Annotated in this window: 35 protein-coding genes, 2 tRNA genes and 3 pseudogenes (1 of these 40 running past the window's edge); 18 read left to right on the top strand and 22 right to left on the bottom strand. The window is 58.8% G+C overall.

The annotated features are described in order from the left end of the window. The 6 genes from DW189_RS12890 to leuB form a co-directional block, all read left to right on the top strand. Window positions 1-4,312: the 3' portion of an alpha-2-macroglobulin family protein gene (locus DW189_RS12890; protein WP_117508479.1), read on the top strand. 941 nt of this gene lie to the left of the window's left edge; only the last 4,312 of its 5,253 coding nucleotides appear in the window; the start codon falls outside the window, past its left edge; its stop codon occupies window positions 4,310-4,312. A gap of 236 nt (window positions 4,313-4,548) precedes the next feature. Further along, entirely contained in the window at window positions 4,549-6,069 is a 1,521-nt protein-coding gene (locus DW189_RS12885; protein ID WP_117508465.1) for a 2-isopropylmalate synthase, read from the top strand. A gap of 1 nt (window position 6,070) precedes the next feature. Next, complete coding sequence (gene leuC / locus DW189_RS12880) at window positions 6,071-7,447, top strand: 3-isopropylmalate dehydratase large subunit (protein ID WP_117508464.1); 1,377 nt, start codon at window positions 6,071-6,073, stop codon at window positions 7,445-7,447. A 158-nt stretch (window positions 7,448-7,605) separates the two neighbouring features. Further along, the gene (gene leuD / locus DW189_RS12875; RefSeq protein ID WP_018696330.1) at window positions 7,606-8,199 is read left to right on the top strand and encodes a 3-isopropylmalate dehydratase small subunit; all 594 of its coding nucleotides are present in this window, start codon (window positions 7,606-7,608) and stop codon (window positions 8,197-8,199) included. A gap of 7 nt (window positions 8,200-8,206) precedes the next feature. Further along, complete coding sequence (locus tag DW189_RS12870; protein WP_117508463.1) at window positions 8,207-9,748, top strand: alpha-isopropylmalate synthase regulatory domain-containing protein; 1,542 nt, start codon at window positions 8,207-8,209, stop codon at window positions 9,746-9,748. Next, on the top strand, window positions 9,738-10,799 hold the full coding sequence (leuB, locus tag DW189_RS12865) for a 3-isopropylmalate dehydrogenase (RefSeq protein WP_117508462.1): 1,062 nt from the start codon (window positions 9,738-9,740) through the stop codon (window positions 10,797-10,799). Before DW189_RS12870 ends, leuB begins: the two co-directional genes overlap by 11 nt. 132 nt (window positions 10,800-10,931) lie before the next feature. Here the strand turns inward: leuB and thrC are convergent, their stop codons facing one another. Then, window positions 10,932-12,221, bottom strand: a complete 1,290-nt coding sequence (gene thrC, locus DW189_RS12860) for a threonine synthase (RefSeq protein WP_117508461.1) — start codon at window positions 12,219-12,221, stop codon at window positions 10,932-10,934. Window positions 12,222-12,238: 17 nt separating this feature from the next. Continuing rightward, window positions 12,239-13,165, bottom strand: a complete 927-nt coding sequence (locus DW189_RS12855; RefSeq protein ID WP_117508460.1) for a homoserine kinase — start codon at window positions 13,163-13,165, stop codon at window positions 12,239-12,241. 809 nt (window positions 13,166-13,974) lie between these two features. Between DW189_RS12855 and ilvD the strand changes: the two genes are divergently transcribed. The 5 genes from ilvD (at window position 13,975) to asnB (ending at window position 21,056) form a co-directional block, all read left to right on the top strand. Beyond that, the gene (gene ilvD, locus DW189_RS12850) at window positions 13,975-15,795 is read left to right on the top strand and encodes a dihydroxy-acid dehydratase (protein ID WP_117508478.1); all 1,821 of its coding nucleotides are present in this window, start codon (window positions 13,975-13,977) and stop codon (window positions 15,793-15,795) included. Between the two features lie 14 nt (window positions 15,796-15,809). After that, window positions 15,810-17,540, top strand: a complete 1,731-nt coding sequence (gene ilvB, locus DW189_RS12845; RefSeq protein WP_117508459.1) for a biosynthetic-type acetolactate synthase large subunit — start codon at window positions 15,810-15,812, stop codon at window positions 17,538-17,540. A 12-nt stretch (window positions 17,541-17,552) separates the two neighbouring features. Then, the gene (ilvN, locus tag DW189_RS12840; protein WP_117508458.1) at window positions 17,553-18,086 is read left to right on the top strand and encodes an acetolactate synthase small subunit; all 534 of its coding nucleotides are present in this window, start codon (window positions 17,553-17,555) and stop codon (window positions 18,084-18,086) included. A 20-nt stretch (window positions 18,087-18,106) separates the two neighbouring features. Further along, window positions 18,107-19,153, top strand: a complete 1,047-nt coding sequence (ilvC, locus tag DW189_RS12835) for a ketol-acid reductoisomerase (RefSeq protein ID WP_117508457.1) — start codon at window positions 18,107-18,109, stop codon at window positions 19,151-19,153. A 208-nt stretch (window positions 19,154-19,361) separates the two neighbouring features. Continuing rightward, entirely contained in the window at window positions 19,362-21,056 is a 1,695-nt protein-coding gene (asnB, locus tag DW189_RS12830; RefSeq protein ID WP_117508456.1) for an asparagine synthase B, read from the top strand. Window positions 21,057-21,395: 339 nt separating this feature from the next. Here asnB and DW189_RS12825 read toward each other — a convergent pair. Together DW189_RS12825 and DW189_RS12820 are read right to left on the bottom strand one after the other, a co-directional pair. After that, window positions 21,396-21,956, bottom strand: a pseudogene (locus DW189_RS12825) (flavin reductase family protein); the annotation flags it as partial. A gap of 8 nt (window positions 21,957-21,964) precedes the next feature. Beyond that, window positions 21,965-22,780, bottom strand: a complete 816-nt coding sequence (locus DW189_RS12820) for an alpha/beta hydrolase (protein ID WP_117508454.1) — start codon at window positions 22,778-22,780, stop codon at window positions 21,965-21,967. Between the two features lie 52 nt (window positions 22,781-22,832). Here DW189_RS12820 and DW189_RS12815 point away from each other — a divergent pair, with 52 nt between their 5' ends. Together DW189_RS12815 and hpf are read left to right on the top strand one after the other, a co-directional pair. Continuing rightward, a complete protein-coding gene (locus DW189_RS12815; RefSeq protein ID WP_117508453.1) occupies window positions 22,833-23,735 on the top strand; it encodes a tyrosine-type recombinase/integrase in 903 nt (300 codons plus the stop codon). A gap of 24 nt (window positions 23,736-23,759) precedes the next feature. Then, window positions 23,760-24,056: a ribosome hibernation-promoting factor, HPF/YfiA family gene (gene hpf, locus DW189_RS12810; protein WP_018696343.1), complete on the top strand. Its 297-nt coding sequence runs from the start codon at window positions 23,760-23,762 to the stop codon at window positions 24,054-24,056. 302 nt (window positions 24,057-24,358) lie between these two features. Here the strand turns inward: hpf and DW189_RS12805 are convergent. Continuing rightward, window positions 24,359-24,430, bottom strand: a tRNA-Glu gene (locus DW189_RS12805). 141 nt (window positions 24,431-24,571) lie between these two features. Here DW189_RS12805 and DW189_RS12800 point away from each other — a divergent pair. Beyond that, entirely contained in the window at window positions 24,572-25,306 is a 735-nt protein-coding gene (locus DW189_RS12800) for a DUF3298 and DUF4163 domain-containing protein (RefSeq protein ID WP_117508452.1), read from the top strand. Window positions 25,307-26,303: 997 nt separating this feature from the next. After that, a complete protein-coding gene (locus tag DW189_RS12795) occupies window positions 26,304-27,155 on the top strand; it encodes a glycosyltransferase family 2 protein (protein ID WP_117508451.1) in 852 nt (283 codons plus the stop codon). An 81-nt stretch (window positions 27,156-27,236) separates the two neighbouring features. Here DW189_RS12795 and DW189_RS12790 read toward each other — a convergent pair whose 3' ends face one another. The 4 genes from DW189_RS12790 to DW189_RS12775 form a co-directional block, all read right to left on the bottom strand. Then, window positions 27,237-28,301, bottom strand: a complete 1,065-nt coding sequence (locus DW189_RS12790; RefSeq protein WP_117508450.1) for a CDP-glycerol glycerophosphotransferase family protein — start codon at window positions 28,299-28,301, stop codon at window positions 27,237-27,239. Window positions 28,302-28,331: 30 nt separating this feature from the next. Further along, on the bottom strand, window positions 28,332-29,345 hold the full coding sequence (locus DW189_RS12785; RefSeq protein ID WP_117508449.1) for a glycosyltransferase family 2 protein: 1,014 nt from the start codon (window positions 29,343-29,345) through the stop codon (window positions 28,332-28,334). Window positions 29,346-29,424: 79 nt separating this feature from the next. Further along, window positions 29,425-30,444 carry a glycosyltransferase family 2 protein gene (locus DW189_RS12780; RefSeq protein ID WP_117508448.1) on the bottom strand — a complete coding sequence of 340 codons (1,020 nt, stop codon included), beginning with the start codon at window positions 30,442-30,444 and terminating at the stop codon, window positions 29,425-29,427. Beyond that, a complete protein-coding gene (locus DW189_RS12775) occupies window positions 30,445-31,998 on the bottom strand; it encodes an NAD(P)/FAD-dependent oxidoreductase (RefSeq protein WP_117508447.1) in 1,554 nt (517 codons plus the stop codon). Window positions 31,999-32,096: 98 nt separating this feature from the next. On the opposite strand from DW189_RS12775, the gene DW189_RS12770 reads away from it, so the two are divergent. Together DW189_RS12770 and DW189_RS12765 are read left to right on the top strand one after the other, a co-directional pair. After that, window positions 32,097-32,179 (top strand) — tRNA-Leu (locus DW189_RS12770). Window positions 32,180-32,467: 288 nt separating this feature from the next. Continuing rightward, a complete protein-coding gene (locus DW189_RS12765) occupies window positions 32,468-33,688 on the top strand; it encodes a site-specific integrase (RefSeq protein WP_014775562.1) in 1,221 nt (406 codons plus the stop codon). 51 nt (window positions 33,689-33,739) lie between these two features. Here DW189_RS12765 and DW189_RS12760 read toward each other — a convergent pair whose 3' ends face one another. From DW189_RS12760 to DW189_RS12710, 11 genes are all read right to left on the bottom strand, one after another. Next, entirely contained in the window at window positions 33,740-34,066 is a 327-nt protein-coding gene (locus DW189_RS12760; RefSeq protein WP_259295442.1) for an RteC domain-containing protein, read from the bottom strand. A 527-nt stretch (window positions 34,067-34,593) separates the two neighbouring features. After that, complete coding sequence (locus tag DW189_RS12755) at window positions 34,594-35,058, bottom strand: lipocalin family protein (protein WP_014775559.1); 465 nt, start codon at window positions 35,056-35,058, stop codon at window positions 34,594-34,596. A gap of 14 nt (window positions 35,059-35,072) precedes the next feature. After that, the gene (locus DW189_RS12750; protein WP_014775558.1) at window positions 35,073-37,061 is read right to left on the bottom strand and encodes a S8 family peptidase; all 1,989 of its coding nucleotides are present in this window, start codon (window positions 37,059-37,061) and stop codon (window positions 35,073-35,075) included. Between the two features lie 97 nt (window positions 37,062-37,158). Beyond that, window positions 37,159-39,699: a hypothetical protein gene (locus DW189_RS12745; RefSeq protein ID WP_117508445.1), complete on the bottom strand. Its 2,541-nt coding sequence runs from the start codon at window positions 39,697-39,699 to the stop codon at window positions 37,159-37,161. A 43-nt stretch (window positions 39,700-39,742) separates the two neighbouring features. Beyond that, window positions 39,743-41,389 (bottom strand): RagB/SusD family nutrient uptake outer membrane protein, encoded by a 1,647-nt coding sequence (locus tag DW189_RS12740; protein ID WP_042493479.1) that lies wholly within the window; start codon window positions 41,387-41,389, stop codon window positions 39,743-39,745. A gap of 35 nt (window positions 41,390-41,424) precedes the next feature. Continuing rightward, the gene (locus DW189_RS12735) at window positions 41,425-44,607 is read right to left on the bottom strand and encodes a SusC/RagA family TonB-linked outer membrane protein (protein WP_117508444.1); all 3,183 of its coding nucleotides are present in this window, start codon (window positions 44,605-44,607) and stop codon (window positions 41,425-41,427) included. 185 nt (window positions 44,608-44,792) lie between these two features. Then, a complete protein-coding gene (locus DW189_RS12730) occupies window positions 44,793-46,724 on the bottom strand; it encodes a hypothetical protein (RefSeq protein ID WP_117508443.1) in 1,932 nt (643 codons plus the stop codon). Between the two features lie 61 nt (window positions 46,725-46,785). Further along, the gene (locus DW189_RS12725) at window positions 46,786-49,020 is read right to left on the bottom strand and encodes a hypothetical protein (RefSeq protein WP_117508442.1); all 2,235 of its coding nucleotides are present in this window, start codon (window positions 49,018-49,020) and stop codon (window positions 46,786-46,788) included. A gap of 592 nt (window positions 49,021-49,612) precedes the next feature. Beyond that, window positions 49,613-50,344 (bottom strand): copper homeostasis protein CutC, encoded by a 732-nt coding sequence (locus DW189_RS12720; protein ID WP_014775551.1) that lies wholly within the window; start codon window positions 50,342-50,344, stop codon window positions 49,613-49,615. Window positions 50,345-50,353: 9 nt separating this feature from the next. After that, window positions 50,354-52,975, bottom strand: coding sequence for a transglutaminase-like domain-containing protein (locus DW189_RS12715; protein WP_014775550.1), 2,622 nt, complete (start codon window positions 52,973-52,975; stop codon window positions 50,354-50,356). After that, window positions 52,972-54,282: an alpha-L-fucosidase gene (locus tag DW189_RS12710; RefSeq protein WP_014775549.1), complete on the bottom strand. Its 1,311-nt coding sequence runs from the start codon at window positions 54,280-54,282 to the stop codon at window positions 52,972-52,974. Before DW189_RS12710 ends, DW189_RS12715 begins: the two co-directional genes overlap by 4 nt. A gap of 407 nt (window positions 54,283-54,689) precedes the next feature. Here DW189_RS12710 and fsa point away from each other — a divergent pair. Next, window positions 54,690-55,332: pseudogene (gene fsa, locus DW189_RS12705) on the top strand (fructose-6-phosphate aldolase). A 453-nt stretch (window positions 55,333-55,785) separates the two neighbouring features. On the opposite strand, the pseudogene mobB reads toward fsa, so the two are convergent. After that, window positions 55,786-57,002: pseudogene (gene mobB / locus DW189_RS14790) on the bottom strand (conjugal transfer protein MobB). Continuing rightward, a complete protein-coding gene (locus DW189_RS12695) occupies window positions 56,987-57,406 on the bottom strand; it encodes a mobilization protein (protein WP_014775548.1) in 420 nt (139 codons plus the stop codon). The pseudogene mobB and the gene DW189_RS12695 overlap by 16 nt, the downstream one beginning before the upstream one ends. Window positions 57,407-57,671 lie beyond the last annotated feature (265 nt).

Here is a 57,671-nt window from a genome sequence, read left to right as displayed (position 1 = left end):
CAAAGGCTCGATCCTTCCCTCGTCGAACGACATGTCGCTGCTGTTCGAGGCGGTGAATTACCAGAAAGCCCGGGTGCGGGTACGAAAGATATTCGCCAACAACCTGCTGCAATTCTTCCAGCAGAACTACTACGACGACCAGTACTATTCATCCATGGGTTACGTGTCGCGCGTCGTCCGCGACACGACCATCGACCTGGGGGCCAAGTCTTCGACCAGGCTCGACCAGGGCAACACCTATTCGCTCGACCTCAGCCGCCTGATCACCGACAGCCGCAAGTCGATGTACCTGCTCGAAATCCGGGGTGTCGACCCGCTTACGCCCGTCGACGACGAATACGACTACGACTATTATTTCGGGGATTACAGGACTTACAAGGAGCGGTCGAAAGTGGTCGTGCAGTCCGACATCGGCATCATCTGCAAGAGCAGCGGCAGCGACCAGTACGTCGTCTACACGACCGACCTGGTCTCCGCCCGCCCCAAAGGGGGCTGCAAAGTCAGGGCCTACGACCGGCAGAACCAGATGCTGGCCGAAGCGAGCACCGATTCCGAAGGGCGGGCCGTGCTGAAGACGAAGGACGAGCCTTACATCGTCACGGCCGAAGCCGGAGGGGATGTCACCTTCGTAAAGGTAGAACCGGGCACAGCCCTGTCGCTGAGTAATTTCGACGTGGGCGGCACGGCAAATCCCAAGGGGATAAAAGGCTATATCTTCGGCGAACGCGGCGTATGGCGCCCGGGCGACGACATACACCTCACGTTCATCGTCACCTCGGATAATCCGCTGCCCGAAAGCCACCCGGCATCGCTGGAATTCTTCAACCCGAACGGGCAGCTGGTGCAGTCGCTCGTAAACAACAGCTCCTCGGACGGCATCTACACGTTCAGCCTGGGGACGACGCCGGCGTCGCCGACAGGGCTATGGCGGGCCAAGATCACCTTCGGCGGCGCACAGTTCGAAAAATCCGTCCGGGTGGACGCGATCAAGCCCAACCGGATGAAAATCGAGCTAAAACTCGGGGACGGGCAACTGGTCGACGCCGCGCATTTCACGGGCAGCCTGACCGCCCGGTGGCTGCACGGCACCCCTGCGGCCGACGCCAAGGCGGTGCTCCAGGCACAGTTGTCGCAAATCGCCACACGCTTCAAGGGCTACGAGGGCTACTCGTTCGACGACGCCTCGAAATACTTTGGCACCGAAGAGCGGGAAATCGTCACCGGCACCACCGACGCCCAGGGGTCACTGGCACTTTCGACCGACGAGCTCTCCTCGCTGGAGGGGTTGAGCCCCGGTATGCTGAGCGGCAGATTCACGGTAAAGGTCTTCGAAAAGAGCGGCGACTTCAGCGTCGACCAGCAGGTTGCGACCATATCGCCCTATGACACCTACTTCGGGATCGGAGTCGCCACCCAGAAAAGCGACTGGGGCGACGAATACCTCGACAGCAGGAAGGAGCATATCATAAAGATCGTGATGCTCGACTCGAAGGGCAAGCCCGAACCCGGCAGTGAAAACGTGCTCGTATCGGTCTATAAAATGGATTCCTACTGGTGGTGGGACGCCTCAACGCCCAATTCCCAGGCGCACTACGCCAAAAATGCGCTCAATTCGAATTACAAGACCCTCCAGGCAACCCTTTCGAACGGCACGGGACAGGCCACGATGCGCTGGAGCACGGGCGATTACGGCTATTACATGATCCGCGTCACGAGCCCGAACCGGGCACACTCGGCGACCCGGATCGTATGTGTGTCCTCATCCGACTGGCGGGGCGACGTCACTTCGGTGACGGATGCCGCCACGCGACTCGCCCTCTCCCGCGACAAGGCCAAATACGTCCCGGGGGACAAGGCCAGGGTCACCATCCCCTCATCGCCGGGCGCACGGGCGCTGGTCGGCATCGAAAGCGGCAGCGTCGTGCGGGAAAGCTTCTGGGTGGAGTGCACCGGCAAGCAAACCGACATCGAAATCCCCGTCAAGGAGGGGATGGCCCCCAACATCTATGTCTCGGTAACACTCGTCCAGCCCCACAACTCGACGCTCAACGACGCGCCGATCCGCCTGTTCGGCGTTACGCGGCTCGACGTCGAGGATGCCGCGCGAAGGCTCACCCCCGTGATCGAGATGCCCGAAACAGTAAAACCCGAATCGGAGGTGACGATAAAAGTCCGGGAGAAAAACGGCCGGAAAATGAGCTACGTGCTGGCGCTCGTCGACGAGGGACTGCTGGGGCTGACACGCTTCAAGACCCCCGATCCCTACGGTTATTTCAACGCGACCGAGGCACTGGGCGTCCGCACGTGGGACATGTTCGACTATGTCATCGGCGCCTATGGCGGCAGGATCGAACAGATGTTCGCCATCGGCGGCGACGCCGAGCAGCCGAACACGGGGGCGCTCAAGGCACAGCGGTTCAAGCCCGTCGTACGATTCATCGACGCACAGAAACTGGGCGCCGGGAAGACGAACACGCATAAAATCACGCTCCCGCCCTACTTCGGCGAGGTTCGGGTGATGGTCATCGCCTCGAACGGCCGGGCGTTCGGCGCCGCGGAGAAGGATGTCGCGGTGAAAAAACCGCTGCTGGTACAGGCTACCATGCCCCGCGTAGTTTCCACCGACGAAGAGGTCGAGGTTCCGGTCACGGTCTTCGCCCTCGAAGACGGGGTCGGGAAAGTCGACGTGAAAATCGCCGCGAACGAATCGTTCTCGCCCGTCGGGCCGTCCAGCAAGAGCATCACGCTCGGCCGGAGCGGCGAGGAGGTCGTATCGTTCCGCCTGAAGGTCAACACCAGAACCGGCATCGGGAAGGTACGGGTCACGGCTGCGTCGTCGGGCGACAGCTCCGCGTCGGAAATCGAGCTGGACGTCCGGGAACCGAACCCCTATGTGACCCTGTCGAAGGACTATGTCATCGACCCGGGCAAGACAATGGCGGTAAAACCGCTCAAGGAGAACGGCAAGGCGAAGCTGGAACTTTCGTCGATCCCGCCCATAGACCTTTCTCGGCGCCTCGAATACCTGGTGAGATATCCCCACGGCTGCATCGAGCAGATCACCTCGGGCGCCTTCCCGCAACTCTACCTGCCTTCGGTCGTGGAGTGCGACGCGAACATGTTGCAGGATATCGACCGCAACGTCAAGAGCGTGCTTTCGCGCCTGGGCAGCTACCAGCTCTCCGACGGCGCATTCGCCTACTGGAGCGGCAATACGTCGAGGTCGGAATGGGGGACGGTTTACGCGACGCACTTCCTGATCGAGGCTGCGAAACACGGCTACGGCGTGGACAGGGCGATGCTCGACCGGGCGCTCAAATACCTGCGCGGCAACCCCTCAGACTACTACCTGACCCAGGCCTACACCCAGTATGTGCTGGCGCTGAACGGGACTCCGACCCGGGGTGCCATGAACCAGCTCCGGGAAAAGGCCGCCTCGCTGAGCGGCGACGCCAAGTGGCTGCTGGCGGCAGCATACGCACTGGACGGCAACCGGAAGGTCGCCGAGGAGCTGATCTCGCTCTGCGTGGACAACGCGGAAAAGGCCAACCCCTACGACGGCACCTACAACAGCGACGAACGCCGGATGTCGATCTCGCTCATAACGCTCACGATACTCGGACGCCGCGAAGAGGCTTTCCGCACGGCGCTGAAGATGTCGGACATCCTCAAGAAGGACAGGTGGCTAAGCACCCAGTCGACGGCATGGATGCTCAGCACCCTTTCCAATTTCGCCGTAGCGGGACAGAACGGCATCGACGCCACTGCGGGCAGGGAGCTCGTCAAGACCGACAAATCCATCGCGAGCATGCCCCTGGCCGCACCGACCGAGGTGAGGAACAATGGTTCGGGCAGCCTCTATGCGGTCGTCAGCCAGAGTTATACCCCCGGCAAGGGCGAGGAAACCGAAGCTGCGAACGGCATCCGGATCGACGTGCGTTACACGAATATGGACGGTGAGGCCATCGACCCGGCCTCGATCCGGGTATCGACCGATTTTTACGCCATCGTGACCGTCTCTAACACCAGCGGCCACGAACGGTACGCCGATCTTGCGCTGACCCACATCTTCCCGGCAGGATGGGAGATCACCTCCGAACGGGACTTGTCGTCGCTCACCTACCAGGATATCCGCGACGACCGGGTGCTGAGCTACTTCGACCTGAGCCGGGGCGAAAGCAAGGAGATACCCGTCAAGCTGACGGCAACCTACAAGGGGCGCTACTATCTGCCTTCGGTCTACTGCGAAGCGATGTACGACAACGCCGTCCGCGCCCTGAAAAAGGGACAGTGGGTCGAGGTGGTCGAATAATGCCGCCCCGTCAGCCGGGAAAACACAGCGCAACCGGCAACAGGTTCCGGCAACACCTGAAAATATATGGCAAAACGGCTTCGGGCATCCGGAGCCGTTTTTATTTCCGGATTCGTACTCCCGGAGGGAAAACGCCGCTAAATTCGGGTAGGAGAGACAGTTTCCTCCGGTAAAATAGGAATTTGGAAAATATTTTTAATATATTTGTTGCCAAGGTTAGTTAGATTAGTCATATTATGTGCGAGAAACTGTTTATTTTCGACACCACGCTCCGTGATGGCGAGCAGGTGCCGGGCTGCCAATTGAACACCACTGAGAAGATCGAAGTCGCCAAGTTGCTGGAAAGCCTCGGCGTGGACGTCATCGAAGCGGGGTTCCCGATTTCCAGCCCCGGAGACTTCAACTCCGTACTCGAGATTTCGAAGGCCGTTTCGGCCCCGACGATTTGTGCGCTGACCCGCGCCGTGAAAAAAGACATCGACGTCGCCGCCGATGCCCTGCGACTGGCCAGGCACAAGCGCATCCACACGGGTATAGGCGTTTCACCCCAGCACATTTACGACAAACTGCGCTCGACGCCCGAGAAAATCCTCGAACAGGCCGTCGAGGCGGTGAAATACGCCAAAAGCTATGTCGAGGACGTGGAGTTCTACGCCGAAGACGCCGGACGTGCCGATCCGGCATACCTCGCCCGCGTGGTCGAGGCCGCCATTGCGGCCGGGGCTACGGTGGTCAACATCCCCGACACCACGGGCTACTGCCTGCCCCACGAATACGGCGCGAAGATCAAATACCTGGTCGACCACGTATCCAACATCGACAAGGCGATCATCTCGACCCACTGCCACAACGACCTGGGCATGGCTACGGCCAATACCCTGAGCGGCATCCTCAACGGTGCGCGGCAGGCCGAGGTGACGATCAACGGCATCGGCGAACGCGCGGGCAACACCTCGCTCGAAGAGGTGGTGATGACGCTGCGCTGCCACAAGGAGATCGCCGTCGACACCGGCATCGACGCACGCCTGATCACCAAAGCCTCGCACCTGGTGTCGAGCCTGATGAACATGCCCGTGCAGCCCAACAAGGCGATCGTCGGCCGCAACGCCTTCGCCCACTCCTCGGGCATCCACCAGGACGGCGTACTGAAAGACCGCCAGACCTACGAGATCATCGACCCGCAGGACATCGGCCTCAACGAGTCGGTCATCGCCCTGACGGCCCGCAGCGGCCGCGCGGCGCTCGTACACAGGCTCGAACTGCTCGGCTACGACCTCACGCAGGAAGAGCTGGACGACACATACGGCAAGTTCCTCGAGCTTGCCGACAAGAAAAAGGAGATCCACGACTACGACCTGTTATACCTGGTGGGCGACATCGACCGCATGAAACAGCAGTCCGTATCGCTCAAATTCCTGCAGGTGACCACAGGCACGCTCGTCCCGACGGCGACCGTGGTGCTGAAGTTCGGCGACCACGAGCGCATGGCGATCGCCACGGGCAACGGCCCGGTGGATGCCGCCGTGTCGGCGATCAAGACCCTGATCAACGAGAAGGTCGTGCTCATGGAGTTCCTCATGCAGGCCATCACCCGCGGTTCGAACGACGTGGGGCGCGTACACGTACAGGTACAGTGCGGCAGCCGCACCGTCCACGGCTTCGCCGCACACACCGACACCACACGGGCGTCGATCGAGGCGTTCCTCGACGCGCTGCGCGTACTGAACGTAACCGAACGCAAGGAAAAGGAGGAGTAAGATGGGCAGGACACTTCTGGACAAGATATGGGATGCGCACACCGTGCGCACCGAAGACGGCGGACGCTCGGTGCTCTACATCGACCGCCAGTACATCCACGAGGTGACGTCGCCCGTGGCTTTCGCAGGCCTGGAACGGCGCGGCATCGGCGTGGCACGCCCGGCACAAATCACCGCCACGGCCGACCACAACATCCCGACCGTCGACCAGCACCTGCCGATCGCCGAGGCCGAATCACGGCGCCAGGTCGAGGCGCTGGAGGCCAACTGCGCCAAATTCGGCATCGAACATTTCGGCGTGGGAAACCCGCGCCAGGGCATCGTGCACATCATCGGCCCCGAACTGGGATTCACACAGCCGGGCATGACCATCGTCTGCGGCGACAGCCACACCTCGACGCACGGGGCACTGGGCGCCGTGGCATTCGGCGTCGGCACCTCAGAGGTCGAGATGGTCTTCGCCAGCCAGTGCATCATCCAGTCCAAGCCGCGGAGCATGCGCATCACGGTCGACGGGACACTGCGCCCGGGCGTCGAAGCCAAGGATGTCGTGCTCTACATCATCTCGCAACTCACCGCCTCGGGCGGCACGGGCTATTTCATCGAGTTCGCCGGCGAAGCGATCCGTTCGCTCTCGATGGAAGGGCGCATGACCGTCTGCAACATGAGCATCGAGTGCGGGGCGCGGGGCGGCATGATCGCACCCGACCGGACGACGTTCGACTACCTGCGCGGGCGCGAACGTGCGCCGCAGGGAGCGGCGTTCGACCAGGCCGTCGCCCGCTGGGAGGCGCTTTACAGCGATGCCGACGCCGTATTCGACAAGGAGTACCGGTTCGATGCTGCCGACATCGCCCCGATGATTACCTACGGCACCAACCCCGGCATGGGCATGGCCGTCGATGCGCAGATCCCGGCCGAGGCCGACCCCAAGGCATTGGAGTACATGGGATTCAAAGCCGGGGAAAAGCTGCTCGGCAAACCCGTCGACTATGTCTTCGTGGGCAGCTGCACCAACGGCCGCATCGAAGACCTGCGGCGCTTCGCCAAGCTGGTCGAAGGCCGGCGCAAGGCCCAGGGCGTGACGGCATGGATCGTCCCCGGTTCGAAAGGCGTCGAAGCCGCCGCACGGGCCGAAGGGCTCGACAAAGTGCTCGCCGCCGCCGGGTTCGAGCTCCGGCAGCCGGGCTGCTCGGCGTGCCTGGCGATGAACGCCGACAAGATCCCGGCAGGCAAATACAGCGTTTCGACCTCGAACCGCAACTTCGAAGGGCGCCAGGGGCCCGGTGCGCGCACCATGCTTGCAGGCATTGCGGTAGCCGCCGCGGCCGCGGTATGCGGCAGGATCGAGGATCCGCGCAAGGTGTTTGAAATGTAAAAATTTTTAACTTCGGTTTGGATCGGCCGGTCGTTGCCGCCGCCTTCGGCGTCGTTTATAATTCCGGCCCACCCCCAACCCCCCGCCTCAGGCAGGGGCTTACATGCCGCTTTGCGGCAAAATGGCCGCTGCCGAATGCCGGAAAAAACAAAACCAATATGTCCATACCCAAATTCGAAACCTTCACCTCGGGGGCCGTGCCCGTGAGCACGGAGAACATAGATACCGACCAGATCATCCCGGCACGTTTCCTGAAAGCCACCCAGCGCAAAGGATTCGGCGACAACCTCTTCCGCGACTGGCGCTACGACGCCCGGGGGCAGCGGATCGCCTCGTTCCCGCTCAACGACAGCCGTTATGGGGGCAAAATCCTCGTCGCAGGCCGCAACTTCGGCTGCGGCAGTTCGCGCGAGCACGCCGCATGGGCCATCGCCGACTACGGGTTCCGCGTCGTGGTGTCGAGCTTCTTCGCCGACATCTTCCGCAACAATGCCCTCAACAACGGGCTGCTGCCGATCACGGTAAGCGGGGAGTTCCTCGCGGCGGTCTTCGCGGCGATCGACGGCGACCCTGCGACGCAATTCACCGTAGACCTGGACAACCAGACGCTGACGATCTGCGCCACGGGCCGCAGCGAGCGCTTCGAGATCGACGCATACAAAAAGCGGTGCCTGCTGAACGGCTACGACGACGTGGACTACCTGCGCAGCATCGCGCCCCAGATCGAAGCGTTCGAACAGGCGCATAAATAGCAGCGCAATGTATCCCCGCGTAGAGATAATGGATACTACGCTGCGCGACGGCGAGCAGACGTCGGGGGTTTCGTTCAACGCCCGCGAAAAACTCTCCATCGCCCGGCTGTTGCTGGAAGAACTGTGCGTGAGCCGCATCGAGATCGCCTCGGCGCGGGTTTCGCAGGGCGAGCAGGAGGCCGTGCGCCGCATCGCCGAATGGGCTGCCGCGAAGGGTTATACCGACCGCATCGAGGCGTTGGGATTCATCGACGGCGGCGTGTCGCTCGACTGGCTCGGCCAGGCCGGGTGCCGCGTGGTGAACCTGCTGGCGAAGGGGTCGCTCAAACACTGCCGCGAACAGTTGCGCCGCACCCCGCAGGAGCACCTCTGCGACATCCGCGCCACGATCGGCGGGGCCGTCGCACGGGGCATGAAGGTGAACGTCTACCTCGAAGACTGGTCGAACGGTATGCAGGATTCGCCCGGGTACGTCTACACGATACTCGACGGGCTTGCCGACGCCCCCGTGCAGCGCTTCATGTGCCCCGACACGCTGGGCATCCTCGACCCCTATGTCACCGAACGGTTTTGCCGCGACATGGTGACACGCTATCCGCAGCTTAGGTTCGACTTCCATGCCCATAACGATTACGACCTGGCCGTGGCCAACACCGCAGCTGCGGTGAAAGCCGGGTTCCACGGGGTTCACGTAACCATAAACGGGCTGGGCGAACGCGCAGGAAACGCACCCCTGTCGAGCACGGTGGCCGTGCTGCACGACCGGCTGCACTGCCTCACGGGCATCGACGAAACGAAGATCAACCACGTCAGCCGCATGGTCGAGACCTACACGGGCATCCGTATCCCGGGCAACCGCCCGATCGTCGGCGAGAACGTCTTTACGCAGTGTGCCGGCATCCATGCCGACGGCGACAACAAGAACAACCTCTATTTCAACGAGCTGCTGCCCGAACGCTTCGGGCGCGTACGCGAATACGCCCTGGGCAAGACCTCGGGCAAGGCCAACATCTTGAAGAACCTCGAAGCGCTGGGCATCGAGCTCGACGAAGCCTCGATGCGCAAGGTGACCGAACGGGTGGTCGAGCTGAGCGACAAGAAGGAGCTGGTGACGGCCGAAGACCTGCCCTACATCATCGCCGACGTACTGCGCTACGACCAGGTCGAAAACCCCGTGCGGATACTCAATTACAGCCTGTCGCTGGCACAGGGGCTGCACCCGGCCGCTACGCTCAAGATCGAGATCAACGGCTGCGAATACGAGCAGACCTCGGTCGGCGACGGCCAGTACGACGCCTTCATGCGGGCGCTCAGGCAGATCTACAAGCACCAGCTCGGCCGCGAGTTCCCGATGCTGCGCAACTACACCGTCTCGATCCCGCCCGGCGGACGAACCGATGCCTTCGTGCAGACGATCATCACGTGGGAGACGGGCGGCAAGGAGTTCAAGACCCGCGGGCTGGATGCCGACCAGACCGAAGCCGCCATCAAGGCGACGATCAAAATGCTGAACATAATAGAACCAACATACAACGACCATGGATGTTAACATAGCTCTTTTAGCCGGCGACGGCATCGGCCCCGAAATCATTGCCGAGGCCACGAAAGTACTCGACCGCGTGGCGGCGAAATTCGGACACCGATTCGACTACCGCGAGGCGTTAGTGGGCGCCTGCGCCATCGACGCCACGGGCGACCCCTATCCCGACCAGACGCACGCCATCTGCCAGGCTGCCGACGCCGTATTGTTCGGTGCCATCGGCGACCCCAAGTACGACAACGACCCCAAGGCCCCGGTACGTCCCGAGCAGGGACTGCTGCGCATGCGCAAATCGCTGGGACTGTTCGCCAACCTGCGCCCCATCGCATTGTTCGACACGCTGGCCGACCGCTCGCCGCTCAAGGCAGAGGTGGTGCGCGGCACCGATTTCATTTGCGTGCGCGAACTGACGAGCGGCATCTATTTCGGCCGACCGCAGGGGCGTAACGAAGCCGGGACGGAGGCTTTCGACACCTGCACCTACACGCGCACGGAGATCGAGCGTGTGCTGGACGTCGCATTCCGGCTCGCCATGAGCCGCCGGCGGCGCCTGACGGTCGTGGACAAGGCCAACGTGCTCGAAACCTCGCGCCTGTGGCGGGAGGTCGCGCAGGATATGGCACCCCGGTACCCCGAAGTGGAGCTGGAATTCATGTTCGTGGACAACGCCGCGATGCAGATCGTACGCCAGCCGACCCATTTCGACGTGATCGTCACCGAGAACATGTTCGGCGACATCCTCACCGATGAGGCCAGCGTCATCAGCGGCTCGCTCGGCATGCTCCCCTCGGCGAGCGTCGGGTCGGAAGTGGCGCTCTTCGAGCCGATCCACGGCTCCTATCCGCAGGCTGCGGGGAAGAACATCGCCAACCCGATGGCCACGATCCTCTCGGCCGCCATGCTGCTCGAACACCTGGGGCTCGACACGGAGGGCAGCGCCGTGCGGGCCGCCGTAGACCGGGCGCTCACCGAAGGCGTCGTCACCGAAGACCTCGCCGCACAGGGCGAACGCCGCTACTCGACCTCCGAGGTCGGGGACTTCATCGCCGCGCATATTTAGGCACGCCCCGCTCCGGGGGCTCCTATCCGCAAAAAAGGGGTTGCAACCTTTGCGGTTGCAACCCCTTTTTCCGTTCAGGCCACGAGGCGCACCCCGCCCGGACAGCAACGCCCCCACGGCCCGGCAGCCGGTTTATATCCCGGCCACGAATTGCTCGAGTGCCCCCAGGTCGGCCGCCATCGGCTCCGAAACCCGGGGCAGGCGGGCGAGCCGGGCCAGCAGCGGCGGCAGCGGAACCGCAGCCCCCGTGACGGGGAAGATGACCTCCCCGAATTTGGCGGGATGCGCCGTAGAGAGGTAAAATCCCGGTTTCCCGCACGCTACGGAAGCGGCATATCCGATGGCGCTGTGCGGGTCGGAAAGGTATCCGTAATTGCGGTGCAGCCCGTCAATCGTGCGGCGAATCATGGCATCGTCGCAGCGGAATCCCTCCAGTTCATCACGCAGGGCATCCGGCTCACCGCCGCAGAGCCACAGCATACGTTCGAAATTGCTCGGCGCCCCGACGTCCATCGCATTGGCCGGTGTCCGCACCGACGGCCTCGGACGGTACTCGCCGCTGCGCAGGAATTCGGGCACCACGTCGTTACGGTTCGAAGCCGCGACGAATCCGCCGAGGGGGAGCCCCATGCGGCGGGCGAGCATCCCGGCCGAGAGGTTTCCGTAGTTACCGCTCGGCACCACGACCACAGGCCGCCCGCCGCCCGTCTGCTGCCGCCACAGGCAATAGCCGTAGAAATAATAGAATGCCTGCGGTATCCAGCGCAGCAGGTTGATCGAATTGGCCGACGACACGCGGTGCCCCGCACGGAATTTTGCGTCGGCAAACAGCTCCTTGACCAGCCGCTGACAATCGTCGAACGTCCCGGCCACACGCAGCGGGTGGATATTGCCGCCGAGCGTGGTCATCTGGCACTCCTGCAGCCGGCTGATCTTCCCTTCGGGATAGAGCAGCACCACCTCGACGCCCGGCACGCCGTAAAACCCGTGTGCCACGGCGCTACCCGTGTCGCCCGACGTAGCCGTCAGGATCACCAGTTTTTCGCCGGCACCGCCCAGCAAGCCGACCATGCGCCCCATGAAGCCCGCCCCGTAGTCCTTGAATGCGAACGTCGGGCCGTGGAACAGCTCCAGCGTATAGCGGCTGCCGACCCGGCGGAGCGGCAGCGGAAAGTCGTAGATCCGCTCCATCTCCCGCCGCAGGAGGCCGAGGTCGATGTCGTCACCGAAAAAAAGTTCCGCCAGGTATCCGGCCAGCGCGGCATAGGACTCCCCAGCCAGCCGCTCCGCAACGGCCATATCGGCCTGCGGGATACGTTCCGGGACGAACAACCCGCCGTCGGGTGCCAGCCCCGCCTGCACGGCCTCGCGAAGCGAAAAGGCGTGTGCGCATGTTTTGTCTTTCGTGCTGTAATATTTCATCTGTTTGTCGTTTTATACTATTCCACAATCCTTGCCCCGCAGTTCGACACGCGGCCCGCATATATTTTGCAGCCGATACCGGGGCGGGCGAAATGCGCCTGCATCCGCTGCGCGACCCGCTGCGCGACGGCCTCATCGGCAGCCAGGGCGAAGATCGAAGGCCCCGACCCGGCAATGTTCATCGCCAGGGCGCCTTCGGCGAGCACCCCTTCCTTCAGTTGGTCGTAACCCGGAATGAACCCCTTGCGGTAAGGCTCCGCCACCACGTCGTGCATCGACCGGCCGATCAGCGCCACGTCGCCCAGGGCGAACCCGGCCACCAGCCCGCCGACATTGCCCCACTGCGTCACGGCATCGTGCAGGGGTACCTCGCGGGGAAGCACTTCGCGCGCCTGCTTGGTACTGACCACGATGTCGGGATGCACCACGGCGTAGAAAAAGCCCTCGGGGACGGGCAGGCGCACAATGTCCAGCGGTTCGTACCCCCGGATCAGCACCACGCCGCCCAGCACGGCAGGGCCCACGTTGTCGGCATGGGGCGTACCGCCGATAAGCGCCTCGCCCATCATCGCAAATTCCACGAGCCGCTCCCCTGAAAAGGGACGTCCCAACAGTTCGTTCACACCCCAGACCGCTGCGGCCGACGAAGCCGCACTCGATCCGATACCGCTGCCGGGAGCGATCTTTTCGAGGATCGTAACTTCGACCCGCACGGGTTTTCCGTATGCCCCGAGCAGTGCCATCACCGCCGGGGTAATCACGTTGTCCTCGTTTTTGGCGGGAAGTTCCTTCCCGCTGCGGTTGCGGATAACGAGCTCCCCGGCACCTTCTTCGATGCCGACCTCCAACAGGTCGCCCACGCCGTCGAGCGTCAGCCCCATCACATCGAAGCCGCAACCCAGGTTCGCCACCGTTCCCGGGGCGAAAACTTTGATATATCGCATGATAAAAATCTCCTTTTGAATGAAACTACCTTTGATCGAACCGGGCTTTCCGTTCCGGCAGCCTTGGCCGGAAAATGCATAACGGGTATGCTCGTGACGGAAAAATAACAACTACACCCCCACAGGGGTTGTCGTAGTGGTAGTAGCGGAGATAAGGACGGTGAAAGAAACGGCGCACGCCACCGGGCTGCAGGCTACCCCGCATCCCCCGGTCATCGTATGGTTCCGTTTCATATCCATCGGGGACAAATATAAAACAAAAAAATTTAATATCCAAATTCGGGTAACAAATCGTAAGACGCCCTAAAAAGCACCGGCGGCCGCTTTATATATAATAGGAGTAGTCCTGAAAGGCTGAAAATACCGAACTTGACGACAAACCGTAAGATATTAGGGGTTCCCGGAAGGCCTGCTTTCCTCCGAATCGGGCGAAAAGCGGTTAAAAGGCCCAAAAAATACGGTTTCAAACTGTAATATAAAAGGCTTCTATCCGGGTCTTCATAAAGCGCAAGAGGGGATATAGGTTCCGGACTATCACATTATTAAATTTTTTGCAAAATTATTTTGACGAAACGATTTTATATCCCTATCTTTGAAACGGAACAAACACGCAAATTCCGGCCATGAACGCCCAGAACCATTCGAATAATAACGTCATTAATCTGCTGCTCGTCGTCTTTGGCAAGATAACGGGAGAAAGGTGATGTGTATATCCGAAAGATGATAAAAAGGCCTTTCTCCCGATGGAGAAAGGTTTTTTATTATCCGGGCAGATGGCAAAGGCGCAATACGCAGAAAACAAGAAAAAGATGAAACACCCACTCAGAAGTGCCGTCACGACGACGGGCCGGCGTATGGCCGGAGCCAGGAGCCTGTGGCGTGCCAACGGCATGCGCGAAGAGCAGTTCGGCCGCCCGGTCATCGGCATCGCCAACTCGTTCACCCAGCTGGTTCCGGGACACGTGCACCTGCACGAAATCGGACAATACGTCAAGCAGCGGATCGAAGCGCTCGGCTGTTTCGCCGCGGAATTCAACACCATCGCCATCGACGACGGCATCGCCATGGGACACGACGGCATGCTCTATTCGCTGCCCTCGCGCGAGATCATTGCCGACAGCGTCGAATATATGGCCAATGCCCACAGGGTCGACGCACTGGTCTGCATCTCGAACTGCGACAAGATCACCCCGGGCATGCTGATGGCCGCCATGCGGCTCGACATCCCGACCGTCTTCGTATCGGGCGGGCCGATGGAGGCGGGGCATCTCGGCGAGCGGGCGCTCGACCTGATCGACGCCATGGTAATGGCTGCCGACGAAAATTGCAGCGACGAACAGGTGGCGCGCGTCGAACGCGCCGCATGCCCCGGCTGCGGTTCGTGCTCGGGGATGTTCACCGCCAACTCGATGAACTGCCTGACCGAAGCGCTCGGGCTCTCGCTCCCGGGCAACGGCACCGTCGTGGCCACGCATGTCAACCGCCGCCGCCTGTTCGAAGAGGCCGCAGCGCTGATCGTCCGCAATGCCGAACGCTATTACTTCGAGGGCGACGACTCGGTGCTCCCGCGCTCGGTGGCCACGAAGGCAGCCTTCGAGAATGCCATGTCGCTCGACATCGCCATGGGCGGCTCGACCAACACGGTGCTGCACCTGCTGGCCGTAGCCCACGAGGCCGGGGTGGATTTCACGATGCAGGATATCGACCGCCTTTCGCGCCGGGTGCCCGTGCTGTGCAAGGTCGCCCCCAACTCGCATTACCATATCCAGGATGTCAACCGTGCGGGCGGCATCCTCTCGATCCTGGGCGAACTCGCCCGCGGCGGATTGCTCGACACCTCGGCCGGGAGGGTCGACGGGCGCACGCTCGGCCAGGCCATCGCGGTCTTCGACCTGCGGAGCGAAACGGCGAGCAGCGAAGCCAAACAGCGCTACTTGAGCGCCCCTGGCGGCCTTTACAGCCGGGAACTGGGCACACAACGGACTTATTACGACACACCGGACACCGACCGCACGGCAGGCTGCATCCGCGACATGGAACACGCCTACTTCCGCGACGGCGGGCTGGCCGTACTGACAGGTAACATCGCCCGCCGGGGCTGCATCGTCAAGACAGCCGGCGTCGACACGTCGCTGTTCGTCTTCCGCGGGCGCGCCCGCGTCTACGAATCGCAGGAACAGGCCATCGGCGGCATCCTCGGCGGCGAGGTGCAGGCCGGCGACGTGGTCGTCATCCGTTATGAAGGCCCCAAGGGCGGCCCCGGCATGCAGGAGATGCTCTACCCCACGTCGTACCTCAAATCCAGACACCTCGACAAAGCCTGCGCGCTGATTACCGACGGCCGCTTCTCGGGCGGAACGTCGGGGTTGTCGATCGGTCACGTTTCGCCCGAAGCGGCTTCGGGCGGGGAGATCGCCGTCATCCGCACGGGCGACGAGATCGAGATCGACATCCCGCGGCGCTCGATCCGCCTCATGGCCGGCGACGAGGAAATCGCCGCGCGCATGGCCGCACAGCAGCATTTCCGCCCCGCGGCACGCGACCGCCGCATACCCGCGTCGCTAAGGGCCTATGCCAAGCTGGTCAGCTCGGCCGACAAAGGGGCCGTACGCATCGTCGAAGAAGAATAAAACCGGACAACACCATGAATACGAACACGACAACCAGAACCGAAGGACAACAGCCCGGCCCTTGTATCACAGGGTCGCAGGCCCTGCTCGAATCGTTCCTGCGCGAGGGCGTGGACACGCTTTTCGGGTATCCCGGAGGAGCCATCATCCCCGTTTACGATGCGCTTTTCGACTACCGCGACCGGCTGCGCCACATCCTTGTCCGCCATGAACAGGGCGCCGTACATGCCGCACAGGGCTACGCCCGCGTCAGCGGCCGCGTAGGGGTTTGCCTCGTCACCTCGGGCCCGGGGGCGACAAACACCGTGACCGGACTGGCCGACGCGCTGATGGACTCCACGCCGCTGGTACTGGTGACCGGGCAGGTGGGTTCGTCGTTGCTGGGTACCGACGCCTTCCAGGAAACCAACTTCGTGGGCATCACGCAGGCCGTAACCAAATGGAACTGCCAGGTCAAGCGTACCGAAGACATTCCCGGGGCGATTGCCAAGGCGTTCTATATCGCCCGTTCGGGGCGTCCGGGCCCTGTGGTGGTGGACATCACCAAGGACGCCCAGTGCGGGACGGCCCCGTTCCGCTACGAAAGGCTGACGTCCATCCGCAGCTACGTCCCCGCACCCGCGCCCGCCGCGGAGTGCATCGCCGAGGCGGTACGGCTGATCGACGCCGCACAACGGCCGCTGCTGATGGCGGGACAGGGCGTGATGCTCGGAAACGCCGAAGAAGAATTGCAGGCCTTCCTCGCAAAGAGCGGCATACCGGTCGCCTCGACCTTGCTGGGGCTGTCGGCCGTGCCGACCTCCTCGCCGCAGTATGTCGGTATGCTGGGCATGCACGGCAACTACGGCCCCAACATCCGCAACCAGGAGTGCGACCTGCTCATCGCCGTGGGGATGCGTTTCGACGACCGCGTGACGGGCAACCCGAAATGTTTCGGGGCGAACGCCAAGGTCATCCACCTGGAGATCGACCCCGCCGAAATCGACAAGATCGTACACGCCGACGTGGCCGTCATCGGCGATGTGAAACAAACGCTCCCGCTGCTCACCCAAAGGATCCGCTCCGCCGGGCACAAGGCCTGGATCGAAGGGTTCCGCGCCTGCGACAAAGTCGAATACGAAGCGGTCGTCCGCAAGGCGATCCGCCCGGAAGGCGGCCGCATCCGCATGGGCGAGGTCGTAGACACCGTAGCGCATGCCTACGACAACGACGCGGTGCTGGTGACCGACGTCGGGCAGCAGCAGATGTTCGCGGCGCGCTATTTCGGGTTCCGCCGCAGCCGCAGCCTGGTAACTTCGGGCGGCCTGGGCACGATGGGCTTCGGGCTTCCGGCCGCCATCGGCGCCAAGCTGGGCGCCCCCGACCGCGAGGTCTGCCTCTTCGCCGGCGACGGCGGGCTGCAGATGACCATCCAGGAGCTGGGGACGATCTTCCAGTCGCAGGTCGCCATTAAGATCGTATTGCTCAACAACTCCTATCTGGGCATGGTACGGCAGTGGCAGGAACTCTTCTACGACCGCCGCTACTCGTTCACCGAACTGGCGAACCCCGACTTCGGGCTGATTGCCCGCGGCAACGGCATCGCCTACCGCTGCGTGGAGCGGCGCGAGGAGCTGGCCGGTGCGGTGGCCGGGATGAAAGCCTGCAAAGGCGCCTACCTGTTGGAGGTGCGCGTCGAAAGCGAAGAAAACGTATTCCCGATGGTGCCGGCCGGCGCCCCCGTGTCGGCGATCCGGCTCGAATAAACCGAACGAGGTATGGAACAAGAGTATATCATCACCGTATTTTCGGAGAACAAGGTCGGGCTGCTGAGCCAGATCACGACGGTCTTCACGTGCCGCAACGTCAACATCGAAAGCCTGACGACTTCCGAGTCGGCGCTCACGGGCATCCATAAATTCACGATCGTCGTCCGCACCGGCCCCGACCGGGTCGAGAAGCTCGCGCGGCAGGTCGAGAAGAAGATCGACGTGCTCAAGGTCTTCGTCTACACCTCGGACGAAGTCGTGCAGCAGGAGATCGCCCTTTATAAAGTCACGCGCAGCCGCAACGTCGAGAAACTCGTACGCGAGCACAATGTCCGCATTCTGGAGATCGACGACGACTACATCGTCGTCGAGAAAACCGGCCATAAGGCCGAGACGCAGGCGTTGTTTCGCCTGCTGCAACCCTTCGGCGTGCAGCAGTTCGTGCGCAGCGGCACGGTGGCCATCATCAAATCGCGGCGCGAGCTGCTCAACGAATACCTCGAAGAACTCGAGAGGAACAGACAAAGAACGGATTCATTTTAACTTTTAAAACTCATACAACTATGGCACAGATCAATTTCGGCGGAGTAGAAGAAAAGGTCGTTACCCGCGAAGAGTTTCCCCTGGAAAAAGCACGCGAAGTCCTCAGGGACGAAACCATCGCCGTAATCGGCTACGGCGTACAGGGGCCGGGGCAGTCGCTCAACCTCAAGGACAACGGATTCAACGTCATCGTCGGACAGCGCGAAGGCTCGAAAAGCTGGGACAAGGCCGTCGCCGACGGCTGGGTACCGGGCGAGACGCTCTTCGGGATCGAAGAGGCCGCCCGGCGCGCAACGATCATCCAGTACCTGCTCTCCGACGCCGGGCAGATCGCCGTATGGCCGACGATCGAGAAATACCTCGCGCCGGGCAAGGCGCTCTACTTTTCGCACGGCTTCGGCATCACCTACAAGGAGCGCACTGGCATCGTGCCGCCGGCCGACGTAGACGTGATCCTGATCGCCCCGAAAGGCTCGGGAACTTCGCTGCGCCGCATGTTCCTCGAAGGGCGCGGCCTGAATTCGAGCTACGCCGTATTCCAGGACGCCACGGGGCGCGCATTCGAACGCGTGGTGGCGCTGGGCATCGGCGTAGGTTCGGGCTACCTGTTCGAAACCGACTTCAAGCGGGAGGTTTACTCCGACCTGACGGGCGAGCGCGGCACGCTGATGGGTGCCATCCAGGGTATTTTCGCGGCCCAGTACGACACGCTGCGCGCCCACGGGCACACCCCTTCGGAGGCTTTCAACGAAACGGTCGAGGAGCTGACCCAGTCGCTCATGCCGTTGGTGGCCGAGAACGGCATGGACTGGATGTACGCCAACTGCTCGACCACGGCACAACGCGGTGCGTTGGACTGGTGGAAACGCTTCCGCGATGCCACCAAACCCGTCTTCGAAGAGCTTTACGGCGAAGTGGCCGCCGGCAACGAGGCGCAGCGCTCGATCGACCTGAACAGCAAACCCGACTACCGCGAGAAACTCAACGAAGAGCTGCGCGAGATGCGTGAAAGCGAGATGTGGCAGACAGGCGCCGTGGTGCGCAAGCTCCGCCCGGAAAACAACTGATTCCCCGGGAGGCCTTGCAATTTTTCAGATTGTTTCGCGCTCCGGCGGGTTGTATCCGCCGCCTCCGGCACCGCTTGTAAATCCGGCCTTCCCCGAGCCCCCGCCCCGGCGGGGACTTGAGAGGCGGCGACGCGGCGGGATTCCCGCAGCGGGACACAGGCGGCCGGCAATTAACAGTTTTGTAACGTAATACAACAACAATCAATCTATGTGTGGTTTCGTAGGACTATTTGACATCCGCCGGAAATCGGATGCGCTGCGTGGGCAGGTACTGAAAATGTCGAAGCAGATACGGCACCGGGGCCCCGACTGGTCAGGTGTCTACTGCGGCGAGCGGGCGATCCTTTCGCACGAGCGGCTTTCTATCGTCGACCCCCAGTCGGGCGGTCAACCCCTGTTCAGCTGCGACGGGAAACAGGTGCTGGCCGTGAACGGCGAGATATACAACCATCAGGAGATCCGCGCCGAGCTGGCCGGAGAATACGATTTTCGGACAGGCTCGGACTGCGAGGTGATCCTGCCTCTCTACCGCAAGCTGGGCGTCGGGCTGCTGGAAAAGATCAGCGGCATCTTCGCCTTCGCGCTGTACGACATCGAAAAGGACGAATACCTGATCGCCCGCGACCCGGTCGGCGTCATCCCACTCTACATCGGCTGGGACAGCGACGAGCAATTCTACGTCGCATCGGAACAGAAAGCCCTCGAAGGGGTATGCAGCACCATCCGGCCATTCCTGCCCGGGCACTACTGGTCGAGCCGCGAGGGGAAAATGGTGCGCTGGTACAAGCGCGACTGGTTCGAGTACGACGCCGTGAAGGACAACGGCGCCGACATACCGACGCTGCGCGAGGCGCTGGAATCGGCCGTCAAGCGGCAGCTCATGTCGGACGTACCCTACGGCGTACTGCTGTCGGGCGGCCTCGACTCGTCGATCATCTCGGCCGTCGCCAAGAAATACGCTGACCGACGCGTCGAATCGAACGACCGCGACCGGGCCTGGTGGCCGCAGCTCCACTCGTTCGCCATCGGGCTGAAAGGGGCGCCCGACCTGGCGGCGGCACGCAAGGTCGCCGACCATATCGGCACCGTACACCACGAAATCAACTACACCGTACAGGAAGGGCTGGATGCCGTGCGCGACGTGATCTATTATATCGAGACCTACGACGTGACGACCGTACGCGCCTCGACGCCGATGTACCTGCTGGCGCGCGTCATCAAGTCGATGGGCATCAAGATGGTGCTCTCGGGCGAGGGTGCCGACGAGGTTTTCGGCGGCTACCTCTATTTCCACAAGGCGCCCGACGCCCGTGCCTTCCACGAGGAAACCGTGCGCAAGATCAGTAAGCTGCACCTCTACGACTGCCTGCGCGCCAACAAGTCGCTCTCGGCATGGGGTGTCGAGGGGCGCGTGCCGTTCCTCGACAAGGAGTTCCTCGACGTAGCGATGCGCATCAACCCGGCGGCGAAAATGGCCAAGGACGGGCATATCGAAAAATGGATCCTGCGCAAGGCGTTCGAGGACATGCTCCCCTCCGAGATCGTATGGCGTCAGAAAGAACAGTTCTCCGACGGCGTAGGCTACAACTGGATCGACACGCTCAAGCAGCTGACCGCAGAGGCGGTCTCCGACCGCGAGATGGAACACGCTGCGGAGCGTTTCCCGATCAACCCGCCCCGCAACAAGGAGGAGTACTATTACCGTACGATCTTCGAGGAACACTTCCCGTCGCATACGGCAGCGCAGTGCGTACCGTCGGTACCGTCGGTAGCGTGCAGCACCGCCGAAGCGCTGGCCTGGGACAAGGCGTTCCGCGACATGAACGAACCGTCGGGGCGCGCCGTGCTGGGCATACACAACACCGACCTGACACACGACACCCACCGACCCGAAACCGACTGAACCCGGTAAGGCCCCTGCTTCGGCAGGGGCCTTCCTTTATCGGATCGGAATTCATAAACGGCATCGCCCCGGCCACAGACACCTGTGACCGGAGCGATTTCTTGTGCCCTGAGTCGCCGGACAGCCCCGCGCCCGGCATCAGCGCCGCGGCTTCTTCGCGTCGGGTTTGCGGCGGGAACGGCGGGCGGCAGGTGCTACGGGTTTTCGCGCAGGGACACGTTTTGCGGCGGGCTTCCCGTCCCCGGGGTCTGCCCCGGGTGCTTCGGAAACTTCCGCAGCCGGGATATTCCCTGCGGCAGGTGCAGGGACTGCGGGGGCAGCGCCCGCCGTCCGGCGCGGCTTCCTGCGCACCGACCAGCCGAAGTGGCCGATGGCCTCGCCCAGGGCGAAATATTCGCCGTGGGAGTAAACGATCGGGCAGGCGCGTTCGAGGCAGAAACGCCCCGTAGCAGGGTCGATATAGGCGGCATCGACCTGCACGGCGACCACCTCGGCCAGAAACATATCGTGCGAACCGAGGGGCATCACCTGCCGCACGCGGCACTCGATGCTTACAGGCGCCTCTTCGACGATCGGCGCCGCGACCTGCAAGGCCTTCCCGGGCGTGAGCCCCATTTCGCGGAATTTGTCGTAGTCGCGCCCCGACCGCACCCCGCACCAGTCGGCGGCGCGGGCCAGGTCGCGAGTCGTGAGGTTGATGACGAACTCCCTCGTGCGGCGGATTATTTCGTAGGAGTGGCGTTCGGGGCGTACCGAAATGTAGCACATCGGCGGGTTGGTGCATACCGTGCCCGTCCACGCCACGGTCAGCAGGTTATACTCTTCGGGCGTCGCACCGCAGCTCACCAGCACAGCCGGCAGCGGATAGATCAGCGTCCCGGGTTTCCAGCTCTCCTTCATCGGCGGCGTCAGTTAGCCTTCGCAAAGAAATTGCGGAAGAATACGATCTGAAAGTCGATGGCATTGCCCCAATAGGCACCGGTATGCCCACCAGGGCGTACATAGAAATCGTGCATGATGCCCCGGCGCAGCAACTCGTCGTGGAAATCGTTGTTTACCTCGAAGAAGAAATCGTCGTAGCCGCAGTCGAAGACGATCGCCAGGTCGCCGTTCCCGAGCTGCGGGATGAGGTTGATGGGCGTAGCCTCTTCCCAGGCTTCGGGATGCTCCGTAATCTCGCCCAGCAACTGCGGGATCTCCCAGTTCTGCGGGAAAGGACGTATGTCGAGCCCGCCGCTCGTGCTGCCTGCGGCACCGAACAGCCCCTTGTGCTTTATGGCGAGCGACATGGCCCCGAAACCGCCCATGCTCAGGCCCGTGATCGCGCGTCCCGAGCGGTCACGGACTACGGGATAACGCGCTTCGACGGCGGGCAGCAACTCGCGTGTCATGAAGGTTTCGTAGAGGCTCTTCTCGCGCACCTTGCTGTCGAGGTACCAACTGTTCCCCACGCCGGGACAGATGAAGGCGATCCCCTCGCGGTCGGCGATTGCGGGCAGCGAAGGCTTGATCTTCAGCCATGCCGTCTCATCGCCCGAGTAGCCGTGCAGCAGGTAGACCACCGGACAGGGCTCAGCGGCGGATACGCCCTCGGGCACGATCGCCACGACGGGTACGTCACGATCCATCGAGGGACTGTGCACGGCAAGCGTATCGACCGTAGCCGCAGAAACGGCCTGCACCGCCAGCAACAGCAAAAAAGTAAAAATAAAAATCCGTTTCATGGTATATGGGTTTAGTGAAGGCAAAAATACGAAAAAAACGTATCTTTGCCATATGCTAACGGAATTCATCCGATACCTCAGCGCCGAACGGCGTTACTCCCCGCTCACCGTCCGCAATTACAAACACGACGTCGGGCAGTTCCTGGCATGGCTGGATTTCGACGAGGCGCGCTCCGACCCGCGCAGCATCACCGCAGACCAGGTGCGCGAATGGATCATCCACCGCACGGAAGAAGGCAAGATCGGCGCGGCGTCGATGAACCGCGAAATCGCCTCGATCCGCACCCTCTTCCGGTGGCTGCTCCGCACGGGGGCCATCGAAAAAGACATCTGCCGGACGATCCCCTCGCTCAAGACCTCGCGCCGCCTGCCGGCTTTCATCCCCGAGAGCCGCATGACGGACATCGTCAGCAAATGCGAAGAGGCGGACGGGGATTTCGAAACGGCACGCAATTCGCTCGTCATCCTGATGTTCTACGCCTGCGGCCTGCGCCTTGCCGAACTGGTCGGCATCGACCGCGACGACTTCTCGGCCGACTACGCCTCGCTGCGGGTACGGGGCAAGGGAGACAAGCAACGGATGGTACCGATCCTCGAATTCGTACGCGAAAAGATTTTAAGTTACCTCGACCTAATTGCGAGGCAAAATATTTGCAATTCTGCGGAAAAAGCACTATTTTTAACACACAAAGGAAAGCGCATATCGCGGAGCGTCGTTTATCGCACGGTACAGGCGGAACTGACCCGTGCGGGCGTACAGGGCAAGAAGAGCCCCCATGTGCTCCGGCATACGTTTGCGACGCACCTGCTGAACGGCGGGGCCGATATGCGCGAGATCCAGGAGCTTCTGGGACACGCTTCGTTACAGGCCACGCAGGTCTATACGCACAACAGCATCGCCAGGCTCCGGGAGATATACGCAAAGGCCCATCCCCGGGAAAAGGGAGGGAAGTGATTAACTTTTATAAACTGTAAGGCTATGAACGTACAGATTCAATCCGTGAAATTCGACGCCGACAAACGGCTGGTCGAATTCGTCGAGAACAAGATGGACAAACTCGACCGCTTCGCAGAGCGTTCGACGGGTGCCGAGGTCATTCTCAGACTCGATAAAGACTTTGAAAAGGGAAACAAGATAGCAACGGTCACACTCCATATGCCGGGCGAAGACCTGGTGGCATGCCACCAGTCCAGATCGTTCGAGGAATCGGTGGACGAGGCGATCGACGCCATCAAGCGCCAGCTGGACAAATTCAAAGGCAAACTGGAAAAGTAACCCACCAACCAACCGATAACCTAAAACGAAGCCGCAGCCGCCCCTCATGAGGCGGCTGCGGTAATTTTCCACCCGGCGGTTTGTGGCGGGCGCACTCCGGCTGACGGGTTCCTGCTGACGATTCCCGCCCGGCAACATCCTGCCGGCAATTTCCGCCCCGGCTCCTTACCCATCGCTCGGCGGGCGGTTCTGCAACGCAATTCCGTTTCGCTCCTACCCACCCCCAAAGACTGCAGACGGACGGCACCGGCAGCTGGAAACGGAAAACGACCGCACCTGCGTGCGGCCGTTCGGAAGCCTTGTAGTGGATAGGGGATTCGAACCCCTATGTCGTGCGTGAGAGGCACGTATCCTAACCCTTAGATGAATCCACCGTATCGGTTTTGTGGTGCAAAGATAACGCCTTCTTTCAAAACTGCAAAATTTTCCTGCAAATTCTATGATTTTTTTTGGCCCGTTTCGCATATACCTGTATTTTCGTTATCTTTACGATAAATACAAAGTACGCTTTGCCTATGAAATACATTAAAACCGCCATACTGATCGCAGGCATGGCCGCAGCGACCGCAGCCTGTACGCGGAAACCCGTCGTTCCCGAATTCAGCATGCTCTCGATCGACACCCTCATCGGCACTCCGGCCAACGGATGCAAGATCGAATTCCGTTTCGCCACGATCGCCAACGCAGCGAAATCCCCGGCCCTGCGCTCCATCGAAGCGGCCAATGCCGGGTATTTCTTCGAACTGGAAGATTTCGGCGGCACGGCGCGCCAGGCGGTCGACTCCGCCATCCGCCAGATCGCCGCGGAGATGCTCCCGGACAGCGTCGAACAGACGATGGGAACCTACGAGATCTCGGCCGAAGCCGAAGTTACGGTCACGGACTCGCTCGTCACCTATATTATCAGCCGGTGGAGTTTCACGGGAGGGGCGCACGGCATGTACGGCATGGAATGTCATACCTATTCGCTGGCCGGAGGAGACGAACTATCCTCGGCAGACCTGTTTTCCGAACAGCAGCTGCACGGCATGGAAACCCTGCTGCGCAAGAAACTGTACGAGCAATACGGAGCCGACAGCGACGAAGAGCTGGCCGCTCAGGGATTCTTCCCGGAATACATCTCCCTTACGGAGAATTTCCAGGTTACGCCCGAAGGGATCACGTTCTATTACAACCCTTATGATCTCGGATGCTATGCACTGGGGGCCGTCGAAGTGACGATGACCCGCGAAGAGCTGGAGAATCTGTAACATTGCCCGAAAAGAGACGGCCGCAGGGCCGTAAAAAGAAAAAAGGCCGGAGTCTCACGACTCAGACCTTTTTCTTTTGTCGGGGAACCATCCCCTTCAAAAATGAGGTACAATCGGAGGTATTCGACTTTCGGACGAGCACCGCCCTTCGAGTCTTAGTAACGGATTGCCGCTACAACCTGCCGATTTCCTCAACCAACCTAAAACTACTAACCTAAATGAACCTTAAAACTTCACTGCAAAGATACGTGTCATTTTTGAATTATGCAAATATTTTACGAATATATTAAATATATTTAACAATTTCGTAACATTAGGCCGTCAAAAAGGCTTCAAGATGCCTTTGAAGAACATTCGGGCTAAATGTCAAAAGAGACAGCATATCTTCGGAGACTAAAAAAACAGGGGATAAAAAGCATATTCAGGCAGAAAAATATGCCGGGCACACATGACAAAATTCTAAAGTCCGTACCAACTATCCGTGAGAAAAATTCCGGAAAGGCACAAAAAAAGGAAACCCGGTATTCCGATGGAATACCACAGTTTCCTCACCAACCTAAAACTACTAACCTAAATGAACCTTAAAACTTCGCTGCAAAGATAAGGTGAAAAAACATGCCGCGCAAGTTTTTATTAAAAAAATTTTCGAATTTTTTGATATTTTTTAATAAATCACATGTATTCAGTCATCTAATAACATGTAAACATGCAAGATAGCCGGGTACCGCCTATCCCGGGTGATCGAAAATATTTTTTCATATTCTGCGCAGTATTCCCCTCCGGCGCACATTTATATAAAACGGAACACGATAAAAATGGAGTGCACATACCCTGAGCGGGGATAAATCACTACCTTTGTACGATGGACAAGAAGCTACGCGTTACCCTGAACGTGAGAATACAGCATCCCGGCAGCAGGATGCCGCGGCAGGAATTTTGCGGCCGGTTGCGTACGGCCGCAGCGACAACGACGCCTAAAACCCTAACATTTTTACCAATGACGGTATCACTGATCATCTCCACCTACAACTGGCCGCGGGCCCTCTACCTGTGCCTGGACAGCGTAATGCAACAAACGGCCATGCCCACGGAAATCCTGATCGCTGACGACGGTTCGGGTATCAGCACCCGCGATGTCGTCCGCCATTTCGAAGCGGTGTCGCCCGTCCCCATCCGGCACATCTGGCACGAGGACAAGGGGTTCCGCCTGGCCATGATCCGCAACAAAGCCATCGCGGCGAGCCGTTGCGAATACATCATACAGATCGACGGCGACCTGATCCTCCAACGTAACTTCATCCAGGATCACATGATCTTCGCACAACGGGGCTGCTACGTCACCGGGTCGCGCGGCATCATCACCGAAATGCTCACCCGCAAGGTACTCAGCGGGGAGATCACCTCGCTCACACCACTGATGCGGGGCGTGCGCAACAGCAACAACGCCATCCGCATCCCGCTCATGGCATTCCTCTACCGGACGCTGGGTCCCACCCGCTTCGTCAAAGGCTGCAACATGGCCTTCTGGCGCAACGACCTGATCCGCGTCAACGGTTACGACGAATCGTTCTGCGGCTGGGGCCGCGAAGATTCCGAACTGGCGATCCGCCTCGACAACAGCGGCGTGCGCCAGCGGTGCATGAAGTTCCGCGGCGTGGTCTTCCACCTCCACCACGGCAAATGCGAGCGCAACAGCCTTTCGGCCAACGAGGAACGTTACCAGCAAACCATCCGAGAACACCGCACCCGCTGCGAAATCGGGCTTACTCGCCACTTGGGAGAAACGGATCAGACCCGCACCCCCAAACCCGAGGTGAAAATCCCCGTTCCCGCCAGCGCAGGCCATTGAGCCCCGGCCGGAAACATCCGGCCCAGGAAACGGCATCCATAAACGTGAGTGCCGCCCCGACCGGGACGGCACTCACGTTTTCTATCGGCGGCGGAATTTTTCCAGCAGGGGATAATAATGTAACTGCCGGCGCAGTTTCCATTTGCGCACCAGGTTCAGGGGCTTGCGTTTCAGCCCCGCATGCCCCCGCACGATATAATCGTCCACGGCATCGAGCACCCGCGCCGAACAGCGGCAGTCGCGGTGCGGTTCATGGTGCATGGTGTAGCTGCGGATCTCCTCCATTAACCCCTCAGGCCGCGCCAGCGCACGCTCGATGGCCGGGCCGACGGCCTCCGGCGTATCGACGTCGATCAGATGGGGCCCCGGATGCGAATTGCGGAACGTCACGACCGGTTTGTCGAGGAACATGAATTCGAGGATGATCGACGAGCTGTCGCACAACATCACGTCGGCCTGCTGCAGAAGCGGCATCTTGTCGGAACCCTCATAGAATATGACGTTCTCGTTCTCCTCCGCAATACGTTTATAGCCGGCTATGATCCCGGGGTCAGTCAGCTTGGGATGGAACGTGATGACCCAGTCCCACGGATGGGTTTTGGCCAGACGGTCGATCTCCGCCATCAGATGGGGCGCCGAACAGACATTGCGCGTGAAGGTCGGGGGGTAGAGAACCACCGGATGGTCATTCTGCGGTTTACGCTGCACTTCGGGCGAGAAATAGGTGTCGGCTTTGGGCCAGCCGGTCTCGTAGACCCGGAAGAAGCCGTATTTCTTTTCCAGTTCCTTGAAATAAGGCGTACTGCTCGGCCCCTGCGTACAATAGATGTCGAACCATCCGCGCACCGTGAAATGGTCGTCGACGGCCTCGATCCGCTTTTGGATCGCATAGCCGTGGAAAAGCGCCACCTTCACGCCCGGGATAAAATCGGGGATGTAGTTGCCAGGTGCAAAAACCGCGACCGGGTTATAAGCGACCGCCTCCCGGATTGTCCCCAACCGCACCTCGTCCTCTTCGAGCACGACGGGACACCCCTCTTCGACAAACCAGGCCGCCTCGCCTCCGCGGCGGCGGATTTCATGTTCCAAAGGCCTCAGGATTGAATAGGCATAAGGCAAAGTAACGTACAACAGGTATCTTTTCATCGTTCCAGGTTTAGGTTACAATACTCGGATTCAGCGTGTCAGCCGCCGCTTCAGGCTCTTGCCCCAGCGCATCAGGGTCGAGACGGCGAGCACCCCGGGGCGCATCCACCGCCGCCTGTCCATCCGCAGCAGCAACCAGTCGCAACGGCTGAAAAACCCTTCCAGCTCGGCGCGGTAGCGTTCCGCCTCCGCATTGATCCCGCGGGCAAACTCCGTGTCGCCGGCCCATGGGTTATGGCTTTTGCGCAGGTAAACCAGGTACCAGCGCATTTTATTGAGCAGCAGGTAGAACTCCAGCCGGTCGCCAACAACATCCCTGTGCCTCACCAGCTCGGCATGCACCGCCTCGCTGAATTTAACACAGTAGCCGATATCGAGCGGCGAACGGTTGGCCGACCCGCCGCGCTGCACATATCCGTAACCCACATAATCGACGAACCGGACACGCGGCTGCTGACAGCCGATCTGGATATTGAGCAGGCTGTCTTCCCCCAGCCGCAGCGGATAATGACGCAGTTCCTTTTCGAACAACGCCCGGCGATAGAGCCGTCCCCACACGGTCACGGAAATAGCGTGGTAGAGCGATGCAACAAGGAAATCCAGCCCCTGCATGTCCGACGTGCGCATTTCGCGCTTGGGCGCTTCGTAGGTCTTGCAAATACGTTTGTAATCGCAGCATACGATATCGTACCCGCCGTTTTCCCCGATGGCCGCCACCAGTTTCTCCAGCATGCGGGAATCCCAGACGTCGTCGCCGTCGAGAAAACAGATGTAGTCGCCCTGCGCATGCCTGATACCCGTCTCACGGGCCCTGGCAGCCCCCTGGTTTACAGTACTTATGACGACGATGCGCGCATCACGCTCCGCGTGGCGGAGCGCCACGGCCTGCGAACCATCCGTCGAACCGTCATCGACGACAATAGCCTCGAAATCCCCGTACGTTTGCCGTCCGACCGAATCGAGGCAGGTATCGAGATAGTTTTCCAGATTGTAAACCGGAATAATGACCGATACCACGGGCTTTGATTTTTCCCTTTCCTCCATCTATGCAATCCAATTTACCGCTTTCACGATCCGGCTGCCGGCTCCGTCGTAAAAATCCATGTTTCAGTATAATTTTCCTTTATCGTGCCAGACGCCGCCGCAAACTGGTACGCCAGCGCAATCCTGTCGTCAGCATGACGACGACCGGGCGCATGGCCCGGTAACGGTCGAGCTCCAGCAACAGCATCCGTGCCCGCGAATAGCGCGCCCTGAGCTCGTCCCGGTAACGGCCGGCCGATTCGCGCAGGTCGCAGACAAACGGCCGGTTCCCGACCCACGGGCTGCGGCTTTTGCAGACATAGACCGAATACCAGCGCACCTTATTCAGCAGCGCATAAAATTCGGCCTGCCCCCGAAGCGATTCGCCGTGCCGTTGTAACTCCCGTTCCACAATACTACAAAATAAGCAGCAGTAATCAAAATCGAAACTTCGGTGATTGGACGACGACGGCCGCTGTACGTAATCATAACCCACGTAATCGATGAAATGAACGCGGGGAAGGCGGCAGGCGATCTGGATGTTGATCATCGTATCCTGCCCCAGCCGCAACGGATGGTGGTTCAGTCCGTTATCGAAAAGTTCCCGCCGATAGAGTTTGCCCCAGAGGGTCACCCAGATCGAATGGCGAAGCGTCGCTTCGAGGAACTCGAGCCCTTCCATATCCTCCGTCCGGGATTCACGGTAGATCGCCTGGTAGGTCTTGCAGACCCGCTTGAAATTACAGCATACGATATCGTACCCGCCATTCTGCCCGATCGAGGCGGTCATCTCCTCCAACATGCGCGGTTCCCAAAAATCGTCGCCGTCGAGGAAAGCGATGTATTTTCCCTGCGCCCGGGCAATACCCGTCTCGCGGGCACGCGCAACGCCCCGGTTCGGGGTGCTCACCACGATGATCCGCGGATCGCGCTCAGCATAGCGACGCAGAAGCCCGGGCGTACCATCCGTGGAACCGTCGTCCACGACGATGGCTTCGAAATTCCCGAGTGTCTGCGCCAAAACCGATTGCAGGCACGTATCGAGATACCCTTCCAGATTGTAAGCGGGGATGATTACAGAGACCTCGGGAGAGGGTAACTTGCTTAAAGATTCGTTCATTTATTTTATGTAGTTTGTTACTGCTTCTGCGATACGTTCGCCGTCCAGGGCGGCAGAGATGATGCCCCCGGCGTAACCGGCACCTTCACCTGCGGGGAAGAGCCCCGCGGTTTGGGGATGCATGAGCGTCACGGGGTCGCGCGGAACCCGGACGGGCGACGAGGTGCGCGACTCGACGCCCACCACGATGGCTTCGTTCGTCACAAATCCCCGCATCCGCCGCCCGAAGGTGGCGATCCCCCGGCGCAGCCCCTCGCCGATAAACGAGGGCATCCACTCGTCGAGCCGCGAAGGGATAATACCGGGGATATAGGAGGTCTTGGGCAAGACCGCGCTGGGGCGTCCGGCTACGAAATCGGCGACGCGCTGCGCCGGGGCGACCTGATGCTCGCCGCCGTGCTGCCGGGCCAGCTCTTCGAACTGCTGCTGGAACTTTAACCCGGCCAGCTCGCCCCATTCCGCACGCAGGTGCTCGAAATCCGCGGGCCGCACTTCGGTCACCATGCCCGAATTGGCATAGGGCGACGTGCGGCCGCTGGGCGACATGCCGTTGACCACCGACTGCGCGGCATCGGTCATGGCCGGAACGATGAACCCGCCGGGGCACATGCAAAACGAGTAGACCCCGCGGCCGGCCTCCTGGCTCACCAGCGAATAAGCCGCCGCCGGAAGGTATTCGCCCCGCGTCGGGCAGTGGTACTGGATCGAGTCGATCAACGCCTGCGGATGCTCGATACGCACGCCCATGGCAAAGGCCTTCGCCTCGACGCGCACGCCCCTGCGGTAAAGCAGCTCGTAAATATCGCGTGCCGAATGTCCCGTGGCCAAAACCACGGCCGCCCCTTCGACAAACGTGTCGCCGCACCGCACGCCCCGGATACGGCCGTTGCGGATTTCAAGATCCGTAACGCGGCTACCGAACACGAACTGGCCGCCCGAGCCAAGGATCGTCTGCCGGATATTCTGCATGATGCGCGGCAACTTGTCGGTTCCGATATGCGGATGGGCTTCATAGAGGATTTCGGGCGTGGCGCCATGGAACACCAGCGTCTGCAACGCCTTGTTATAATCACCGCGCTTCTTGCTGCGTGTGAAGAGTTTGCCGTCCGAGAAAGTCCCCGCACCGCCCTCGCCGAAAGCGTAGTTCGAATCGGGATCGACCGCCCCGTTGCGGTTGATCCGCGCAATGTCGACCTTGCGCGCTGAAACGTCGCGCCCCCGCTCCAGGATAACAGGCTTCAGCCCCAGCTCGATCAGCCGCAGCGCCGCGAAAAGCCCTGCCGGGCCCGACCCCACGACTACGACCTCGGTATGTCCCGACACATCAGGATAATCGAAATGCACGGGTGCGGGCTGCGGCTCCCGGTCGACATAGACCTCCAGCGTCAGGTTGACCTTCGGTTGCCGCTGCCGGGCGTCGATCGAGCGTTTGACGACCCTCACCAAGGCAATATCGTGCTCCGGCACACCCAGACGCCGCGCGGCAAGCGAAGTGTAATACTTCGCGTCGGCAGCCTGGCGGGGCGTTAAAACGAGTGCGACATTCTGCGGCATAAGCGGATAAATTGCCTACAAAAGTAAATAAAAAAGGCTTATAATCACCCGCTCCGGATTGTGAATTGTGAATTTTTATATACCTTTGCACATAGCAAGCGGATATGGTGTAATTGGTAGCCACGTCAGACTTAGGATCTGATGCCTTACCGGCGTGGGGGTTCGAGTCCCTTTATCCGCACAAAGGAGCCTTTTTCCGAGGCTCCTTTTTTGTTGCCTGTCCGGCGCAAAAAGAGGAAAACCGACTGTATATCATCATTTTGCAAAGGCTTTGACCGATTCCCCGAACCGGAAGCGGAAAGCAAGCCGAAGAAAACCGTTGGGTGGCAAAAAAGTGGGCAGAGCCGATTTGGGCTTCCGAAAACGGGATTGCCACCTTTTTAGCCCGCAATGCATTGTTTTGCTACACTTTACACCGCAATAAAGTTTCCTTGCAGACGTTTTGTCAATCCTTAAAATGTCACGAGTTATGAGACAGGAAACTTTTACCATCCTTTTCCTGATGCGAAAAGGAAGACCGAAAAAGAACGGCTTGGCGTCGGTTTACGCCCGCGTCACCACGGGCAGTCTGCGGCAGGAATTCTATTTCCATTGCGAGGGCAAGCCCGAATTGTGGAACCAGAAAAAGGAACGCATGATGGGCACGAGCCGACTTGCGCAAAAAGTCAATGAAATGCTCGACGAGTTCCGTGTGCAGATTTTGGACATCCGCTCCAAACTGCTGGCCGAGGGCTATGCGGCCAATGCCGCGCAGATCAAACAGCGCTACCTGAACCCGACGTGCAACACGATGATGCTCATTGCGGGCCTTACCGACTATGTGAAGCGGCGGCAGGCCGAAGTGGGCGTGCGCATCACGCAGCGCACGGCAGACAAATACGAGCGGCTGCTGCGCTATCTCAAACAGTATCTCGCCCAACGCGGCAAAGCCGAGGACATTCCCGTCGAACGGATGAACTACGAGTTTCTGGACGGCTTCAACCTCTTCCTGCAAACCGCCCACCGCTGCCGCCACAACGGGGCGGTCGCCGTGATGGACTGTCTGCGCAACTTTGTCCTCTACTGCCTGCGCAACGAGTGGATTACGAAAAACCCGTTCCGCTACTACAAACTCAAAGAGGACGAGGTGCAGGCCAAAGAGCACCTCACGGCGCATGAACTGGAACTGCTGACCCGCAAGGAGCTCGACCGCCGGTTGGCCCGCATCCGCGACGTCTTCGTCTTCTGCTGCCTGACGGGGCTGGCATTCGCCGACGCCGACCACCTGCGGCGCGAGCACCTCTCGCAGGACGACGAGGGGCGCTGGTGGATTCACAAACCCCGCGAGAAAACCTCCGTGATGAGCCGCATCCCGCTGCTTCCGGCCACGCTCGAAATCCTGCGCCGCTACGAGCACGACGAAGTATGCGTCGCACGATCACGGGTGCTCCCCACGCCGAGCAACCAGAAGATGAACGCCTACATGAAGGAGATCGCGGCCGTGTGCGGCATCGACAAGGTGCTGACCACCCACTGCGCACGCCACACCTTCGCCTGCATGGCCGTCGAGTACGGCATGCCGATCGATGTGCTGGCCAAGATTCTCGGCCACTCGAACACCAACATGACGCGCCACTACGCCAAATTCTCCGAGACGGTCATCGGCCGCGAGATGGAAGCGTTCGGCGAGCGGCTGGCGTCGGCTACTTGATACCTGAAAGGATTCGGCCAAAAGCGCCCCTCGGATGAGGGGCGCCGACGCCTATCGCTGGCTCTCTTCAATCAGAGAGTTGCGCAGCAGATCCAGAAACCGTGTCAGCCGCAACTTGCGGTTGATGACCCCACGGCGGCACTGGATGGGATTGTTGATACGGACATTGAACATCCACGAGAACAGCTCGACCAACTGTTCCACATTGGCACGGGTACCGTCGATACGCCGTCCCACGCCGGCAGTATGCAACGCCGTAATCAGCTCCATGAGATCCGTCGGCGTGAACGGCTCGGCCAGATAGAGCGCCGAGCGGGGTTTTTCGGGTTCCCGCAACCGGTTCATGACCGCAGAATGCTCGATACGCAGATGGATCATCCGCATCTCAAATTCCAGATGTGAGACGGCTCCTTCCCAAAGCGCGACAAGCGCCGCCGGACGCGGATCGTGCATTATTACGGGATTACATGACAGGAATTGCGTTCAGGGACAACAGACAAATGTCCACGGGGGCAAATATGCCAGTCGGCAGAAAACGTAAATCATCACTCAAATATCAAAGATTTTTATTTCAGATTGATACATTTAAAACATTAAATTTCAATAAATCTTGCTAAAACATGCAATTGTCTGAATGCTTATATTGCAGTTCTCGTAGAAATATTCTAAAAAAAGATAGGATGGTTTTAGCCATCCTATCCCAGTGAGCAATCTCGTAATTTTGAACATTTTATTTTAATGTTTTAACACATTATAGATAAGAGATTTTCACTCGAAATTATTTGTCGGTTGACAAATGCCTTCCACACTTTGAAGCGTTACTGGTCTGACCGTTATTAGCGTTTCAACCACATCTTCTTGTCCTTACCTTACACTTAATGCCGGAGCGGCACGAATATTACAGATTATAGCATTCGCCTCATTTCCAGAGAAAACTCGGCACGGGATGTTCGGGCATTGCGCACGTCATCCGGAATGATCGTCCGGGAATATACGCTGGTTTCGGCCGGCTCGGTTCGGGTGGTCATCGTCAGGGTGTTCCCGCCATTCGTCAACTCGAAATCGTAGCCGTTGCCCCAGCTCTCGCCGTCGTCGTACACTCCGGTCAGCCGGGATCCGTCGATCGAATAACGCCCGGTGTATTTGGTGTAGTTCGATGTTTCGACCTTCTGATAAAGTCCGAATGTCGCTGCCGAAGTGAATTCTACGTATACCTCAAATCCTTCGGGAGCATTCTCTGACCAAGAAGTAAGGCGCCATTCGCCTACGATTTCCGACTGAATGTTGGGGGCATCGTCGTCATCCGAACAGCTTGCGGCGAAAATGCCGAGCAGGGAGAAAACGAGCAGATGATAAAGATGTTTTTTCATTGCAAGCACTGTTTTTATAACCAACCTCCGTTTGCTGCGCCGGCCGAACGGGCGATGACGGCGAATTCCTTGGTGATGACCATGCCGCCCATCACGACGCCCGTTCCAGGTTTCGTACCGCCGGCTATCGCCGAAACCTTGATTTTGGCCGATCCGGGTTTCGTGCATTTGATCATCAGTTTTCCATTATACATTTTGGGAGCCGCCTTGATGCCAAGCTTTTCCATATCCTTGGCCGACATCTGGATATCGGTATAGGTAAGGTCTTCGGCACCCTGTCCGAAATGCTGCGTCAGCGGAATGAGCTGCACCTCGCCCAATGCGACCTGCAGACAAGGCGTTCCTTCAATCTGCATGAGCAGCTGATAGGCATCGGTAATGCCGGTGCCCATTTTGCCGCGGTAAATCGACACGTCGGCGATCGTAGCTTTCGAGCCTTCGCCCAGCCGGGAGTCGATTTCATTGACCGAGGTGAGCAGCATGGTCTTGAATTCGTCGAGCGAGTATCTCTTCCCTTTCTCCAGGGCATAGGAGAGGCCGAGTGCGGCTACGCCCGAGACGTGCGGGCAAGCCATCGAGGTTCCCTGCATGTAGCCGTAATCCGCTCCGTTGCTCGTTTCGGAGCAGAGCGTCGAAAGGACGCCGGCTTTCTCCCCACCGCTCAAACCGCTCGTTTCGCCGCCGGGAGCCGCGATATTACAGCCGGAACCGTAGTTGGTATAATTGGCCGGCAGGTAGTCGGGCGAGAACGAGGTGACGGAGATATAATCACGATAGCCTGCCGGATAGCCGGACATGGCTGTCGATTCGTTGCCGGCGGAAAAAATGATCAGTCCGCCGTCGAGGGCCTCGCAGTTCTTCTGGGCGGCGAAGTACTGAAGCGCCTCGTAATCCATCGGCGATTGTTTGATGAACATGTTGTCCGACGTGTATATTCCCGCCTTGATGCCCCACGAGCACTGGAGGATGGAGGCACCGTGATCCGCGGCGTATTTTACGGCACGGCTCGACACGAGGGCGTCACCCGTCAGGTCTCCCGAGAAGATCTGACACGACATGAGACGCACACCGTCTCCCTTGCCCGTACCTCCGGCCACGCCGCAGACGCCGATGCCGTTGTTATTGACGGCGGCTACCGTGCCCGCAACGTGCGTTCCGTGTCCCGAATCGCCCTTCTGACCCCATGAAATGGGACCGTCGGCAGCGAAGTTCCATCCGTGAATGTCCTGGTTCTTGTATTCGGGCGAAGGGTTCGGATTGATCCACATGTTGGCCGCCAGATCCGGATGAGTGTATTTCACCCCTTCGTCCACGATGGCGACGATGACTTCGGGATTACCTGCCGTGAGCTTCCATGCGTCGGCCACATTGATGTCGGCTCCGGCCACCGATGTAGTGGCAACGGCCTGGTCGGCATTGTTGATGTAATGCCACTGCCAGAAAAGATTCGGGTCGTTGAAATCCGCTGTAACCAAAGCGCGGGTCTGGCCGTTCGCCGTTGCTTGAAACGGATAGGTTTTGCAGTCGGAAGCCCGGTAGAGACGGGTGCGGAACTGTACTTTCGAGATTTCGGCGACACCCGCGAGTCTCTCCGCCGCCTTGTCGAGATCCTCTTCCGATGCGAACCCGAGCACATACCATCTGTGAAGCCCTGCCGCACGGGTGCGGGCCTCGTGTTCGCCGGCTTCGGGGAAGACGCGCTCCAGCGAGGTGACATGCAGGTCGTTCAGGATGTCATCGACGGATTCGATGCCCGAACGGGTCAGCGCCGAACGGGTCTTGGCCGCATTCAACGCATTCTGTTCGAGACTGGGAATGGCTTCTTCGCCAAATTTTACGATGAGCGAACCGGCCACGGCGTCGTCCGACGTATTGCAGATTTTGCCCGAAGTCTCGATTTCGGGAGCGGAATCCCCGCGGTTCGGTATTTCCTGCATGGGATCCGTCGAGCAGGCGGCCAGCAGCAGGGAGGCGAAAATCAGGAGTTTCGTTTTGTTATGCATATATCATGCTGATTTTTGAGTCCGGCAGGTTGTTTTTGGCTTGAAAAAAAGGGAGAGGCCGGCACTTGCCGGACGACCGGCCTCTCCCGATCCGATATTACTTGAGCGTGATTTCGGCAGCGGCCGTTTTCCGGAACCGGAGTTCCGATCCCGAACCGTTCGCACGCTGCACAGCGTCGCTGAATCCGACCGTAGCCCTTACAACTTTCGCTTCAGGAGCCGATGCGGGCAGGAATCCTTTCGCATAGTCGGTCGGTACGGTTTTGACGGAACCGCGTTCTGTAGAAACGGAGAATTCGAGCCGTTCGACGTAATTCCGCGGCTGCCGGAGCTCTGCGGCCATTCGGCGCAATTCTGCGATCCGCTCTGCGGCCAGTTCGGGAATGCCGCCCATATCCTTGGCGGGATCGACGAGCAACATGTCCGTAAGGATCGAATAGGGGGTCGTCGTACTCAACGTATACAGATAACGGAACGTGGCTCCCTGCTCGACATAGTTCGGAGTGGGCACGAAATAGATGTAACCGTCGGCCACGGCGCCTCCGATGAACGGATAATTGACCGCATAGAGGGCTTCGGGATTCTCCTCCGAGACGCAGCCGGCGAGGATGTCCTCTCCGTTGATGACACCGATCGGCGTTTGCGAAAGAAGCGGGGAGATAGCGCCGGTTATGCCTGCGAGCGGAGCAGTGGAGGGAACGTAGACCGCCGGAATCCGACCGCCTTCGTCGAACTCGACCCCGGGGAGTCCCGTGATGGTCAGCAGATCGGCCGAACTGCTTTCTGCCGGGTCGTCTTCGATGGTCACCGTGCCGATCTTCCGTCGCATCGGCTTCTCATCCATGACGTTGACGGCATAATAGTTCCATTCGGTCGAAATCAGGTACTCCTTCGAGGGCTGCTCTTTCTGCGGCAGGAAGTCCGAGTAGAGGAACTCGCTCTCCAATCCCGGGTTGTATACACCGGTGGTCTTGATGGATGCCGTGAAGAGTTTGCTGGCATATCCGTTGTAAGCCAGTCCGGCGAACGTGTACTCCGTGTCGCCGTTCAGCCCCGTGAGCATGACGCTGTAATGTCCGCCGTTGATGGCGTCGAGCTGCTCTTTGGTGAAATCCTTGCCCTCCTCTTTGAGGAAAGCCGTCATGTCCAATCCTTGGATGTCTTTTGTCTTGAAGACTCCGTGTTTGATAGATTCAATCCCCTCGCCATAGGCCCAGAATTTCGCCGCATTGTCCGTCGTAATGCCTTGTCCCGCGAATTCGTTCGTGGCTTCGAGCCCGATGTTGAGAATGACGGAAACCTTGTCCTCGTCGCCCTTGGCGATATATCCGAACGAAATGGAGGCGTAGCCCTGCATTTTCAGATTCTGCGACGCCGTTTCGCCGCCCTCCGGATTCGCCTCTTCGTCCGAACCGTAGATGCAGCCTACAAGCGTGTACTTGCCGGTGCCGCCTTCCAGATCCTGAACGGAAATCGTCCCCGAAACAGTGATCGTCTTGATGAGTTCCGCGGCGATCTTGCCATCGGCCATCTCCTGTGCCTTGAGGCTCGCCTCGCCGTCGCTCAAATTGCCCGTGAAGATCGCATAGCGGAACTCTCGGGTGTCCTCGGAGAGGGTGGCGCCGATTTCGACGACACCGTCTGCGGGTTCGCTTTTGGTGAGGGCCACCGAGTAATCGTAGACCCTGGCTCCGGGAAGCATGATCCGCTGCAGACCGTTTGCGTTGGCATAGAAGAATTTTCCGGCATATTCACCTTCGCTCGGTTCGAGCACGATACCCTGCGCCGGGAAGGTAATCACGCCGTTATTGAGCGTGCCATATTGTCCGGCTGATTCGTCCATGGCGAAATTTTCCGGTGTCTGCGATGCGATGTACCACTCACCCATATCGGAAAAGAGGGTCAGACCGGTCGATTGGTAGGGATAATAGACCTTGTTCGGATCCGAGGCATCGACATAGGTCCAGACGTTGCGGTTCTCGTGGTTTACCTGTCCTCCGGCGAAGATGTTCATCAGCTCCGGAGTGTAGGCTTTCATGCGGTAATAGCCCTTCTTGTCCGAACGCTCGTAGATTTCGAGTTCGATTTCGGGGTTCGGATTAGCATTGGGGTTGTCTATCGACGCGAAGTTGCCCAGAATGTCGTCGCGGTAGCGGCCTTTGGTCTCACCGGTCTTTTCGTCGGTGACCAATTCCCATTTGGCCAGCACGAGCGATATCGAAAGGTTCACCTTATCGGCACCGTAGATCGAAGCGTAGCGCGGATCTTCGATGTTGATATCGCAAGTGTAGGTCGTGCCCATTTGGGCCTTGGGGAAACTGATCGTAAAGGTCGTCTCGTCCTCTCCGGCATCGAATGCGATCGGCTCGACGACGAAAATATCCTCGACGTTGGACTTCACGACGACCGGAACGACGATCGGATCCACGGTGTTGCGCCGTTTGACCGTATAGGTCGCTTCGGTCTGGGTTCCCGGTTCGAACTCCAGATCGGTCCGGGTAGCCTGCTTCTTCGGGAAGTAGACACCGTAGCAATCGGGATTCTCCGCGGTTCCCTGCGTATAGTTCACGTCGTCCTCGCAGCCGGCAAGGACAAGAAGTGCCAGCAGGAACGGTAATATATGCTTGAATGTCTTCACGGTAATTTGCTTTTAGATTTGACAGCTTGATCGCAGATGGTCATCACCCGTTCCACGGCTTGACCGTTTGCGAAGGATCGGGATTGTTCTGCGTGGCGATGACGGGGTTGTTCTGCGTCTCACCGCGCGAGATCACGAAGTTCCAGTAGGGTGCACGGCCTTCCGTATTCAGCCGGTACGAGGCAGGAGAGTTGGTTCCCACATAGCCCCGTCGGGTGGACATGTCGAGCCGCTTCATGTCGAACATGACGATGCCTTCGCCCCAGAACTCGATGCGCTTCTGAAGCATCAGCTCGTTGGTGAAATTTTCAACCGACGACGACATGTTCGTACAGTCGTAACCTCCGCCCACAATGCGGTAGTTGTTCATGAACTCATTGAGCAGCCGAATTCCTTCGCCAAGATTTTCATGCGCCTTGGCCTCGGCCTCGATGAAGTACATCTCCTCGACGCGCATGTAGGGATGGTCTGCGGCTCCGCCGACCTTGAAATCCTCATAAGCGCCCTGCGCCGGACGGAACTTGATGTTCGCGTAATCGGGCAGTTCATTGAAGTATTCCTTCCCCTCTTTGCGGCAGCTTTTGTAGTCGTAGGACTCCTTCTCCGGGTCTTTGCGGTCGGGATCGAGCCACGAATGGCGGCGGAAGTCGCGCAGGTCGATACTGTTGTAAAGGTTGCTGTTGATGCAGCGGCAGGCGTCGTTTCCGTAGGCGCTCCACGCATTCTCCGTGCTCATGTGCGCCGTGAAGCAGAACAGGTTGGCAACGCTTTCGCTCGGCAGGGCGAGGCCCCAGATCCAGGCATTGTTCGCCGTGGCGCTGTTGAAGCCGTTCGAGGGGTCTTCCCACTGCTCCTGCGTCAGGGGCGTACAGCCGCTGGCGTTAATGGCCAAGCGGGCGTACTCGGCGGCGGAAACATAGGCTTCGGCGTCGTTCTTGGCCGTACCGCGCTCAAGCCAGGCCCGGGCTTTCAGGCCGTAGACCAGCGCCGGACTGATCGTATACTTGTCGGGAGCAGTAAAGCCGCTCAATAGTTCTTCGGCCTTGTCCAGGTCGGGGAAGATCACTTGATCGTAGATGTCGTCGACCTTGGCACGGGGGTTGTTCTTGGCCTCGGCCTCGGTAGTCTCGGGCAGTACGATGGGCACGCCCAGCCCGAGAACCCCGGGCGCTTCAGTGTAATTGTTCTCCTTGAACTCGTACAGACGCACCAGATCGAGGTAGAACATGGCCCGATAGGCGTAGGCGAAGCCCAGATAGGACTTCTGCGTGGCGTCGAGCGTCGCGAAATCCGAGGCGTCGATCTGTTTGATGACGTTGTTGGCCGCCATGATCCACGCATAGTAGTTATTCCACGTAAGCGCACCCACGGCATAGTCGGCGCCGAGCGCTTCGTTGGTTCCCCACTGTGCGAACCAATCGTAGCCGATATTGCCGCCAATGGCGACGTCGCCCGTCATGGATTCCGTGGCGATATGGATGGCCGGCAGGGCAAAATCCCAGGCTTGGCCTTCGCTTGCATAGCCTGCGGAACCGGCCTGTACGAGTGAGGCCGGAATGCCTTCTATCAGCGTTTCGAGGGTGACCTGATCCTCGGTAGCTATTTCATAGGGGTCGGCTTCTTTGATGCAGCTGCTTGCCAGCAAAGCTGCCGCCAGCGTCGCGAGCGTTATGTTTGTCGCTTTTTTCATATGCATGTCGTTTGTCGTAAAGTGTTTGAGGCCGATTAGAATTGAATGTTGATGCCGCCCGAAATCGTCCTTACAGGCGAATAGGTGGCCTGGCTCGTCGATCCCGAATAAGAGTAGCGGGGATCGAATCCCTGACGTTTGGACCAGTACCAGACATTCTCGCAGGCAAGGTAGACGCGCACCTTCTCGATTCCGACCTTCTTGGTGAAATTCGACGGCAGCGTGTAGCCGAAGTTGATGTTCTGTAGGTTCAGGTAGCTGGCGTCCGTAAGGAAACGATCAGACATACCGTTCTGATCCTTGTCTTCATACTGCAGGCGCGGGATGTTCGACGACGCATTGTCCGCCGACCATGCATTGAGGATGTCCTTGTGCCAGTTCATACCCGTCGTCTTGTTGGCCGGCGAGTACATCGCCGCGGAGTATCCCGAGTCGTAAGCCAGACCGCCGATCTGGTAGGTGAAGGCCACGCTCAGGTCGAAGCCCCGGAAATTGACACTCGTGCCGAAACCGCCGTAGAGATCGGGAATCGGGTCGCCGCAGAGATAGTCCGACGCCTTGGCATATTCAGTCGTCGTAACGCGCTTGCCCGTCGGGTTGCCCTTGTCGTCGGTTTCGTTCATGTACCACATCGAAAGGCCCTCGTCCGAAACACCGGCATATTTCCTCATGTAGAAAGTGTACATCGGAAGCCCTTCTCCGAAGAAAGTGGAGCCGCTCACGTAACCGGAGTAGCCATCGACCTGTTTGGTCCGTCGTTCAGAAGGCAGCATGGTGATCTTGTTGCGCAGGTGCGTCATGTTGAGGTTGATGTCCCACTGGACATGCTCCCGTCGGATCGGCGTAAAGTTCAGCTCGATTTCGACGCCGCTGTTGCGCATGTCGCCCACGTTGGCGTAGTAGGACGAATAGCCCAGCGACGGAGCTACCGGGAACGACAGCAGCATGTCGGTCGTCTTGCGGAGGAAATATTCGACGCCTCCGGAAACCGTACCGCGCAGGAAGCTGAACTCCACACCGGCGTTGAAGTTGGAGTTGGTCTCCCAGGTGATGTTCTCGGATCCTTTGGCGTTGAAGACGGTCGAGACCTTTCCGTTGGCGTTTTCGATCGTGTAGGTGTTCGTGTAGCGGAAGTTACCGATGTTGTCGTTACCCTGCGAGCCGATCGAGGCCTTCAGCTTGAGATTGTCGAGCCATTCATAGGTGCTCTCCATGAAATTTTCTTTCGAAATGATCCATGCGCCGCCCAGCGACCAGAAGTTGCCCCAGCGGTGGTCGGGGTGGAAACGCGAAGAAGCGTCGCGGCGGTAGGAGGCCGAGGCGAAATATTTGCCTGCGTAATCGTACATGACACGGGCGAAATAACCCTCGTTGTTGTACTCAACCCGGTAAGAGCCGGCTCCCTGTTTGTCGATGATCGCCCCGGCAAGCTCGTCGTTTTCCTGCGTCAGCATATTGCTTTTCGTGGCCGACAGCGTGTAAATGCGGTTCTGGTAGGACTCGTGGCCCAGCATCACGTTGATGTTGTGCGAGCCTATCTGCTTGGTGTAGTTGAGAATCTGCTGTAGGTTGAGGTCGAAATTCCGTTGATGGCCCTTCGAGACCATGCCTTTTTCGCTGGCGAACTGTCCGAACCAGGGATTCGTAACCGAGGTGGAGCGGGTTTCGTCGAGCGAAACGCCGGCGTTGAACGTGAATTTGAAATCCTTGAGGAAGGTGACGTCGATATATCCCGTACCGTTGAAAGCATTGCCTTCGGCTTCCTGTTTGTTGAGACGCGAATCCGAGAGGGCGTTGCTGTTGGGGAAGAGCGAACGCTCCATACCGGCATTGTCGCCGTTGCCGTAGTCGTAGAGCTTGATGCCGTCCTCGTTGTACATGACATTACCCTCGCCGTCGCGGATGTAGAGCGGATAGATCGGACCGACGGCCGTCGTATAAGCGAAAACGTTGCCCGACGAGTTACCGGCGCCGCTGTCGTCGATCTGGTTGTAGCGGAAATGCGTGTAGTTGGCATTGGCGCTGAACTTGAGCCACTTCTTGGCCTGATAGTCCACGCGCAGACGGGCCGTATAACGATCCATGTCCGAGTTGTAGGCGATACCTTCGTTGTTCAAATAGCCGAACGATCCGTAGATCGAGGCGTTCCCGGTCTGGCCGGAGATCGAAGCGTTGTACTCCTGACGCAGGGACGAGCGGAAAGCCGCATCGGTCCAGTCGTCGGGACGGATGTAGTACTCCTTGCCCTCATAGACGAGACGGCGGCCGAGAGTCGCAGCGGGATTGACCTTACCGTTGATGCCGATGAACTCCTGCCCGAAAGGAACCGTATAGACCATATAGCCCAGACCTCCGTCATTCGCATTGGCCGTCAAATTCGTATTGGCGCGCAAATGGGCCTCGCCGACACTCATTCCCGAATTGACATAGTAGTTTTTCAGCGCACTGTAATGCAGTTCGTAAAATTGCGCCGGGTTGGTAATGTACGCATAATCCTGGACGGCGCGCGAATTGACGCCCCACTTGGCGTCGATTGTCACGTGAGCCTCCTGCGACTTGGCCTTTTTGGTGGTGATCATCACTACGCCGTTGGCGCCGCGGGCGCCGTACAGCGAGTTCGAGGCGGCGTCCTTCAACACAGTCATCGATTCGATGTCACTCGGGTTGAGGTTGTTCAGGTCTCCCGAGTAAGGCATGCCGTCCACGATCCAGAGCGGATCGTTGCCGGCGTTGAGCGAACTGAAACCGCGGATGCGGATCGTCGGACTCTCTCCCGGCTGTCCTGAGGTGTTGGTCAGCTGCACGCCCGCGACCTTTCCGGCCAGAGCCTGCGCTACGTTCGACTGCTGCGACTTGGCGATGTCGTCCGATTTGATGACGGTCGCCGAACCGGTGAAAGCCTCCTTTTTTGCCGTACCGAACGCCACGACGATCACGTCGTCGATAGCCTGTGTGTTCTCTTTCAGCACGACGTCGATCCGGGTTTGCGTTCCCACCTTGATCGTGTGGGACTGATAACCCATGAACGATACGACCAGCACATTGTCCGGTGCGGCTTTGATCGAAAAGCTGCCGTCCGCACCGGAGGTCGTACCCTTCGTAGTGCCTTCGACCAGAATGGTGGCGCCGACGATGCCGGCCCCCGCATGATCTTTGACCGAACCCGTAATTTCCCGTTCCTGCGCATGGGCGGACAAGAACAGGCCGAGAACAGCCATCAATGATAGAAAGATTTTTTTGGTCATAAATGCGCCATTTTAACGCTGGTAAAAAAATGATTGTAGAAAATTTGCCGTCTTCGTGTCCCGGCGCGGAGCCGAAACATTCCTCCTCCCCTTCCGGAAGCCCGGAGGGGGGGGGATGTCATCCGCCTGTCCGGTCACCGAACCGGCCGGATCGCAGCCTATTCGTAGAAATCGTCTGCAAGGTCGTTCGGCTTCGAGCCCGAATACTTGTCAGCCTTGCCCCGGAATTCGATGATCAAGGTGTTTCCGGTTCCGGTCGGATCAGGGTTCCATGTACTGAATACTCCCCAATCGACCATCGAGAATTTGAAGATCCACTTCTTGTTCTCCTGCTTGACGGTCACTGCCGCCTTCTCGGGACACCGCATGCAGTACTTAGCCTTGTCGGAATATCCGTACCCGTTATATGAGGACAGATACATATACTGGAACCTGAGGTTCCATTTGCAATTCGTGCCTTCCGCAGGCAGGTCGATCTCTCCTTCATGGTCGAGGTAGCTGTCCGGCAGGAAAAACATCGGAGTAGTATTATCCGCATCGATACTCTCGGTGAAAGCATTCCGGAAATAGAAGCAATATCCCGATAGCAGATCGCCGGTATAACTATCCCGATAAGCCGGGTCGTGCCGCACCTCCATCGCCGTAACGGGCCAATACAGCATGTCCTTGTTATCCTTGTCCAGGAATTTGATATAGGGCTCGAACGGTTTGACGGGCTTCAATGTTTCTTCATCCATTGCGTCGGCCGTCGCAGCCGTCGGCACACCGTAGTATTCGGCTTCGACCCCGATGCCGTTTTTCAGCGTCAGATTTACCCGCAGATAAATCTCCTTGCCGCCAGCGGGATTGGGATGGGTCTCGATCGTACCGGTCAGTCCCGCATCCTCGCCGTAGTAGGTCTGATAGGTCTTGTGGTCGTAGAGCCGGAACCAGTAATCGGAGGTCTGCGCCGCAACGTCGATCACGCCGTCGAACTTGGCCGCCAGCACCCGCACATACGCAGCCCAATGACCTTTGGCAAGATCAGCCGGGGCTGCGGCCGTTTCGGCATCGCCCAAAGCGAATACGTAGCTGCCGACCTGCGGCTCCTGCGAGAAGAGCGCGGCGATCGGGGCCTCGGCTGCGGCCGCAGCCTCGCCTCCGGCTGCCGGCTCCGTCACCTTGATCGTATTGGTGGCCGCATAGCCTCCGGCGAACGTGCCTTCGTAGGCGGCACGCAGGCGCTTCCCGTCTTTCGAAGCGTCAAGCGCGACGATGAGCCCCTCGATCGTGCCGAATTTATCCGTCAGGTACTTCGCCGTCAGCGTTCCGGTCGTCCCGGCGCCCGTTGCGAATTCACCGCAGCGAATCTGCACCTTCGCGGGATCAGCTGTCGCAAGGTCGATTTCCTCCGTTCCGAACAGCTCCTCGGCAAGCAGAATCTCCACGCCCGCAGCCCCCTCCTCGGGAGCGGCCAGGCCCTCTTGCTCGTAGAGGCAGAAGCGGCGGTTGCCTTCGCGGACATTGCGCCACTCGACGACGCTTCCGACGGCGGCGATCCGATTGTCGATCTCGTATTGGTTCGTCAGTTCGACGTCACGCTCTTCCGTACAGGTATTCTGGTAACGGGCGATCAGCGTCTTGCCGCTCTTCAATTCGACGTAGGTATAGAGATTGAGCCGGGTTTCCGTCACCAGATCGGCGGAGAGTTCTACGCTCGCGACGTCGTTCATCGTCGTCTTTTTCACCGAAATATCCTTGTATTCGATTTCGAACGGATCGGAGGCCGTGTTCACGGTGCCCTTGGGGCTCTCCACCATCACGCGCAGATAATCGTCGGCCTGTTTCATCTGCTCGGCATTGATCAGCCCCTCGGTCGGCGAGAGATAAAAGGTGTGGCTGCCGTCTTCTTCAGCGACATAGATTGCCGACTTGATGCCGACGAGATCGCCTCCGTCGTACTGGATTTGATCGGTCAGAGTTACAGGAGGCTTCTTCCCGGGGTCGGGGTCGTCGTTGGGATCGTCGTCATCGCATGCACCCAGCATGGCTGCCGATGCGAGCAACGCGCACGCCAGCGCGCGCAGTCTGTAATGGGTCGAGTTTTTCATAACGATTGTTTTTAATAGCGCGGGGTTCGGGAAAACCCCGCGCTATCCGGTTTTTCTGTTGTCATTCGGTCATTCCGGCCTTTTGGAACATGACGCCCGGCAGTTCTTCGGCCAGGCGGCTCATCGGAACCGACGGAGCCGGCAGGCGACGCAGCAGCCTGGGCGGTTCGAGATGATCCTTCTCAGCCGCAGCACGCCCCGTTTGGCTTACGACAGGGCCCTCCCACGTTCCGCGCACATGATGCTTGCGCACGCAGATGCCGTCGACCTCGAATCGGTACCAGTTGTCCTTGCCTTCGCCCTCGACTTTGGTGATTGTAACCTGACCGCCGTAAAGCAGCGCATGTGCGTCCATGTATTCGAAGACATTGCCGTCTCCCCATGTCGAGTAAGTCTGGTGCATCCATCGGCTGCCGCTCAAAGCGCCGTTCAGCATGATGCCGCGCATCATGACGCCGGGCTTGATGAATTCCGGCCAGCGCTGTTCGGTCACCTCGTAGGTTCCCGGAGTGATTTCGTTCTCCTTGCCCGGCTCGGTGGTAAGTTCCACACGGACGATGTCACCGCCCGGCTCGCGATCCACGAAGTCTTCGAGATGGTCTCCTACCCATTCGATACCGATATTGATGAATTGCAGACCGCATCCGTAGGAACTGATCGGTTTGTAGCCGATGCCTTGGATATAGACCTGATCCGAAGTATAGTAATGCGCCTTTTTGATCTTCGACAGATCCATGTCGTAGTCACGCTCGAGCGTCGAGGTGCCGTCGTCATCGGACTTGTCGTCGGATGCGTCGGTGATCGGAATGACTCCGGTGTACGAGCCCTTGAGGGTAAAGCCGTCCTTCGAGGTAAGGTTGAACTCGATCTTGTATACCGGTTCTATTTTGCCGTCTTCGCCTTGGGCCGTACCGGCGGCCTCGATCTTGATGATGCCCTCCTTTCCGTAGGAAAATTGTCCGAAAGAGGTTCCGTCGTCCAACTGGACATAAGTGCCGAGCGGGAATACCAGCCCCTCCATCGGAATTTCCACGGCGGGCATCCACGACCCCCATTGGAACGAGGTGTTGGCCAGATATTCGTGGGGCTTGATCACGGCTTCCTTCGGATTGCCGAACAGGTCGTTGAATACGACGAGCGCAGCGGCGAGACCGCCCTGCCCCTCCTCCGTGTCGTAGGTTTCGTCGTAAATGTTGATCTGCATCATGCCGGTACCTGCTTCGAGCATGTTGCCGTAATAGGTCGCGGTGGCGCTGACTCCGACCACGTCCACGTCGCGTCCGATCTGTGGCAGGTAGAAACCGCCGTCCTCCGGCTGGTCGACGATCTGGAGCTGTCCCTCATAGACGATGCTCTTTTCGGAACCGTCCGTATCGACGAAACGAAGCGAAATGATCCAGATGTCGCCTTCGCGGGTGACTTTCAACGGCTCTCCCGAAACCAGCGACAACTGGGTCTTATTGCCTTCGGCGTCGATATACTGAACGCCGGTATATTGGGCCGTGAACGTGTGATCCTCGTTGAGCTGGCTGGCCATATATTCACCCTCGGGAAGCGTGTAGGCATCTTCGCCCGGAACCGCATAGAGGTCGGCCACGAAAAGGTAACCCGCCTCTTTGAGCGTCACCCGCCCTTTGGATACGGTATGCTCGGCATCCGTGAAGGCCATATAATAGTTGTGCGACTCCACGCCCTTGACCGGGCCGAGGTACCACGACAGCGGAACTTTATCCAGCAACACCTTGTCTGCGTCATCTCCCACCTCCGAAGCGTCGGAATTCTTGCACAGTCCGTAATAGGCAACCGTCAGCGTTTTTCCGCCGGTTTCGATTTCGGCGGAAATACGAGCGACGCGGGCCGAGAGGAACTCGACCGAGAGATCCGCTTTCGAGGCTTCTCCGACGTTCGAGGAGTTTACGTCGATCTCCCCATAGGCGATTCCGTTGCCGGCAACCGCAAAATCGACGGCTCCGGAAGGTTGTTTGACGGTAATTTTGACGGCATCGTCGGCGATCAGCATGCCGTCCACATCCACAAGCCCTGCCGTCGGCGAGAGATAGATCGTATAGACGGAGGCAGCTTCCGAAGCATCTGCCTTTTCGCCGTTTCCGGGTGTCTCGACCGAGTAGACGGCGGATTTGATTTCCCGTACGACACCGTTGCAGATCAGGGCATTCCCGCTTTCTGGCATGTCGGGGTTGCCGGATGAAGTGGAATCGTCGTCCGAACATGAATTCAGTACGGACGCTCCTGCCATGCAAAGCATGGCCAGAAAGGATAGGTACAACTTTTTCATAGGATGAGATTTAATGAACCGGCTTCCCGGTTTGGCTTTCGGATGTGATAAGCATAATGAAATGCCATACTTAAAACAGTCGATACAATCTACAAAATGAAACCCTGAACGGATTCCAGAAAAATTACTTATCGAGTTTTCGGGATTTTATCGACTTGACACGAGAACGGCGCCAAGGAAAAATCCCCCCCCCTCGCAATTTGACGAGGAAAGAGGATTCTCTTTGTCGCAAAAATAATAAAAAGATTTTATCCTAATTAATTTTTCGCAAAAAAATCATCAGCAATTACGCTCTAAATGCATAAAAAAGTCTTGCAAAATGCGCATTTTAAGAACAGATTCGCACTTCAGACCGACGGCGAAATCGGGCAGGGCAACCGCTTCGAAACTGCTCCGCCAAACCAAAAACAAGGATGGAATAAAATATACTATATATAAATATGATCTCTTTCCAGATGAGTGGATATACCACGCCCGCGTCCTGCAAACCTCACATTACCTTATCCCGATAGTCGGGGTGAAATATACACAGTGACAACCGTCTGGCTGCCACATCCGAGCACCACACCCTCCGAGCTGAAATCAATCGTTGTTATTCCAGCTTGGCCAACAGTTGCCGGACGAATGCTTCGTCGGCATCGGTCAGGGTGTATTCGGGAACGCCGGCGCACCCGCCCATCGAGACCTGCGGATTACGGAAGCGCATACCGCTTTCGCGTTCCCGGCGGGCGCTGAAGTGCAGGGCATCGACCCCTGTGGCGGCCAGCAGGCGGGCGTTCGACGGATTGACGCCGCTTCCGGCCATGATTTCGATGCGGCCGGCCGCCTGCGCCGCCAAGGCTCGCAGCGTCCCGACACCCTCCTGCGCCGTATTGCGGCCTCCGGAGGTGAGCACCCGGCGGCATCCGGTGCGGATGACCGCTTCGAGCGCCTGCCGGGGATCGCGCGTCATGTCGAACGCGCGGTGGAACGTCACCTCCATCCCCTCAGCCTCGCGGACAAGCTGCGCCGTGCGCGTCTCGTCCACCTCTCCGTCGGGGGTCAGCACGCCGAGGACCACCCCGTCGGCTCCGCAGGCACGGGCGAAGCGAATCTCTTCGGCCATCAGCGCCGTTTCGGCATCCGTATAGCAAAAATCCCCGCCCCGAGGGCGTATCATCACGCTCAGCCGCAGGCCCGGTAGACTCCGGGCGTAGCGGATCAGCCCGGCGGAAGGGGTCGTACCCCCTTCGAAGGGCGCGGCACAAAGCTCGATGCGCGTGACGCCTGTCCGCCGGGCTATATCGCACGCATCGCAGGTATAGGCGCAAAGTTCAGTCGTCATAAATTCCGGTCATAATTGGTGTATGGTGTACAAAAGACGGTCGCCGAGGCCAATCGTATAGCCGTGGGATTCGAACACGACACGGTTGAACGTATCGCCGATCAGAAAGACCGGAAGCGAAACGTTCCCCGGCAGCTGCATCGCTTCGAGAATCCGCCTGCGAACCGAGCCGTCGCGGTCGATGCCAAAGGTGACGGTCGCCGGCAGCGGGGCCGCGGGCGACGCCGTGTATTTCCGGTACGCCCCCTCGTCGGGGAAGAGCAGGATCAGCGAGCGTCCCCACGCTTCAAGCTCCGCGGCTTTGGCCGCGATGTCCTTCAGCGCATGATCTGTAGGCTCCTGTCCGACGCACAGCAATCCGATCACGAAATAACCACGTCCCGCAGTCGTGAGGACCGACGTTTCGGCTCCCGTCGCGGCGTCAGTGAATTTCGACTCCGAATCGAAACTCCCGATCACGCGAACCGCCTCCGAATTGTCGCGCATCGTCAGGTTCGTTTCGGTCGTACTGTCCGGACGGACGTTGAAGAACGACACGTTCCCCAGCACGCTGCCGCTGGCGAGCCGGCTGCCCGTCACAAGCATATAATAACCGGTTTCCAGATCGGCGGGAGCCCGGAACAGCTCGCTCCACCGCTCGAAATCAGGATAGTTCAGCAGGGAGAACGACTGCCCGTCGAAGCGCGAAAGGGAGAAGTGCCGGAAATACTCCGGATCGTCGAGACGCGGAATCGGCGCATAGTTCAATTGCAGCCGCCCGGTCTCCAGTTCCCGGTTCCCGGCCGCGTCGAAATCGACGGGCACATCCTTCCCGGCATGGCGGTAGAAGAGGTTGCCCGTCACGCGGTCGATCCACGCCGGGATGCCGAGCGAACGAGCCGCGGCAACGAAGAAGATAGCCCGCGAGAGTTTGTCGGCCGTCCGGCTACGCCACACGCCTTCGGGCGAGATGGTCGTGGAGACGGTGCAGAGTTCCGGACGCAGGGTCAAGCTGTCGCGGCACCACGCCACCAGACGCTGCGGGTCACGGCGGAACGCGGCGGCATCGGCGGCCGGAATTTCCCGCTGCAGGAACGACCGGTAGGGCGTGAGCATCTCATCGGCCACACGCGGGGCCAGCACGGTCGCGGCGTCGGCATTCTTGTCCGTATTATAAAGATGATCCGCGAGCACCGCCGACGGCGTATCGCGCAGATCCTTTTCCGACAGCGTGGCGAGCAGTTGCAGCGCCCGCCCGGTGCATCCTTTCCGGCTCGCGCCGCGCAGGAAATCCATAATTTCGGCGTGATTGCCTCTCGAAGCGGCGATAAATCCGGCCACATCGTCCGGCTTCATGCCGACAGAACGTGCAAACTCCGCAACGGCGGGTTTCGCCGGGAACGTGGCGATATAGGCGTTGCGGATGGAGTCTTCGCGGTTGAAGCGACGGTCGTTCTCCGCACGCTGAGCGGCCGTCACCTCCGGCAAATTCGCGCTCTCGGCCGGAGGAACGATGTCGACGGGGAAGGAGAATTCGTCGCCGATCGCATGCTCCAGCACCACCGTCGCCTCCGTCTCCCTCCCGAAAGAAACCTTCCGAACCCCAAACCGGCCATCACAGACAGCCGTGACAAGCATATCGCCCAGACCCGCCGACAGCGACGCCCGCCCCCGGACGTCGGTCGTTTTGCGCGATACGGTGTAGAACTCGGCGTAATTGTAAAGTTTGAACTCCACGGTCGCACCCTCCACGGGACTGCCCGCCGTGTCGGTGACCGTCACGGTGAGCGGGGCGCACGCGGCATAGTTCGAGATCACATTGATCTCGGTGTAGTTGGCCGTGGTTTTCATCACCTCCTCCGAACCGTCGTAATAGCCGAAGACCTTGGTATGCATCAGCATCCCGCGGCTGGCCGGGGCGTTGAACCACCCCAGGTCGAGCACCGGTTCCGGCTCGCAGGCCCCGAGGAAATGCCACCGTCCGTCGGCCCAGGCCTCTACCCAGGCGTGGTTGTCGTCGGTGTGCGCCCAGCGGGGCGTGTAGACCTGCCGGGCCGGGATGCCCACCGACCGCAGGGCCGCAACGAGCAGCGTGGACTCCTCGCCGCAGCGGCCGTAAGCCGTGCGCACGGTGGCCAGCGGCGAACTAGTTCGCGCATCCGACGGCTGGTAGTTGGCCTTCTCGTGACACCAGTGGTTCACTTCGAGGATGGCGTCATACATCGACAGCCCCTCGACGCGGGGTTTGAGTTCATCGTGAAATACCCGGCGCGAATCATCGAGACACTCGTTGTTGACCCGCACGGGCAGCACGAAATGCCGGAACAACTCGTCGGAGACGCTCCTGCCCCAAGGCATCTCCTGCCGGACAGACAGCGCACAGCGCACGTTTTCCAGATAAAAATCGCCCAGATAGTCGGTAATGTCCCCCACGGGCATATAGGCATAGAGAAACGTCATTGCATCGCGTTCCTGCGGCGTCATCGGTTCGTCGAATATCCCGAACAGATCGCCCCGGGGGAGCAGCTCCTGTTTGTGCCGGAAATCGGTCTCCACGCGCCGCATGAAACCCTCGTTGCCGGCCGGGGAGCACGCCGACAACACGCCCGTGAGCATAAGCAGGCCGGCGAATAGCTGTGTCGTTTTTTTCATCGTAAAGTGAGTTCTATGATTCGGTCGGTATCCTCGGGAACATGCTCCAGATTCAGGACGATCCCTTTTCCCCGGAGCGTGTCGAACTTCACCCGCTCGCCGTTGTTCAGGCACCGGGCTTCCCCGACTTTTTCCGCAAGCGGCAGGTACAGCGCATCGTCCTGCAAATCGAGCACATGCACGTAAAGTTTGTCGCCCTTGCGCGTCGTCACGCCCCAGTCGTGGGGCGGGATGTCGCCGCCGCGGGTTCCGTAGATGCTTTCGCCGTACCGGGCGAGCCATTCGCCCATCTCCCGCAGCCGTTCGACGGCCGTCGCAGGCAGTTTTCCGTCGGGTTGGGGACCGATGTTGAGCAGCAGGTTTCCGTTGCGGCCCGCAGCCCGCACGAGGTAGTGGATCAGCGTCTTCGACGATTTGTAGTCGAGGTCGGTGATCTTGTAGCCCCACATGCCGTTCATCGTCTGGCACGTTTCGAGCGGCAGGCGGCCGATCTCCTGCCCCGAAAGTCCGGCGGTGTTCTCGCCCGGAAGGTCGCGTTCGAAAATCTGGATGTCCTCGCCTTCGAACGGAACCAGGTGGTGGTTGTTACCCACCAGACAGGCCGGCCTGATGGCATGGATATGGTCGTACAGCCCGCGGAGTTTCCAGTCGAAATCCGGGTTCTGATCCTGATCCCACACCCCGTCGAACCACACGGCGCCCACCGAACCGTAACCCGTCAGCAGTTCCGTGAGCTGGCGTTTCATAAAATCGTAGTAACGCTCGTAGCTGATCGCCGTGCCGGGACGCCCCGTCCCAAGCCCCGTCCGCCCGCGCGGGCAGTCGTCGCGGTACCAGTCGATCAGCGAATAATAGAGGTGCAGGCGGATGCCCTGACGGGAGCACTCGTCGGAGAGCGCTTTCACGACATCCTGTTTATACGGCGTGGCGTCCACGATGTCGTAGTCCGTCTGCGCGGTGTCCCACATCGAAAAGCCGTCGTGGTGGCGCGTCGTGAAGCAGACGTACCCCGCACCCGAGGATTTGATGGCCGAGACCCACTCCGCGGCATCGAAATCATGTGGATAAAACGCATTGGCCAGCTTGGCGTACTCCTGATAATTGATATTGCGGTTGGTCATAGTCCATTCGCCCGTGCCGAGCAGCGAGTAGAGCCCCCAATGAAGGAAAATGCCGAATTTGGCATCCTGAAACTCCGTCCGAGCCCGAAGGTTTTCGGGCGCCGGGACATAAGGATCAACCACCTGTGCCGATATCGTTCGGCAGACAGCAGTGCAAAGCAATGTAAAAAACAGTTTTTTTATCATCTGCGAGTAAAAATTTAGCCCGGGTATTTACAATGCTTATCTACCTTTCTTTTTTTCAAAGAAGAGGCAAATTCTATATTAAATGAATATCCAAAGATAGCACAAAAACTCATCAAAGCATATCAAAACCAAAAATTTTAATATGCTTTAAAGTCAAGTATTCTGTAAAATACCTCTTTTAGCGTCAATTAAAAGGCTACTCTGCCAACGCATACCGAGGCAGTTGCACCGACACCTATACTTGGCAGAACAACATGATTTTTTTTTGACGGCCTCCTTTACGAATCCCACAACCGAGCAAAGCTGATAGATCATAACTGACAACACTCTAACGTTATTCGCTCTACGATTTCTGTAGTCTGGAATTTTCTTCGTATCTTTAAGAAACCGTAAAAACTATTTGAGCCATGAAATTCTTTATCGACACGGCCAATCTGGAACAAATCCGCAAGGCGCATGAACTGGGCGTCCTGGACGGCGTAACGACCAACCCATCGCTGATGGCCAAAGAGAACATCCGGGGTACGGAAAACTGCAACCGTCATTATGTTGAAATCTGCAGACGTGAGCGCCGAGGTCATAGCCACAGACTTCGAAGGAATGGTGCGAGAGGGTGAGGCGCTGGCGGCGCTGCATCCCCGCATCGTCGTGAAACTGCCCTGCACGGCCGCAGGAATCCGGGCCGTAAAATATTTTGCCGCCAAGGATATCCGGACGAACTGCACGCTGGTATTCTCCGTGGGACAGGCGTTGCTCGCCGCAAAGGCCGGAGCGACCTACGTGTCTCCGTTCGTGGGACGTCTCGACGACATCTCCGAAGACGGCGTGGCATTGGTAGCCCACATCGTGAAGGTCTACCGCACCTATGGTTACAAAACGCAGGTGCTGGCCGCTTCGATCCGTCATACGCAGCATATTATCCAGTGCCTCGATGCGGGAGCCGATGTGGCGACATGCCCCCTTGCGGCAATCGAAGGGTTGCTCAGACATCCGATGACGAACAGCGGGCTGGAGAAGTTCCTCGCAGACCATGCACGGCTGAATACCTGAACGGAAACCGAATTGCGACATTTCCGGATGACATCTATACGCTTGAATGTACAAAATGACAAAAGTCCTATATACGAACATAGGACTTTTGTTATAAATATTATAGTCGGCCAGAGAATCACTCTATAAACAGTTCGTCTTGTCTGACAACATGCCACAGCGTCAACATACTGCACACGCCTCTTGAGGGTTACAAAAATAATTTCGGCAGAGTCGGCCGCCAAGACGAACAACGCATTAACATGATCTAATTCAACACAATACACAATTTCTAAGCAAAAGTCAACGAGGTAACGCTTTGGACACCGAAACCTCGTTTACAATTACGTTTTTTACTCTATAAGCGATATACTTCTTATCTGAAAAGCAACATAATGTCCTATGAATCAAACATCTTCCCACCCGCGAAAGATCCTTCGTACAGTAAGTATCAGTCTTCATATCAAAAAAATGTCACCTCCTCTTTCGAAATCGTTGCATCTGCCGCTGCTGTTCTTCATAGGCCTGCGTGTCGGTCAGGTCCAATAGCGTATCGACAATGCCAGAAATAGGATTGGCGATATGGTTTTGTATTTCGTGTTACGGTGCTGTGTGTTGTTCTGGAACCTGCTTGTCGTTTTTCGGTGCCGGATAGAGTTCATTGAAAACATTTGCCGAAAACTCTTTTCCCAGTACCGACCTGCGGGCAACGATGCCGTCGTTATGGTCAATGAAAGTCACACCATAGATTCTGCCGACCGGGTTAATGCGGAAAATCGTGTCGATATTCTCCGCTTTGAGCAGTCGCCGGAACTCGTCCCGTGTATTGTGTGGGCTCATGGCGTCTTTGACTGTTTGCCGAAGTCGGTCGAGCGTTCCGTCCTGCTTCAGCGCACTCTTCGACCGCTCGTAATACTTTTGAAGAGCCTTGTAGCCGACATCCCGGCCGATACGGCTCGATTTAAACGGAGTACCGATGCCATAGCCGTCATCGGTCAGGGCCCGTAGATCACTCCGGCATAATCCCTGCCGTCGATGGTTCCCGTACGTTCTTCAACTGAGACATTGAAACGTTCCAGCAGGGTGCGAAACTCTCCGTAGGACGAACATTTGTAATTGCACAAGCACGACCGCACGACGGACGATATCTGCTGTTTGACATTGCCCTCTTTATAGTTTACTTTGCGCAAGCCGAGCCTGTCTGCTTGTTCCTCGCCTTTGATACTCGGATGCAGACCGTATTTCCGCTCCAAATCACGCAGAATTTCCATCGAGCGCCGGGCCTCGAAATCGTGCGGGAGTTTGCGGCCCTGCTCATCGACCCGCAGCGACACGATATGGAGATGCTCTCTGGAAATGTCCTTGTGCTTGAAAACGATATAGGGCTGTTCGCCGTAACCCATGCGCTCCATGTACTCGCGGGCAATGTCCCGGAGCCGTTCGTCTGTCAGTCTGTCTTCCGGCGAAGGATTCAGCGAGACATGGAAGACCGTATTGGTCGTCCTTCTGTTAGCTTCGAGGTAGGGCCGGAAGCTCTCCATGCAGGCATCGATATCCATTCGCCCGTGTTTATTGAAGGGTTCGAGCATCTTCTGCCAGAGGAGCACTTCGGCCTCATTCTTATCCACTTTCTCCTTGTTGTAGTACAAGGCTCCGCCGGGCGAGGAGCCCGATCTTATATTCGCAACCATTCCTTAGCCTGTTTTGCGAGGTTGAGAATCTCGATACTCAGGGCTTTCAGCTCGCGGGTCCGTTGCTCCAATGCAGCGATCTGATGCGGGATAGCAACGTTGGAAAAGTGCGAATTGACAGCCTTTACAATCTGGTTGTAGTTGTTCGCAAGTTTCTGGAATTGGAAATAAAAATCATTCAGCCGGGCGACGAATTGCGTCTTCGACGGATCGCGTTTGATGACGACAAACTCCTCGGCAAAGAGCCTTTTGACGATAAAACGGCTACGGTTATGCTCCAATCCTGCCTCACAAAGCATCTGCTTAAAGCGGATATTCTCTTCGGTGGTGAGTTTGAAATTATACCTGTGGACTCTGGGATCTGTCGTTGTCGGGCGTCCGATCCTCTTTTTCGTGGTTGTCATCAAGCTGGTAGTTTAAGTGGCGTGACTCGGGAACGCCACCCGGCCTCGCAGAGCGAGCACCTTTGTATGCCGAAAAATTTTTCGGCATACAAAGGTACAGCTCGCTGTTATCTGGCGATAACAAAATCCGCGGCGGAAAATTTTTTGTGAAAACTTTGAAAAGCCTCCGAGGGCGGGTCTTTCCCGGTGCAATATTACAACCGTCTGGAGATTGTCCCGTCCTGAAAAAGGTTTACAGTGATTGATAATTAAAGATAAACATTTT

The organism is Alistipes sp. AM16-43 (assembly GCF_003435745.1).
GTDB lineage: Bacteria > Bacteroidota > Bacteroidia > Bacteroidales > Rikenellaceae > Alistipes > Alistipes onderdonkii.
This window is presented reverse-complemented; position numbering and strand designations above follow the sequence as displayed.

What these genes read in the sequence shown, in the direction of transcription:
- DW189_RS12710 (WP_014775549.1), bottom strand. Translation starts at nt 54,282, where the DNA reads ATGATAAAAAAACTGTTTTTTACATTGCTTTGCACTGCTGTCTGCCGA.
- ilvD (WP_117508478.1), top strand. Translation starts at nt 13,975, where the DNA reads ATGAAACACCCACTCAGAAGTGCCGTCACGACGACGGGCCGGCGTATG.
- DW189_RS12765 (WP_014775562.1), top strand. Translation starts at nt 32,468, where the DNA reads ATGAGACAGGAAACTTTTACCATCCTTTTCCTGATGCGAAAAGGAAGA.
- DW189_RS12730 (WP_117508443.1), bottom strand. Translation starts at nt 46,724, where the DNA reads ATGAAAAACTCGACCCATTACAGACTGCGCGCGCTGGCGTGCGCGTTG.
- DW189_RS12735 (WP_117508444.1), bottom strand. Translation starts at nt 44,607, where the DNA reads ATGGCTGTTCTCGGCCTGTTCTTGTCCGCCCATGCGCAGGAACGGGAA.
- DW189_RS12800 (WP_117508452.1), top strand. Translation starts at nt 24,572, where the DNA reads ATGAAATACATTAAAACCGCCATACTGATCGCAGGCATGGCCGCAGCG.
- leuB (WP_117508462.1), top strand. Translation starts at nt 9,738, where the DNA reads ATGGATGTTAACATAGCTCTTTTAGCCGGCGACGGCATCGGCCCCGAA.
- ilvC (WP_117508457.1), top strand. Translation starts at nt 18,107, where the DNA reads ATGGCACAGATCAATTTCGGCGGAGTAGAAGAAAAGGTCGTTACCCGC.
- DW189_RS12720 (WP_014775551.1), bottom strand. Translation starts at nt 50,344, where the DNA reads ATGACGACTGAACTTTGCGCCTATACCTGCGATGCGTGCGATATAGCC.
- DW189_RS12785 (WP_117508449.1), bottom strand. Translation starts at nt 29,345, where the DNA reads ATGGAGGAAAGGGAAAAATCAAAGCCCGTGGTATCGGTCATTATTCCG.
- DW189_RS12795 (WP_117508451.1), top strand. Translation starts at nt 26,304, where the DNA reads ATGACGGTATCACTGATCATCTCCACCTACAACTGGCCGCGGGCCCTC.
- DW189_RS12760 (WP_259295442.1), bottom strand. Translation starts at nt 34,066, where the DNA reads ATGATCCATCTGCGTATCGAGCATTCTGCGGTCATGAACCGGTTGCGG.
- ilvB (WP_117508459.1), top strand. Translation starts at nt 15,810, where the DNA reads ATGAATACGAACACGACAACCAGAACCGAAGGACAACAGCCCGGCCCT.
- asnB (WP_117508456.1), top strand. Translation starts at nt 19,362, where the DNA reads ATGTGTGGTTTCGTAGGACTATTTGACATCCGCCGGAAATCGGATGCG.
- DW189_RS12820 (WP_117508454.1), bottom strand. Translation starts at nt 22,780, where the DNA reads ATGAAACGGATTTTTATTTTTACTTTTTTGCTGTTGCTGGCGGTGCAG.
- leuC (WP_117508464.1), top strand. Translation starts at nt 6,071, where the DNA reads ATGGGCAGGACACTTCTGGACAAGATATGGGATGCGCACACCGTGCGC.
- DW189_RS12715 (WP_014775550.1), bottom strand. Translation starts at nt 52,975, where the DNA reads ATGAAAAAAACGACACAGCTATTCGCCGGCCTGCTTATGCTCACGGGC.
- DW189_RS12780 (WP_117508448.1), bottom strand. Translation starts at nt 30,444, where the DNA reads ATGAACGAATCTTTAAGCAAGTTACCCTCTCCCGAGGTCTCTGTAATC.
- thrC (WP_117508461.1), bottom strand. Translation starts at nt 12,221, where the DNA reads ATGAAATATTACAGCACGAAAGACAAAACATGCGCACACGCCTTTTCG.
- DW189_RS12740 (WP_042493479.1), bottom strand. Translation starts at nt 41,389, where the DNA reads ATGAAAAAAGCGACAAACATAACGCTCGCGACGCTGGCGGCAGCTTTG.
- leuD (WP_018696330.1), top strand. Translation starts at nt 7,606, where the DNA reads ATGTCCATACCCAAATTCGAAACCTTCACCTCGGGGGCCGTGCCCGTG.
- DW189_RS12790 (WP_117508450.1), bottom strand. Translation starts at nt 28,301, where the DNA reads ATGAAAAGATACCTGTTGTACGTTACTTTGCCTTATGCCTATTCAATC.
- DW189_RS12885 (WP_117508465.1), top strand. Translation starts at nt 4,549, where the DNA reads ATGTGCGAGAAACTGTTTATTTTCGACACCACGCTCCGTGATGGCGAG.
- DW189_RS12695 (WP_014775548.1), bottom strand. Translation starts at nt 57,406, where the DNA reads ATGACAACCACGAAAAAGAGGATCGGACGCCCGACAACGACAGATCCC.
- DW189_RS12725 (WP_117508442.1), bottom strand. Translation starts at nt 49,020, where the DNA reads ATGAAAAAGTTGTACCTATCCTTTCTGGCCATGCTTTGCATGGCAGGA.
- DW189_RS12755 (WP_014775559.1), bottom strand. Translation starts at nt 35,058, where the DNA reads ATGAAAAAACATCTTTATCATCTGCTCGTTTTCTCCCTGCTCGGCATT.
- DW189_RS12855 (WP_117508460.1), bottom strand. Translation starts at nt 13,165, where the DNA reads ATGCGATATATCAAAGTTTTCGCCCCGGGAACGGTGGCGAACCTGGGT.
- DW189_RS12750 (WP_014775558.1), bottom strand. Translation starts at nt 37,061, where the DNA reads ATGCATAACAAAACGAAACTCCTGATTTTCGCCTCCCTGCTGCTGGCC.
- DW189_RS12775 (WP_117508447.1), bottom strand. Translation starts at nt 31,998, where the DNA reads ATGCCGCAGAATGTCGCACTCGTTTTAACGCCCCGCCAGGCTGCCGAC.
- hpf (WP_018696343.1), top strand. Translation starts at nt 23,760, where the DNA reads ATGAACGTACAGATTCAATCCGTGAAATTCGACGCCGACAAACGGCTG.
- ilvN (WP_117508458.1), top strand. Translation starts at nt 17,553, where the DNA reads ATGGAACAAGAGTATATCATCACCGTATTTTCGGAGAACAAGGTCGGG.
- DW189_RS12870 (WP_117508463.1), top strand. Translation starts at nt 8,207, where the DNA reads ATGTATCCCCGCGTAGAGATAATGGATACTACGCTGCGCGACGGCGAG.
- DW189_RS12815 (WP_117508453.1), top strand. Translation starts at nt 22,833, where the DNA reads ATGCTAACGGAATTCATCCGATACCTCAGCGCCGAACGGCGTTACTCC.